The organism is Mesorhizobium sp. M7A.F.Ca.MR.245.00.0.0 (assembly GCF_003997415.1).
Taxonomy (GTDB): domain Bacteria; phylum Pseudomonadota; class Alphaproteobacteria; order Rhizobiales; family Rhizobiaceae; genus Mesorhizobium.
On the sequence record NZ_RZTE01000002.1, the window covers coordinates 341,517 to 395,560 of the forward strand.

Annotated in this window: 56 protein-coding genes and 1 pseudogene (1 of these 57 only partly in view); 31 read left to right on the forward strand and 26 right to left on the reverse strand. The window is 62.8% G+C overall.

Translation table 11 applies throughout. From position 1 onward, the window contains the following. The first annotated feature begins 250 nt into the window (after positions 1-250). Together EOB80_RS04695 and EOB80_RS04700 are read left to right on the forward strand one after the other, a co-directional pair. Positions 251-1,279, forward strand: a complete 1,029-nt coding sequence (locus tag EOB80_RS04695; RefSeq protein WP_127326814.1) for a CapA family protein — start codon at positions 251-253, stop codon at positions 1,277-1,279. A 354-nt stretch (positions 1,280-1,633) separates the two neighbouring features. Then, on the forward strand, positions 1,634-2,584 hold the full coding sequence (locus EOB80_RS04700; RefSeq protein ID WP_245466242.1) for a hypothetical protein: 951 nt from the start codon (positions 1,634-1,636) through the stop codon (positions 2,582-2,584). A gap of 17 nt (positions 2,585-2,601) precedes the next feature. On the opposite strand, the gene EOB80_RS04705 is transcribed toward EOB80_RS04700, so the two are convergent. Then, the gene (locus EOB80_RS04705; RefSeq protein ID WP_127326870.1) at positions 2,602-3,096 is read right to left on the reverse strand and encodes a DUF2314 domain-containing protein; all 495 of its coding nucleotides are present in this window, start codon (positions 3,094-3,096) and stop codon (positions 2,602-2,604) included. Between the two features lie 442 nt (positions 3,097-3,538). On the opposite strand from EOB80_RS04705, the gene EOB80_RS04710 reads away from it, so the two are divergent. From EOB80_RS04710 to EOB80_RS04725, 4 genes are all read left to right on the forward strand, one after another. Beyond that, positions 3,539-3,781 (forward strand): DUF1344 domain-containing protein, encoded by a 243-nt coding sequence (locus EOB80_RS04710; protein WP_027039358.1) that lies wholly within the window; start codon positions 3,539-3,541, stop codon positions 3,779-3,781. Between the two features lie 234 nt (positions 3,782-4,015). Beyond that, positions 4,016-5,638, forward strand: a complete 1,623-nt coding sequence (locus tag EOB80_RS04715; RefSeq protein WP_127326816.1) for an FAD-binding oxidoreductase — start codon at positions 4,016-4,018, stop codon at positions 5,636-5,638. A gap of 15 nt (positions 5,639-5,653) precedes the next feature. Beyond that, positions 5,654-6,286: a hypothetical protein gene (locus EOB80_RS04720; RefSeq protein ID WP_127326817.1), complete on the forward strand. Its 633-nt coding sequence runs from the start codon at positions 5,654-5,656 to the stop codon at positions 6,284-6,286. A gap of 94 nt (positions 6,287-6,380) precedes the next feature. Beyond that, positions 6,381-6,911 (forward strand): dihydrofolate reductase family protein, encoded by a 531-nt coding sequence (locus tag EOB80_RS04725; protein ID WP_127326818.1) that lies wholly within the window; start codon positions 6,381-6,383, stop codon positions 6,909-6,911. Positions 6,912-6,938: 27 nt separating this feature from the next. Here the strand turns inward: EOB80_RS04725 and EOB80_RS04730 are convergent, their stop codons facing one another. From EOB80_RS04730 to EOB80_RS04740, 3 genes are all read right to left on the reverse strand, one after another. Continuing rightward, positions 6,939-7,460 carry a hypothetical protein gene (locus EOB80_RS04730; RefSeq protein ID WP_127326819.1) on the reverse strand — a complete coding sequence of 174 codons (522 nt, stop codon included), beginning with the start codon at positions 7,458-7,460 and terminating at the stop codon, positions 6,939-6,941. A 149-nt stretch (positions 7,461-7,609) separates the two neighbouring features. Beyond that, complete coding sequence (locus tag EOB80_RS04735) at positions 7,610-8,740, reverse strand: hypothetical protein (RefSeq protein ID WP_127326820.1); 1,131 nt, start codon at positions 8,738-8,740, stop codon at positions 7,610-7,612. A 6-nt stretch (positions 8,741-8,746) separates the two neighbouring features. Continuing rightward, positions 8,747-9,181: a hypothetical protein gene (locus EOB80_RS04740; RefSeq protein ID WP_127268292.1), complete on the reverse strand. Its 435-nt coding sequence runs from the start codon at positions 9,179-9,181 to the stop codon at positions 8,747-8,749. A 713-nt stretch (positions 9,182-9,894) separates the two neighbouring features. Here EOB80_RS04740 and EOB80_RS04745 point away from each other — a divergent pair. Further along, positions 9,895-10,833: a diacylglycerol kinase family protein gene (locus EOB80_RS04745; protein WP_127326871.1), complete on the forward strand. Its 939-nt coding sequence runs from the start codon at positions 9,895-9,897 to the stop codon at positions 10,831-10,833. A gap of 79 nt (positions 10,834-10,912) precedes the next feature. On the opposite strand, the gene EOB80_RS04750 is transcribed toward EOB80_RS04745, so the two are convergent. Genes EOB80_RS04750 through EOB80_RS04760 form a run of 3 tightly spaced genes read right to left on the reverse strand, consistent with a single transcriptional unit; the run spans position 10,913 to position 14,651 of the window. Beyond that, complete coding sequence (locus EOB80_RS04750) at positions 10,913-11,830, reverse strand: NAD(P)-dependent oxidoreductase (RefSeq protein ID WP_127326821.1); 918 nt, start codon at positions 11,828-11,830, stop codon at positions 10,913-10,915. After that, the gene (locus EOB80_RS04755) at positions 11,827-13,038 is read right to left on the reverse strand and encodes a mandelate racemase/muconate lactonizing enzyme family protein (RefSeq protein WP_127326822.1); all 1,212 of its coding nucleotides are present in this window, start codon (positions 13,036-13,038) and stop codon (positions 11,827-11,829) included. The genes EOB80_RS04750 and EOB80_RS04755 overlap by 4 nt, the downstream gene beginning before the upstream one ends. Further along, on the reverse strand, positions 13,035-14,651 hold the full coding sequence (locus EOB80_RS04760) for a GMC family oxidoreductase N-terminal domain-containing protein (protein ID WP_127326823.1): 1,617 nt from the start codon (positions 14,649-14,651) through the stop codon (positions 13,035-13,037). The genes EOB80_RS04755 and EOB80_RS04760 overlap by 4 nt, the downstream gene beginning before the upstream one ends. A 203-nt stretch (positions 14,652-14,854) precedes the next feature. Here EOB80_RS04760 and EOB80_RS04765 point away from each other — a divergent pair, with 203 nt between their 5' ends. The 3 genes from EOB80_RS04765 (at position 14,855) to EOB80_RS04775 (ending at position 16,722) form a co-directional block, all read left to right on the forward strand. Continuing rightward, positions 14,855-15,796 (forward strand): phosphoribosylaminoimidazolesuccinocarboxamide synthase, encoded by a 942-nt coding sequence (locus EOB80_RS04765; RefSeq protein WP_127326824.1) that lies wholly within the window; start codon positions 14,855-14,857, stop codon positions 15,794-15,796. 209 nt (positions 15,797-16,005) lie between these two features. Beyond that, positions 16,006-16,401: a hotdog domain-containing protein gene (locus EOB80_RS04770; protein ID WP_013530049.1), complete on the forward strand. Its 396-nt coding sequence runs from the start codon at positions 16,006-16,008 to the stop codon at positions 16,399-16,401. Positions 16,402-16,518: 117 nt separating this feature from the next. Next, positions 16,519-16,722 carry a hypothetical protein gene (locus EOB80_RS04775; RefSeq protein ID WP_127271958.1) on the forward strand — a complete coding sequence of 68 codons (204 nt, stop codon included), beginning with the start codon at positions 16,519-16,521 and terminating at the stop codon, positions 16,720-16,722. Positions 16,723-16,872: 150 nt separating this feature from the next. Here EOB80_RS04775 and EOB80_RS04780 read toward each other — a convergent pair whose 3' ends face one another. Beyond that, positions 16,873-17,241: a helix-turn-helix domain-containing protein gene (locus tag EOB80_RS04780; protein WP_024504168.1), complete on the reverse strand. Its 369-nt coding sequence runs from the start codon at positions 17,239-17,241 to the stop codon at positions 16,873-16,875. An 89-nt stretch (positions 17,242-17,330) separates the two neighbouring features. On the opposite strand from EOB80_RS04780, the gene EOB80_RS04785 reads away from it, so the two are divergent. Next, positions 17,331-17,936: an NADPH-dependent FMN reductase gene (locus EOB80_RS04785; RefSeq protein ID WP_023809763.1), complete on the forward strand. Its 606-nt coding sequence runs from the start codon at positions 17,331-17,333 to the stop codon at positions 17,934-17,936. A gap of 60 nt (positions 17,937-17,996) precedes the next feature. Here EOB80_RS04785 and EOB80_RS35960 read toward each other — a convergent pair whose 3' ends face one another. Continuing rightward, positions 17,997-19,112 carry an MBL fold metallo-hydrolase gene (locus EOB80_RS35960; protein WP_348629496.1) on the reverse strand — a complete coding sequence of 372 codons (1,116 nt, stop codon included), beginning with the start codon at positions 19,110-19,112 and terminating at the stop codon, positions 17,997-17,999. Here EOB80_RS35960 and EOB80_RS04800 point away from each other — a divergent pair. Further along, positions 19,091-20,017 (forward strand): DMT family transporter, encoded by a 927-nt coding sequence (locus EOB80_RS04800; protein ID WP_127326826.1) that lies wholly within the window; start codon positions 19,091-19,093, stop codon positions 20,015-20,017. The two genes, EOB80_RS35960 and EOB80_RS04800, sit on opposite strands and share 22 nt — an antisense overlap. Positions 20,018-20,027: 10 nt before the next feature. On the opposite strand, the gene EOB80_RS04805 is transcribed toward EOB80_RS04800, so the two are convergent. Then, positions 20,028-20,936, reverse strand: coding sequence for an alpha/beta hydrolase (locus tag EOB80_RS04805; RefSeq protein ID WP_127326827.1), 909 nt, complete (start codon positions 20,934-20,936; stop codon positions 20,028-20,030). A gap of 117 nt (positions 20,937-21,053) precedes the next feature. Here EOB80_RS04805 and EOB80_RS04810 point away from each other — a divergent pair, with 117 nt between their 5' ends. Beyond that, positions 21,054-21,752, forward strand: coding sequence for a CGNR zinc finger domain-containing protein (locus EOB80_RS04810; protein ID WP_127326828.1), 699 nt, complete (start codon positions 21,054-21,056; stop codon positions 21,750-21,752). A 50-nt stretch (positions 21,753-21,802) separates the two neighbouring features. Here the strand turns inward: EOB80_RS04810 and EOB80_RS04815 are convergent, their stop codons facing one another. After that, positions 21,803-23,311 (reverse strand): winged helix-turn-helix domain-containing tetratricopeptide repeat protein, encoded by a 1,509-nt coding sequence (locus tag EOB80_RS04815; protein ID WP_127326829.1) that lies wholly within the window; start codon positions 23,309-23,311, stop codon positions 21,803-21,805. 230 nt (positions 23,312-23,541) lie between these two features. On the opposite strand from EOB80_RS04815, the gene EOB80_RS04820 reads away from it, so the two are divergent. Next, complete coding sequence (locus tag EOB80_RS04820; protein ID WP_127326830.1) at positions 23,542-23,796, forward strand: DUF1127 domain-containing protein; 255 nt, start codon at positions 23,542-23,544, stop codon at positions 23,794-23,796. Positions 23,797-23,878: 82 nt separating this feature from the next. On the opposite strand, the gene EOB80_RS04825 is transcribed toward EOB80_RS04820, so the two are convergent. Continuing rightward, the gene (locus EOB80_RS04825; RefSeq protein WP_127270482.1) at positions 23,879-24,232 is read right to left on the reverse strand and encodes a winged helix-turn-helix transcriptional regulator; all 354 of its coding nucleotides are present in this window, start codon (positions 24,230-24,232) and stop codon (positions 23,879-23,881) included. Positions 24,233-24,361: 129 nt separating this feature from the next. Here EOB80_RS04825 and EOB80_RS04830 point away from each other — a divergent pair, with 129 nt between their 5' ends. Both EOB80_RS04830 and EOB80_RS04835 read left to right on the forward strand, forming a co-directional pair. Next, complete coding sequence (locus EOB80_RS04830; protein WP_127326831.1) at positions 24,362-25,246, forward strand: NAD(P)-binding domain-containing protein; 885 nt, start codon at positions 24,362-24,364, stop codon at positions 25,244-25,246. A gap of 1 nt (position 25,247) precedes the next feature. Then, positions 25,248-25,640 carry a nuclear transport factor 2 family protein gene (locus EOB80_RS04835; RefSeq protein WP_127326832.1) on the forward strand — a complete coding sequence of 131 codons (393 nt, stop codon included), beginning with the start codon at positions 25,248-25,250 and terminating at the stop codon, positions 25,638-25,640. 27 nt (positions 25,641-25,667) lie between these two features. Here the strand turns inward: EOB80_RS04835 and EOB80_RS04840 are convergent, their stop codons facing one another. After that, positions 25,668-26,978, reverse strand: a complete 1,311-nt coding sequence (locus EOB80_RS04840; RefSeq protein WP_127272177.1) for a hemolysin family protein — start codon at positions 26,976-26,978, stop codon at positions 25,668-25,670. A gap of 75 nt (positions 26,979-27,053) precedes the next feature. Further along, complete coding sequence (locus EOB80_RS04845) at positions 27,054-27,968, reverse strand: LysR family transcriptional regulator (protein ID WP_127326833.1); 915 nt, start codon at positions 27,966-27,968, stop codon at positions 27,054-27,056. Between the two features lie 127 nt (positions 27,969-28,095). On the opposite strand from EOB80_RS04845, the gene EOB80_RS04850 reads away from it, so the two are divergent. After that, complete coding sequence (locus EOB80_RS04850; RefSeq protein ID WP_127326834.1) at positions 28,096-29,118, forward strand: NAD(P)-dependent alcohol dehydrogenase; 1,023 nt, start codon at positions 28,096-28,098, stop codon at positions 29,116-29,118. Between the two features lie 12 nt (positions 29,119-29,130). Here the strand turns inward: EOB80_RS04850 and EOB80_RS04855 are convergent, their stop codons facing one another. Further along, positions 29,131-29,838, reverse strand: a complete 708-nt coding sequence (locus EOB80_RS04855) for an LssY C-terminal domain-containing protein (protein ID WP_127326835.1) — start codon at positions 29,836-29,838, stop codon at positions 29,131-29,133. Between the two features lie 110 nt (positions 29,839-29,948). On the opposite strand from EOB80_RS04855, the gene EOB80_RS04860 reads away from it, so the two are divergent. Continuing rightward, positions 29,949-30,662, forward strand: coding sequence for a gamma-glutamylcyclotransferase (locus EOB80_RS04860; protein WP_127326836.1), 714 nt, complete (start codon positions 29,949-29,951; stop codon positions 30,660-30,662). A 12-nt stretch (positions 30,663-30,674) separates the two neighbouring features. On the opposite strand, the gene EOB80_RS04865 is transcribed toward EOB80_RS04860, so the two are convergent. The 3 genes from EOB80_RS04865 to EOB80_RS04875 all read right to left on the reverse strand — a co-directional run bounded on the left by EOB80_RS04865 (position 30,675) and on the right by EOB80_RS04875 (position 33,292). After that, entirely contained in the window at positions 30,675-31,481 is an 807-nt protein-coding gene (locus EOB80_RS04865) for an extensin family protein (RefSeq protein ID WP_127326837.1), read from the reverse strand. A gap of 116 nt (positions 31,482-31,597) precedes the next feature. Beyond that, on the reverse strand, positions 31,598-32,680 hold the full coding sequence (locus tag EOB80_RS04870; RefSeq protein WP_164762519.1) for an extensin family protein: 1,083 nt from the start codon (positions 32,678-32,680) through the stop codon (positions 31,598-31,600). A 186-nt stretch (positions 32,681-32,866) separates the two neighbouring features. Further along, positions 32,867-33,292 carry a DUF3775 domain-containing protein gene (locus EOB80_RS04875; protein WP_013530064.1) on the reverse strand — a complete coding sequence of 142 codons (426 nt, stop codon included), beginning with the start codon at positions 33,290-33,292 and terminating at the stop codon, positions 32,867-32,869. Positions 33,293-33,433: 141 nt separating this feature from the next. Here EOB80_RS04875 and EOB80_RS04880 point away from each other — a divergent pair, with 141 nt between their 5' ends. Together EOB80_RS04880 and greA are read left to right on the forward strand one after the other, a co-directional pair. Beyond that, positions 33,434-33,973: a tetratricopeptide repeat protein gene (locus tag EOB80_RS04880; RefSeq protein ID WP_127326839.1), complete on the forward strand. Its 540-nt coding sequence runs from the start codon at positions 33,434-33,436 to the stop codon at positions 33,971-33,973. Positions 33,974-34,245: 272 nt separating this feature from the next. Then, on the forward strand, positions 34,246-34,719 hold the full coding sequence (gene greA / locus EOB80_RS04885) for a transcription elongation factor GreA (RefSeq protein ID WP_013530066.1): 474 nt from the start codon (positions 34,246-34,248) through the stop codon (positions 34,717-34,719). Between the two features lie 242 nt (positions 34,720-34,961). On the opposite strand, the gene waaC is transcribed toward greA, so the two are convergent. The 3 genes from waaC to rfaD are packed head-to-tail and all read right to left on the reverse strand — an operon-like array spanning position 34,962 to position 37,896. After that, positions 34,962-35,951, reverse strand: coding sequence for a lipopolysaccharide heptosyltransferase I (gene waaC / locus EOB80_RS04895; protein ID WP_127326840.1), 990 nt, complete (start codon positions 35,949-35,951; stop codon positions 34,962-34,964). Continuing rightward, entirely contained in the window at positions 35,948-36,955 is a 1,008-nt protein-coding gene (gene waaF / locus EOB80_RS04900; protein ID WP_127318556.1) for a lipopolysaccharide heptosyltransferase II, read from the reverse strand. The genes waaC and waaF overlap by 4 nt, the downstream gene beginning before the upstream one ends. After that, on the reverse strand, positions 36,928-37,896 hold the full coding sequence (gene rfaD, locus EOB80_RS04905; RefSeq protein WP_127326841.1) for an ADP-glyceromanno-heptose 6-epimerase: 969 nt from the start codon (positions 37,894-37,896) through the stop codon (positions 36,928-36,930). The genes waaF and rfaD overlap by 28 nt, the downstream gene beginning before the upstream one ends. A gap of 150 nt (positions 37,897-38,046) precedes the next feature. Here rfaD and EOB80_RS04910 point away from each other — a divergent pair, with 150 nt between their 5' ends. The 5 genes from EOB80_RS04910 to EOB80_RS04935 all read left to right on the forward strand — a co-directional run bounded on the left by EOB80_RS04910 (position 38,047) and on the right by EOB80_RS04935 (position 42,222). Further along, the gene (locus EOB80_RS04910) at positions 38,047-38,283 is read left to right on the forward strand and encodes a type II toxin-antitoxin system Phd/YefM family antitoxin (RefSeq protein ID WP_023809741.1); all 237 of its coding nucleotides are present in this window, start codon (positions 38,047-38,049) and stop codon (positions 38,281-38,283) included. A 440-nt stretch (positions 38,284-38,723) separates the two neighbouring features. After that, on the forward strand, positions 38,724-39,356 hold the full coding sequence (locus tag EOB80_RS04920; RefSeq protein WP_127326842.1) for a LysE family translocator: 633 nt from the start codon (positions 38,724-38,726) through the stop codon (positions 39,354-39,356). Between the two features lie 140 nt (positions 39,357-39,496). After that, positions 39,497-40,990, forward strand: a complete 1,494-nt coding sequence (rfaE1, locus tag EOB80_RS04925; protein WP_127318552.1) for a D-glycero-beta-D-manno-heptose-7-phosphate kinase — start codon at positions 39,497-39,499, stop codon at positions 40,988-40,990. A gap of 7 nt (positions 40,991-40,997) precedes the next feature. Continuing rightward, positions 40,998-41,570 carry an SIS domain-containing protein gene (locus EOB80_RS04930; RefSeq protein WP_024504153.1) on the forward strand — a complete coding sequence of 191 codons (573 nt, stop codon included), beginning with the start codon at positions 40,998-41,000 and terminating at the stop codon, positions 41,568-41,570. Next, positions 41,563-42,222, forward strand: a complete 660-nt coding sequence (locus EOB80_RS04935) for an HAD family hydrolase (protein ID WP_127326843.1) — start codon at positions 41,563-41,565, stop codon at positions 42,220-42,222. Before EOB80_RS04930 ends, EOB80_RS04935 begins: the two co-directional genes overlap by 8 nt. A 4-nt stretch (positions 42,223-42,226) precedes the next feature. Here the strand turns inward: EOB80_RS04935 and EOB80_RS04940 are convergent, their stop codons facing one another. Both EOB80_RS04940 and EOB80_RS04945 read right to left on the reverse strand, forming a co-directional pair. Further along, positions 42,227-43,021, reverse strand: coding sequence for a glycosyltransferase family 2 protein (locus EOB80_RS04940; protein WP_127318541.1), 795 nt, complete (start codon positions 43,019-43,021; stop codon positions 42,227-42,229). A gap of 250 nt (positions 43,022-43,271) precedes the next feature. After that, the gene (locus EOB80_RS04945; protein ID WP_013530077.1) at positions 43,272-43,751 is read right to left on the reverse strand and encodes an Lrp/AsnC family transcriptional regulator; all 480 of its coding nucleotides are present in this window, start codon (positions 43,749-43,751) and stop codon (positions 43,272-43,274) included. A gap of 247 nt (positions 43,752-43,998) precedes the next feature. Between EOB80_RS04945 and trxB the strand changes: the two genes are divergently transcribed. After that, positions 43,999-44,973 carry a thioredoxin-disulfide reductase gene (gene trxB, locus EOB80_RS04950; RefSeq protein WP_127267436.1) on the forward strand — a complete coding sequence of 325 codons (975 nt, stop codon included), beginning with the start codon at positions 43,999-44,001 and terminating at the stop codon, positions 44,971-44,973. Positions 44,974-45,052: 79 nt separating this feature from the next. After that, positions 45,053-45,949, forward strand: coding sequence for a LysR family transcriptional regulator (locus EOB80_RS04955; RefSeq protein ID WP_023809733.1), 897 nt, complete (start codon positions 45,053-45,055; stop codon positions 45,947-45,949). A gap of 24 nt (positions 45,950-45,973) precedes the next feature. Here the strand turns inward: EOB80_RS04955 and EOB80_RS04960 are convergent. Both EOB80_RS04960 and EOB80_RS04965 read right to left on the reverse strand, forming a co-directional pair. Further along, positions 45,974-46,470, reverse strand: a pseudogene (locus EOB80_RS04960) (isoprenylcysteine carboxylmethyltransferase family protein). 720 nt (positions 46,471-47,190) lie between these two features. Beyond that, complete coding sequence (locus tag EOB80_RS04965) at positions 47,191-49,242, reverse strand: elongation factor G (RefSeq protein ID WP_127267438.1); 2,052 nt, start codon at positions 49,240-49,242, stop codon at positions 47,191-47,193. A 311-nt stretch (positions 49,243-49,553) separates the two neighbouring features. On the opposite strand from EOB80_RS04965, the gene EOB80_RS04970 reads away from it, so the two are divergent. Together EOB80_RS04970 and EOB80_RS04975 are read left to right on the forward strand one after the other, a co-directional pair. Next, positions 49,554-49,949, forward strand: a complete 396-nt coding sequence (locus tag EOB80_RS04970) for a cupin domain-containing protein (protein ID WP_127326844.1) — start codon at positions 49,554-49,556, stop codon at positions 49,947-49,949. 146 nt (positions 49,950-50,095) lie between these two features. After that, positions 50,096-51,613, forward strand: coding sequence for an MFS transporter (locus EOB80_RS04975; RefSeq protein ID WP_127326845.1), 1,518 nt, complete (start codon positions 50,096-50,098; stop codon positions 51,611-51,613). Between the two features lie 63 nt (positions 51,614-51,676). Here EOB80_RS04975 and EOB80_RS04980 read toward each other — a convergent pair whose 3' ends face one another. Further along, positions 51,677-52,879 carry a pyridoxal phosphate-dependent aminotransferase gene (locus EOB80_RS04980; protein ID WP_127326846.1) on the reverse strand — a complete coding sequence of 401 codons (1,203 nt, stop codon included), beginning with the start codon at positions 52,877-52,879 and terminating at the stop codon, positions 51,677-51,679. A gap of 208 nt (positions 52,880-53,087) precedes the next feature. Here EOB80_RS04980 and EOB80_RS04985 point away from each other — a divergent pair, with 208 nt between their 5' ends. Together EOB80_RS04985 and EOB80_RS04990 are read left to right on the forward strand one after the other, a co-directional pair. Then, positions 53,088-53,981 carry an EAL domain-containing protein gene (locus EOB80_RS04985; protein WP_127321442.1) on the forward strand — a complete coding sequence of 298 codons (894 nt, stop codon included), beginning with the start codon at positions 53,088-53,090 and terminating at the stop codon, positions 53,979-53,981. Next, a protein-coding gene (locus tag EOB80_RS04990; RefSeq protein WP_127326847.1) for an EAL domain-containing protein crosses the window boundary here: on the forward strand, positions 53,978-54,044 show its 5' end (the start). It continues 782 nt past the right edge of the window; the window shows 67 of its 849 coding nt (coding positions 1-67); its start codon is at positions 53,978-53,980; its stop codon lies beyond the right edge, outside the window. The genes EOB80_RS04985 and EOB80_RS04990 overlap by 4 nt, the downstream gene beginning before the upstream one ends.

Sequence of the window (54,044 nt, forward strand, 5' to 3'; positions counted from 1 at the left end):
GCATAGACAGGGCAGCGTCGCGCGCGGCCACGCTCTTCGCCTCGAACAGTCGGGTGGCCGCTTCGGGCATTGCCGCCGACGCGGAAGACAGCGGCAGGAGCAAAATGAAAGCGGATGTCAGCAGGCCTGCCAGTCGTGTCATCTTTTCCCCCCCAATATTTGTCGCGCCGCGCAAATATACACCATTTGCAACGCTGCGCTTCAACCCGCCGCGAGGACGGTTTACACAGGGCAAACAATTGGGCATCGCGTGTCGAACTATCCGCTTTCCTACAAGCTGTCCTGGCTGCCGCGTTTTCTCAAGCCATCGCTGGCCGGCGACGCGCAAGACTTTTCGCCCACTGCGGAAACGCTGATCGATTCAGCGCCAAGGCAGACGGTGCGGCTGGCGTTCGTCGGCGACATCTCAGCGGTGGCCAATCGCGGTGCGCCGGACTGCGATCCGGCGATCAAGGCGCTGCTCGGCGCGGCCGATCTGGTGATCGGCAATTGCGAAAGCCCTGTGGTGGATAGACCAAGCGCGGCGCTGGGCACAAGGCTCGGCACGCATCATGCGATGAGCGAGTTGTTTCTGGCCGAGGCGTTGGCGGCGGTTGGTATTGCGCGAGAAAAGCTCGTGCTGTCGCTGGCCAACAACCATGTGCTGGATCAGGGCATCGCCGGTTTCGACGAGACAATCGCGGCGCTGCTGCGGCTCGGCATCCGCACGATCGGCCTGGCCGCCGACGGTCCGGTTGTGCCGGTGCAGGTTGGATCGCTCAATGTAGGCTTTGCCGCCTTCACGCTGTGGCGCAACGCCGATGAAAAACTGTTTGCGGGGCGCGTTTCGATGGACAGCGATCCGGCGGGCTGGCCGCGCGCTGGCTTGGACCTTCTCTGCGCCGTGCCGCATTGGGACTGGGAGTTCCGGCATTTTCCGCGTGCCGAGACGCGAGTTCTGGCCAGGCGGCTGGCCGGGCAGGGCGTCGGACTGATCGCCGGCCATCACGCCCATGTCGTGCAGCCGGTGGAAAGGATCCACAAGACGGTGGTCGCTTATGGGCTCGGCGATTTCCTCGGCACCGCCTTCGCCCGCCAGCCATGGCCGGGTCGCATCGGCTCTATCCTCCTTGTCGATGTCAGTGCCGATGCCGGCACGCGCGGGACGATCGCGTCTTACCGGCTGCATCCCTTCATGCGCCTGCGCGCCGGCGACCGTGAGCGGCTGGTGGTGGTGGAGGCATTGGAGGGCCGAGTGCGTGACAAGGTCGAGGGGCGACTGAAAGCGGTCTTTCCTTAGTGCTGCAAGCGACGAGACGTTGCCTATGGGTCCATGGCTGGCGCATGCATTGTCTTTTGCGGCGCTGGTCGACCCCCACTCCGTCTCGGCTTCGCCGATCCACCTCTCCCCCGATCGACGGGGTAGAGGAAAGGCGCCAAGCTTTTGCCGTCAGCGCTCGTCCAGCAACGCTCCTTTCCTTTCCCTCCGGAGGGGGGAAAGGTGGCGCTGCGAAGCAGCGACGGATTGGGGGAACCACGTGGTAATCAGGCGTGGACATTTGTTGAAGAGGCACTGCAGTCGATACATCGAACAAAACCAGCTATCATGAATTTGTCGAGGCTTGCGGGGGTAGCGGTGGAAACAGCGGATTTCATGCCGAGCGAAACGGTCATCGCCGGCATCCGGAAAGACATAGAGGCCTATGAAGCGGCGAGGGCCTCGGCGGTCCGGCAAGTGCGCTGGCGGGTGCCGGTGTTCGTGGGGCTGGTGCTGGTGGCCGTGGTGCTGGTCGCGTGGCTGTTCAACAAGGTCGCCGACCCCAACGAGCAATGGGTCTCGACGCCACATGTATTTCTCTATGTGATCGGCTTCGCGGCTTCGATCCTGCTCTATTTCCAGGCCAGGAAACCGGCGACGCGGCTGCAGCAATCGTTCCGCGAGACGCTGCTGCCGATCATCTTCGGCTTCATCGCCGACATGCGCTACCAGCATGGCGTGACGCCGAATTCCTTCGACCGGTTGCCGCGCACGGCGGTTGGTCCGTTCAACCGCCAGGCGTTCGACGACATCGTCGCGGGCCGCTACGAAGGGTTTCCGTTCGAACTCTACGAGGCGCATCTGCGGGAAGGGTCGGGCAAGGGCTCGTCGACCGCCTTCCAGGGCGTCATCGTCGCCTTCGAGACCATCGCGCCGTTCCCCGGCATATTGGTGGCGACGCGCCGGACCAACGCCGTCATCAGCTTCTTTCGCGGCATATTCGCCAGCAAGCTGCAGGAGCTGTCCAGTGGCGATGCTTTGCTCGATGCCGCCTACGAGTTCCGCACCGACAATCTCGGAGCGGCACAGCCACTGGTGAGCGGCCGGCTGGCGCAGGCGCTGAAATGGCTTGGCGAAACCTGGCCCGACGATCCGGCCCGTGTCGCGCTCAATGGCAGCGATGGGTTCCTGCTGCTGCCGCAGACGAAGAACTTCTTCGAACTGCCGGATATTTCGGTGCCGCTCGACTACAGCAGGCATGTCGCGCCGATGATATCGGACATGGGCGCGATGCTGGCGACGGCGGCGCTGGTGCGAAAGATCGGCGGGAGGGACGAGGCAAGCTAGTCCGGCCGAGCATACGATCAACAATCGTAACCGGAGTTGTCACGCATATAGTCCGCTTCATCCTTCGACATTCTCTTGAACATCACACAGACGGTGAAGCTGCCGACTTGCCGCCCGTCGCGTCTGTATCCCCAGTCGGAAACATCGTCCCTGGTGAATTCTATAGTCTGGCCGAGGACGACATTGCGCACTGCCTCCGGCTGGTTTGCCAATATGCCGACGAAGCCGGTTTCCGTGCGGCGGAACGGGATGACCCAGAAGTGCTCGCGGACATTCCCATCGCGCACCTCGACCTTCAATTTGAACCTGTCCGTGCCCGAGGGCGGTGCTTCGGCCAGGGCCAGGAACTCATCCAAGCTGGCATGCGCCTTCGCAGTCGCTACCGCCATGTCGGGATCGTCCCTGGCAAACATAACCGTTTTGTCGTCGCCCGAATCCGCGCCTTGTGCGCCGGCCCATCCCGGAGCAAGCGCGAGCATCAGGGATATCATGGCCCGGACTGCAAGCTTCATGGAAGGCCCCCCTTCATCGTAACGACGCACCATCCTGCATCCGTTCCCGATTTGCAACCGGAGCGCGAGTTTTGATCCGCTTTGGAGTGGCGGTTTTGAACTGATCCATGAAACAAAATGTGTACCGAAGACCGGTCGGCAGTCTGTTTCGTGATGCCGCCCGAGGCGGATTGCGGCGGCCGCGCCGTGATCGAAACCGCCCGCCACATCTAGGCTAAACGACTCTTTTCGTGGACAGAAGTGCGCCATTGGGGGAGCCGAAGCGGCCTGAAATGATCTTGGCCGCAGACAATGTGTCGGAATTAAGCCTATGATATTGTTTGCGAAAATTCACCCAACGTGATTTGCGGAGGGAGCGCTTTCCGTTCCAGTTTCAGGCCGTCCGGTGCTGTCGTTTCCCAAGGCGGCGGTCCGGAAAGTGAAACAGCACGGAGTGCTTACCATGAAGAAGACCCTCGCAACCACCGCCGCTCTGCTCGCCTTCCTAGGCACCGCCTATGCCGCGACCGTTCAGGGCACCATCCAGGCCGTCGACCCGACGACCAAGTCGATCACCCTCGACGACGGCAAGATCTACCAGCTATCGCCGGAAGCGGCGGTCGGCAAATTGAAGGTCGGCGCCAAGGTAGCAGTGACCGTCGATGACAAGACCGGTATCGTGACGTCGATCAAGAAGGCCTCGTAAGGCGAGAGCATCGTGCGTCGGCAGACCTGCTGACCGAACTTTCAAACCCTGTTCCACTCTCATGGCCGGTCCCTACGAGGATCGGCCATTTTCATCCGTCGCCTCTCGATGCCGGGCTATCTGGATAAGATCTTTCGGCTGGACCCCAGGGACGACCGGCGGAACGCTGTCCGGCGGCATCGCTATGGTTTTTGCCAAAAAGCCGCGCTATCCCTTGGCCAACGGGGGATATTCATGGCCGACGAACAAAAAGGGTTTCGCCTGTCGCGGCGACTGCTGCTGGGTGCGGCTGTCGTCGGCGGCGCGATGCTGTGGGGCGGCAACACGGTGGCGCGGCTGGCGCGCGGGCCTTCGGGCCCAAAGAACGCAGGACGGATAGCCGATATAGACGGCTTCCCGCTGCCTCTGAAGCTGCCGGACAATGCGCCGGCCTTCGATGCGTCGCTGCCCTGGTCGGCAAAAGGCGGCGACATCAACGATGCCAGCGGCCTGTCGAGGACGCCGGTCTACGGCGTCGTCGAGGTCAGCGAGGACGAGCACATCGCCAAGGCGCTGGCCTTCGCGCATGCCAATGGCCTGAAAGTCTCACTGGCCGCCATCCGCCATTCGATGGGCGGGCATGCCTTCGACGACAACGCTCTGGTACTCGACCTCAGAAAGTTCAACAAGGTGACCGTGGATGCTGCGGCGAAGACCATGACCTTGCAGCCGGGCGCGTGCTGGCACGACATCCAGAACCTTCTGCATCCGCACTTTGCGGTGAAGGCCATGCAATCAACCGACATCTTCTCGGTCGGCGGCTCGCTGTCGGTCAATGCGCACGGCATGGACCACCAGGCAGGTTCGGTGGCGGGCTCGATCCGCTCGATGCGAGTGATGCTGGCCGACGGCTCGGTGACGACCTGCTCGCCCACCGAGAACACCGAGCTATTCCGCCACGTCGTCGGCGGCTACGGCCTGTTTGGCGTGGTGCTGGAGGCGACGCTCGATATCGTCGACAACGCCGTCTACCGCACCTCGCGCGAAATCATCAGATCGGACGATTTTCCGAAATTCTTCGCCGAGGTGCTGGAGCCGAACAAGGATATCGGCCTGTTCTACGGCCATCTGTCGACGGCGCCCGGCAATTTCCTCGAGGACATGATCGTCTACCGTTACGACAAGGTGGCCGAGCAGCCGCCGGCGGATCAGCCTGAGATCGGCGAGCCGGGATCGGTCGGGTTGAAGCGGGTGATTATCAACCTGGCGAAATGGGGCAGCCTGTTCCAGGAACTGAAGTGGTTCACCGAAAAGACGCTGGAGCCGAAATTCGAAAGCTGCACGGTGGCGCGCACCTCAGCCATGGCCGAGGGCGAGGCCTGTCTCGTCACCCGCAACAACCCGATGCACGATTCGGTGCCCTATCTCTTCAACGATCAGATGGAAGAGACCGACATCCTGCACGAATATTTTATTCCACGTGCCGCCTATGTCGAATTCATCGCGGAAGCGCGCGAGATCCTGCGCGACCAGACGCTGCCGGTGCTCAATGCTTCGGTGCGCATCGTCCACAAGGAGGATGTGGCGCTGACCTACGCGCCGGAGCCGGCCTATTCGCTGGTGCTCTACATCAACCAGCCGACCGATGCCGACGGCAATGCCAGGATGCGGGCGCTGACCCGGGCGCTGATCGACGCGACGATCAAGCATGGCGGCCGGTTCTTCCTGCCCTACCAGCTGCATTACACGGCCAGGGAGCTGCTGGCCTCCTATCCCGAACTGCCGGCCTTCCTGGCGGCGAAGCGGCAGTATGACCCGACAGAACTGTTTTCCTCGACCTTCTACCGTGCCATCAAGGCGCTGAGCGGGGTGGCGTAGACTTTAGGAGACTTCATGCGCAAGGTATCAGCCGCGGCACTCATCCTCATTGCGCTGTGCGCTGGCCCTGCCGGAGCAGAGGATCTCAAGGCCTTCAAGCTGACCATCGACGGTGTGACGGTCGATATCGATCCCGGCGAGAGCGCAGACGTGACCCTGCCTGGCGGCAAGCGGAGCAAGGTGACGCTCGAACGCAACGACTTCGCTACCTTTTCCGGCAGCGATTTTTCCTTCGTCCATCCCAGCGGCATTTCGGTGACCAAGACCGATCTCGGCGATGATATCACGCAGTATCTGATGGCGTCGGCTCTCGGCACGATCGTCGTGGTGCAGGAATATGGCGCGATGAATCCGGTGTCGCTTAACCAACTGATGCTGCAGGAGATGACCAAGGAATCGGTGCTGGCCGGCGCCACGCTGACGCAGGAGCCGACCACGCGTAAACTCGCCGACGGCAAGGAATTGACCGGCATCCACGCTGAGGTGAAGACACGCACCGACACCGCCGATTTCGAGATCGTCGGCTTCGGCGTTGCCGATCGGGGGCTGTTGTTCATCACCCGCGTTGCCGGCGAGGATGCAGCGGCCGAAAAGCCGCTCATCGACAAGTTCTGGCAGAGCCTGAAAGTCAAGTTGCAGCGGGACTAGGGTCGTGTCTCGGTTTGGATTTCGGTTGGGGCAACACTTTTGCGTAACGGCGGCGCAAGTTATTCTGACGATCCGGATGTGGAGATCCTGCAGCATGGCGAAGCTCATTTTCAGAATGAACCAGTCCCTCGACGGTTACGTCGACCACCAGAAAATGCCGTCGGGCCCGACAATCTTTCGTCACTGGATGGAGCAAGTGCGCAATTTGAGTGGCAGTGTGTACGGTCGCGGCATGTACGAGGTCATGCGCTATTGGGACGAAGACAGTCCTGAGTGGAACGCGGAGGCGCACGAATTCGCGGCGGCGTGGCGGAGCCAACCGAAATGGGTTGTGTCGCGCTCGCTGAAGTCGGTCGGCCCCAATGCCACACTTGTCGCGGACGACGTCGAGGCGGTGATAGGTGGGCTTAAGGCTGAGCTCGTCGGGGAGATTTCAGTTTCCGGACCGGACCTGGCACGAAGCCTGACCGACCTTGGTCTTATCGATGCGTACCAACTCTATTTCCACCCGTTCGTGCTTGGTCAGGGCAAGCCATTCTTCGCCGGCCCCCGGCCGCCGCTTCGCTTTGTGGCCAGCGATCTGATAGGCGACGACGTGATCAGGTTGACCTATGTGCCTGCCTGATCACGCGGCCGTCAAACGCCGGCGGGCCTACAGCCCCTTCGGCACCAGCCCGGCCAGCCAGTTCACGGAGCGTTTCGCGGCGTCGGCGGTTGCCGAAGCGGCGCGGCCGAGATCGGTCTTGACCACGGCGTAGCCGTTCTTGGTGCGATAGAGCACACCGGTTCCGCCGTCGACCACCTGTTCATAGGCGACCGGCCGGGCGGCATCCGCTTCCATGGCGGTCGTCGGTGAACCGACCGAAACGCTCGGCCGGTGGCTCAATTCAGGCGGCAATGGGCTTTCGGTCCTGACGACCCGATTGGCGGGCTTCAGTTCCGGGCGCGATGCGGTCGCGGCCAGCTGCGAGGAGGACGACGAACCCTTTGTGCGGCAGATGCCGGAGACGAGCGGATAATTGAAATTGCGCTCGTGCAGCATCTGGCTCTTCATCGCCGCTTCGCACTCGGCGACGGTCGACCATTTGGCCGGCGTCTCGCCGATATATTCGCAAAGCTTGGCGTCGCAGTCGCAGCCGACAATGGTCATGGCGACAAGGGCGGTCTTGATCACGGTCTTGTCCCTTCGAGATGCCCCCGGCAGCCCATTCATTTCTTCCCATTCCTTCGCGCGCGAACAAGGCGGGATTTGGCCGCGATTGTGGAATGGGCGTGGCGGAGCGCAGGAAATGCATGATCCTGGCCGGGCGTGGCCGAAAGGCCTCAGTAGTCGTAGACGTGTTCAAGCCTGGCGCCGGCCTTGATCAGCGCCGGCAGCACGAGATGCAGCTTGCGCACGGCGACGATCATATCGGTGCGGCGCATCGCCGGGTCGGCCGGCAGCGGATAGCTGAACAGGATGCGCATGCCTTCGGGGATGGCGATCGTATCGGTGGAGAGCACGGTGACCATGATCTCGTCATTGCCGCCGATCTCGACGAAGGAGACGCCCTTGTCGATCAGGCGCGGGATCATTTCGGTGAAGACCTGATAGCGCCTGGTGACGAAGATGGTGCCGTCAGCGCCCATGTCGCGTTCGAGCAAGGTGTCGGGCTCGTTGCGGGTGGCTTCGCCGACGGGTCCCTTGGCCCAGACATGGATGTCGAGCAAGGCGGGGTCCATCGTGGCAGCGAGGGCCTTGGTGATCAGGTCGGCATAGCCCTGCTTGATGGTGTCGGCGAGGCCGAAGGCCAGTTTGCGTTCGCTGGTGCGGATCGAACTATCGCCCGCCGCCGGCTGCACGGCAAACAGGCCGGCGCGCTTGTCGGCATAGGGGAACTGATACCAGGGCACCTGGTCGAGAAACCCTGCATAGTCCGCCGCCACCTTGGCCTGATAGATGTCGGCGGCGGTGCGCTTGGCCGTCGTCGCCTCGGTGATGCGGCCGACCGTGTTCTCATAGGCCCACTGCAATATATGCTCGATCGAGTGGCTGGTGCCGATGATGACCAGCATCTGGTGGTTGGCGTAGTTGAACTTATAGGGAGAACTGGCGCGGATGACCATGGCGTAGTCCTGCCAGAAGCGGCCGACATAGGACCAGTAGGGGAAGCCGCTCGGCTGGTCCTTGTCGACGAAGCCGGCATATTCGCGCGCGGCGTAGACGATCGCCCATTCCGGATAGGTGAGGAAGGTCGATTCCTCCGGCCGCTGGTAGCCTGGGATCTCGGCGCGAACCTTGTCGGCCAGCGCCTTGGGCGGCGCGCCGTCAGCAATGCCGGGCAGCGGCGTCTTGTCGAGCGACGACGTCGTCAGAAAGCCGTAGCTCAGCCCGGCGATCGGGATGAGGATGACGATGACGATCACCCAGAGGATCGTCTTGATGATGCGCTTCAGCCAGCGGAACAGGAACATGCCCGATCAGGCCGTGGCGAAGTGTTCGTGTATGCGCCTGGCCAGCCGGAAGCCGACATAAACGGCGAAGCCACCAATGACGAGGTGCGGCAGGTTGGCGAAGAAGCGGGCCGGGAATTCGATATCGTTGAGGGAGCGGAAGCCGTTGATGAAGATACCGGCATCGAGGCAGCCGGAACCGGTGATCAGCCCGAGCACGCCGTCGAACAGGTAGACCGAACCGAACAGCTTGAAATAGAACACCGCCTGGCGGTGCGAGATGAAGGCGGCGGCCAATGCCCAGACGCCGGAGAAGGCGTGCAGCAGGTCGTCATACCATTGCAGCGAGAACAGGCCGAACAGATTGCCGTCGGCGTCGTTGAACGCCGGTATGTAGCCGATGGCGACGACGCCGAAGAACAGGAAGGCATAGGCGACGGCAAGCTTCTGGATGAGCGTCATGAAGTGTCCCCCTCGAAGAGTCCGCCTGAAAACAGACTCTGACGCTGGGATACTAACTGATTTTGGCGCGCGGTGAAGCGGCGCCCGCGAGATCGCCGGCGAAGGATATCGAGGGGCAAAAAGGCAGTCGGCGCCAGGATTTCTCCCAGCGCCTCCCTGTCAGATCAGGACACGGTCGCGGCAGCAACTTCCGTAAAGTCGTCGCGCCTTGCCGGCCTTGATTTTGACGGTCCTGCCAGTCCGCCGCCCGAGAGCAGCGTCCGTTCGGGACCACGCCGGTCTCCACCCTTGCGGGCTTTGCCCTGCGCACCATCGAAGGCTTTTGCCGTCCTTCATGGCAGCATCGGTCCGCCGTAGGCGTTGGCACGCTTTCCGCGGCCCCGTAGGTCTCGGCTCCGTCCCTCAAAACAGGCAAGCCTGCTCTCGCTTCGGGCCGTACGGGCCTCAGGAAATCCGCCTTTCACTTTGCCTTTCGGCTTGATGATCGGTAGCCGCCTGAGATGGGTTTAACGTACGCCGGGTAAGGGTCCTGGGGAATGGCCGGAGGCCTGTGGATAACGGGATTATCGGGGATCAAGCTGGATAACGAAATTTTCCTGTCCGCCACGATGGGCCTCATCGGCGGACATTCGGCCTTGCCCTGCCGCCCGGTGCGGTCTTCAATGCCGGCAAAGGATCGGACCTGCATGTCCGGCGCCGGGGAGGGCGGGTATTTGAAAGTTGGAGTGGTTCTCAACCCGATTGCCGGTGGGGGCCGGCTGAAACGGCATTGGCCTGATGTCGCCGTGTCGCTGAAAAAGCATTTCGGCGAATTCGAACTGCGCGAGACGCAAGCGGAAGGCGACGCCGAAAGGCTGGCAATCGATCTCGCGATGATTGGCTTCGACCTGGTGATCGCGGCCGGCGGCGACGGCACCGCCAGCGAAGTGGCCGACGGGCTGCTGCAAGCGGCCAGGGAAAGCGGCCGGACCACCGAGCTTGGGCTCTTGCCATGCGGCACCGGCATCGATTTCGCGCGTGGGCTAGGGCTGCCGAAAAAGGTCGATGCCGTGCTGAAGCGGATCGCCGAAGCCAAGCCCCGCAAGGTCGATGCCGGACGCATCTGCTACGTCGACGATCACGGCGCGCTGGCCAGCCGGCATTTCATCAACATCGCCAGCCTGGGGCTTTCCGGCGCCACTGACCGCGCCGTCAATGCCGACAAGCGCAAGGGCAGGATGTCGGCCAAGGCGCTGTTCCTGTGGCGCACCGTGGTCGAGTTCATCCGCTACCGCTTCCAGGAGGTCAGCATAACGGTCGACGACGGCGTCCCCGTCGAAGCGCGCATGGCGCTGGTGGCGGTGGCAAACGGAAAGTTCTTCGGCGGCGGCATGATGATCGCGCCGGATGCGGAACTGACCGACGGGCAGTTCGACATCGTCATCCTGCGCGCGGCCGGCAAGCTGAAGCTGATCTGGGACATCCGGCTGCTCTATGGCGGCCAGCATCGCAATCATCCTGCGATCACCATCCTGCGCGGCAGGAAAGTGGTGGTCGAACCGCTCGGCGATGTCGAAAAGAACGGCGCGCTGGTCGACATAGACGGCGAGTCGCCGGGACGCATACCCGCGACCTTCGAGATCCTGCCCGGTGCATTGACGCTCAGATACTGAATCAAGCCGTTGATAGATTGATTCAGATGGATCCGCCGATCCAGCCAACGCCCTGAAATCGTTTGATATCCAGCCGGCGTCAGAGTTCGAGCTTGGCCGGGAAACCAGGTGCGCGCAGGTCGGTGCCGACGGCATCTTCCAACAGTTTGACGATCTGGGTCGACCAGGCGCCGCCGCCATAGGCGGCCTTGCCTTGCTGAAAAATGGCGTTGACGCGCGATGCCAGCTCAAGCGGCACGCCGGACTGTTCGCTCATGGCGAGCGCGAAGCCGAGGTCCTTCAGCGCCAGGTCCATGGTGAAGCCGATGTCGTAGGAGCCGTTGAGGATGAGCTGGCTTTCGGTCTCATGGACGAAGCTGTTGCCTGAGGAGGCTGATATGGCGTGGTAGGATTGGGCGAGGTCAAGCCCGCCCTTTTTGGCCAGCATCAGCGCTTCGCCGGCGGCAACGAGATGGATGAAGGCGAGCATGTTGGTGATCACCTTGATCACCGCCGCCGAGCCGACCGGACCCATCAGGAACGACTTCGCGCACATCGCCTCGATGGCCGGTCGATGACGCTCGTAGAGCGCAGGATCGCCGCCGACCAGCGCCGTGATCTTTCCGGCCGCCGCCAGATGCACGCCACCGGTGACCGGGCATTCCAGCGTCTCGACGCCCCTGGCCGAGGCGAGGGCAGCGAGGCGGGTAATTTCGTCGCGGCCGTTGGTCGACATCTCGATCCAGGTGCCGCCTGCGGGCAGGCCCTCCAGCAGACCATCGGCGCCCGCCAGCACGGCTTCGCTCACCTTCGGAGAGGGCAGGCAGGAGATTGCGTTGCCGGCCCGTGCGGCGGCCTCGGCCGGGCTGCTCGCTGCGGTGCTGCCGAGCGCCACCAGGCGCTCGACGGCGGCGGGATCACGGTCGAAGACCGTGACGGCAAAGCCGTTGCGGATCAGGCTGGCGGCAAGGTTGCCGCCGAGGTGGCCAAGGCCGATGAAGGCGTAGCTTTCGCTCACGGCGTCAGCGGCGTCTGCAGCATCTGCAGATGCAGGTCCTTGCCCGTGTAAGGGTGTGCTTCGCAGACCGCCTCGTTGAGCTCGACGCCGAGGCCGGGCTCCTTCGAGGGGATGATTTTGCCGTCCTGCCACTCGATCTTTTTCTTCAGCAGCGTGGCGTGGAAACCGTCCCACTGCTTCAGCGATTCGAGGATGAGGAAGTTGGGCAGCGTCACCGCCAGTTGGATGTTGGCCGCACCGACGATCGGTCCGCAATAGCAATGCGGTGCGATCTGGATGTGGTAGGCCTCGGCCATCGCCGCGATCTTCTTGGTCTCGAGGATGCCGCCGGAGCGGCCAAGGTCCGGCTGCAGGATGGTCGCGGCGCGGTTCTCGATGACGCGGGCGAACTCGAACTTGGTCGTCAGGCGCTCGCCGGTGGCGATCGGGATCGAGGTCGCGCGGGCCACTTGGGCCATGACCTCAGGCATATCAGGTGGCACCGGCTCCTCGAACCACAAGGGATCGTAGGGTTCGATGGCGCGCGCCATGCGCAGCGCGCCGGACGCTGTGAACTGGCCGTGCGTGCCGAACAGGATGTCGGCGCGGGTGCCGACCGCCTCGCGGATCGCCTTGATCATGCGGGTGGACAGGTCGATATCGACGAGGCGCGGCTGATGGCCGTCGAAGGCGGTGTAGGGGCCGGCGGGGTCGAGCTTGACGGCATTGAAACCCTGCTCGACATATTCGAGCGCACAGGCAGCGGCGAGATCTGGATCGTTGTAGACGTTCTTGCCGTGCGCATCCTCGGAATGGACGCTGCCGCTGTGCGGATAGAGATAGGTGTAGGAACGCAGCGTTTCGTGCACCTGGCCGCCGAGCAGTTTATAGACCGGCTTGTCGGCTTCCTTGCCGATGATGTCCCAGCAGGCCATTTCCAGCGCCGAGAAGCAGCCCATGCCGGACACATCGGGGCGCTGGGTGAAGCCGGAGGAATAGGCGCGGCGGAAGAAATTCTCGATGTCATGCGGGTCGCGGCCGATGAGATAGCGCTCGGCCATGTCCTCGACCATCCGGGCGGTAACATGGGCCGAGAAGGTGGCGTTGTAGGCCTCGCCATAGCCGACGACGCCGCCGTCGGTGGTCAGCTTGACGAAGATGAAATACTTGCCGCCGATGCCGGGCGGCGGATTGCCGACAACCCAGGTCTTGACGTCGGTGATCTTCATTCTTGGTCCTCCAGAACCAGTTCGGCGCCTTTCCAACCGGTCATGATCGAGGCGGCGTTGGTGTTGCCGGTGATGTTGTCGGGAAAGATCGAGGCATCGATGACGCGCAAACCTTCCAGACCATGCACCTTGAGGCGCGGGTCGACGACGGCGCGCGCGGGATCCGGCCCCATGCGGCAGGTCGAGACCGGATGATAGACGGTGCCCGAGCGCTTCCGGAAATCCTGGACCAGATCGGCGTCCGAGGTGATCGAGGGACCGGGCAAAACCTCTTCCTCGATGATCTCGGCCATGGCAGGCATCGAGGCGATCTTGCGCACGAATTTCACCGCCGCCAGCATCTCCTCGACATCGGCATTGGTGGAGTAGGCATTGGCCGTTATCCTGGGGTAGTCGCGCGGATTGGCCGAGCGGATCATGATCTCGCCACGGCTCGACGGCCGGCAGTTGGACAGGCCGATGGAAAAGCCCGGCCATGGGTCGGGCGTCAGGATGGGGCGCTCGCCGCTCTTGGGAATGACGGTCGAGAAGGCCTGGAAATAGAGCTGCATGTTGGGCCGCGTCGCCGCATGGTCGGTGCGGAAGAAGCCGCCGGCATTGTTCATCGACAGCGACAGCGGGCCGGAGCGGGTCACGATATACTGCATGCCGACCAGCAGCTTGCCCCACCAGGGGCGCAGCGTCTGGTTGAGCGTCGGCAGCTTGCCCTTGAAGGTGTAGTTGATGCCGACATGGTCCTGCAGATGCGCGCCGACATTCTCGTTGGCGTGGACCATCCGGATGCCCAGGCCTTTGAGCAGGGCGGAAGGGCCGACGCCGGACAGCTGCAGCAATTGCGGCGAGTTGATCGAACCGCCCGACAGGATGATTTCGCGGCCGGCACGCGCCGTCTTCATCTCGCCGTTCTGCTGGTATTCGACGCCGACGGCACGCTTGCCCTCGAACAGGATTTTTGTCGCCAGCGCCTTCATCTCGACGCGGACATTCCCGCGCTTCATCGCCGGGCGCAGGAAAGCGCGCGCCGCCGACATGCGGCGGCCATTGCGGGTCGAGATCTGGTAGATGCCGACGCCTTCCTGGGCGGCGCCGTTGAAATCCGGGTTGAGCGGCAGGCCGGCCTGCTGGCCGGCGGCGAGATAGCGCCTGGTCAGCGGGTGGACGGCGTTAGAACAGTCTGTGACATGCAGCGGGCCGCCGACACCGCGCCATCGGTCAGCGCCGACCTGGTTGTCCTCGAGCGCCTTGAAGGTGGGCAGCAGATCGTCATAGCCCCAGCCGGGATTGCCGGCGGCTGCCCAGGCATCGAAATCCTCACGCGCGCCCCTGATCCAGACCATGGCGTTGATCGAGCTCGAACCGCCGAGCAGCTTGCCGCGCGGCCAGTGATCGGCATTGCCGGCGAGGCCCGGGTCCGGCTCGGCCTTGTAGTTCCAGTTGACGTCGGGATCGAAAAAGGTCTTGCCGTAGCCGAGCGGCATCTGCACGTAGAAGCGGCGGTCGGTGCCGCCGGCCTCCAGCACCAGCACCGAGAAGCGTCCCGAGGCCGAGAGTTTTTCGGCCAGGACCGAGCCGGCCGAGCCGGAGCCGACGATGATGAAATCATAGGTCTGCATGATGATGCGGCGGCTCCGGAAAATTGGCTGCAGCCTAGACGCGGCGGCGCTCCCAAGTCGCCGCGCCTTCCGGCATCAGTTGTGAAAAAAGCGACCGCCGAACTGGTCGAGTTTGCGGGGATACCCGACAATCGCGCTTGATATGCACCGGGGCGACAGCTTATGCGATGGGATCGGCCACTCTGCGGAAGGCAGGAAATCATATGCGGACCCTTCCTGACGCGTTCATTCCCGAACTGCCGGGCCACTACAGCGGCAAGGTCCGCGAGAACTATGACCTTGCGGATGGCCGGCGCATCATCATCGCCACCGACCGCCTCAGTGCCTTCGACACCATCCTGACGTCGATCCCCTGCAAGGGCGAGATCCTGACCCAGACGGCGCGGTACTGGTTCGAGGAAACCGCCGACATCTGCCCGAACCATGTTCTCGAATACCCCGACCCGAACGTCGTCGTCGGCACAAGGCTCGACATCCTGCCGGTCGAGATCGTCGTGCGCGGCTATCTGGCGGGAACCACCAGCACCTCGATCCTGACGCGCTACAAGCGCGGTGACCGCGACATGTACGGCATCCGCCTGCCGGATGGCCTGCGCGACAATGAAAGACTGGCGGAGCCGATCATCACGCCGACCAGCAAGGCCGCGCATGGCGGCCATGACGAACCGCTGTCCAAAGCCGAGATTCTCGAGCAGGGTCTTCTCACGCAGGCGCAGTGGGATACCGTATCGGACTACGCCTTGCGGCTGTTCGCCCGCGGCCAGCAGCGCGCCACTGAGCGCGGCCTGATCCTAGCCGACACGAAATACGAATTCGGCACCGACAAGAACGGGACCATCATTCTTGCCGACGAAATCCACACGCCCGACAGCAGCCGCTACTGGATCGCGTCGAGCTACGGACAGGCGCTTGCCGACGGCAGCCGGCCGGTTAGCTTCGACAAGGATTTCATCCGCTCATGGGTCTCGGCGCGCTGCGATCCCTACAGCGACCCGATCCCCAAAATACCCGACGAGATCGTCGAACAGGCTTCCGGGGTCTACGCGCAGGCCTATGAGGCGATCACGGGTAAGGAATTCTCGCCGGACCTTTCCGGGGACAGCGTGCTGGATCGCATCAGAGCTAACCTTGCAGGTTATTTTTGAGAGGTGCCCCTCTCAGCTAACGCCTGGTCTTAAGTCGCGCAGTCGACCCCCACTCCAAAACCCGAAGCCGCTGGAAATCAGGCGCAACCGCGCGAATGCCAGGGTTAGCTTATGGCCATGGAGGCCAGGAAACAGCAGCTGCGGCGCGTTGACCTGGTCCTGCAGCGGCGATACGGATCGATGATCATCAGCTCACAAGGATTTCTCGCATGGTGCACTACGCTGAAGGACGGCCGCTTGGCGATCTGACGCTGCGCACTCTGGCCATGCCTTCGGATGCCAATGCGGCGGGCGACATTTTCGGCGGCTGGGTGATGGCGCAGATGGACCTGGCCTGCGGCATCCGCGCCGCCGAGCGCGCCAAGGGCCGCGTGGTGACGGCGGCGGTCAAGGAAATGTCCTTCGCCAAGCCGATGAAGATCGGCGACACGCTGTGCATCTACACCCATGTCGAGCGCGTCGGCCGCACCTCGATGACGCTCAAGGTCGAAGCCTGGGCGCAGCGCTACCTCTCCGACCTGATGGAAAAGGTCACCCATGCCGATTTCGTCATGGTGGCGCTGGATGGCGAAGGCAAGCCGAAAGCGGTTCCCGCCGAAGGCTGACGAAAGCCGACTTCTCCCACGCATGGCCGTTTGTAACTGGAGCCATGTGGCGGACCTGTTTCGTGACATCCAATGGTTGCCTCAGTGCCCGATCCTGCTGCAATCGGAGGAGAGACAATGCGTCAACATCTGCTGAACGGTTGGCTCGTGGCAGCCCTGGTCGCGACGACCTGCCTGCTCGGCGTGACCGCTTATGCGGAGGTGAAGGAAGACATCTCGCGCAGTGCCTGCACGCATGGGGAACAGGCTCCCGGCAAGCAGGGCGCACGGTGTGATAGCTGTGGCGCCGCGCGATGCGATGTCCGCGCATCAGGAGCCTGAGCGGCAGCCGTCAGGGGACGGCATGAGCGGCAATCCGCCAGCCAAAACGGCGCGTGCATTCGGGCAACGATACGCGCAGCCGAGATAGAATTTCCGATCGGGCAAGCCGGATGTTGCGTGCGCGTCTGAATCCCTTGCAGCGCAAGGGTTTCAGACGCGGGCGCCGTCGAATTTTTCGCGCGCCGCCTTGACGCGCATGGTGTTCGCGCGCGCCCATTCGCTCAGTGCGCTGACGGGGATCAGCAGCTCGTGGCCGAGCTCGGTCAGCTCATAATCGACGCGCGGTGGAATGGTTGGAAACACGGTGCGGGTGACGAAGCCGTCACGCTCCAGCCCGCGCAAGGTGGTGGTCAGCATCTTCTGCGAGATGCCGCCGACGGCGGCGCGCAATTCGTTGAAACGCAGCGGTCCGTCGCCCAGCTTTCCGACGACCAGAACGGTCCATTTGTCGCCGACGCGCTGCAGGATTTCCGAGATGGCGCGGCAGTCTTCGGAGCGGTGTGGGTGCCTCGGTAACAAAAAAGTGCCTTCTTGTGCATCGCGTTTGCAGTATCTCATATAGCGCAGGTATCCAAATGATACCAGTACTTCGTGCAAGGAGAGCCCTTATGTCCAAACCCAAAATTGCCATCGTCGTCGGATCGACGCGCGCCGCTCGTTTCGCCGATGTGCCAACCCAGTGGATCGCCAAAATCGCCAAGTCGCATGCCGACATAGACGTCGAGATCGTCGACCTGCGCGACTTCCCGCTGCCGTTCTTCGACGAGGTCGCATCCTCCGCCTGGGCGCCGTCGCAGAACGAAGTGGCACAGCGCTGGCAGAAGAAGGTCGCCGAATTCGACGGCTTCATCTTCACCGCCGCCGAATACAATCATGGCCCGACGGCCGTGCTGAAGAACGCCATCGACTACGCCGCCAATGAATGGAACAAGAAGCCGGCCGGCTTCGTCGGTTATGGAAGTGTCGGCGGCTCGCGTGCCGTCGAACAGCTTAGACTGTATGCCGTCGAATTGCAGATGGCGCCGGTCAAGTCGGCCGTCCACATCGCCTGGGGCGATTTCCTCGCCGTCCGCCAGGGCGAGAAGAAGCTGGAAGACCTCGAGCATCTGAACCAGGCCGCCACCGCGCTGGTCAACGATGTTGCGTGGTGGGCCAAGGTGCTCAAGGCAGCGCGTCAGGCCGACGCCGTTGCCGAGGAAGTCAAGGCGGCCTGACCGCCAATTCGAGTTATCCTCCCAAGGATCCGGGGCGGCGCTTGCGTCGCCCTTTTTCAATTATAGCGGCTCGAATTGAAAGCTGGCGCCGGATCGGACGACGCGGCCGATGCCGGGCGAATCCAGATGCGCGCCGGCAACGAAACAATGTTCGTCGGCTGCAAGCGCCAGCAACCGCAACCGGCTTTCGCGCGCCTGGTCCTGATCGGCGTCGAATTCCCACGTCACCTCAGGTCGATCGAACTGAAGCGATGGGACGTGAACGGTGTCGCCCCAAATCAGAACGCGTTCGCCGCCGCTCGAAACGCGAAAGCAGCTATGTCCCGCTTCATGGCCATGAGCGTCGACAATGTCGACATGTGTCCCGATACGGTCTCCGGCTTCGAAGGGTTCCGCCATGCCGTGAAATCGTTCGAGCCGCGCTTCGGCGCGAAAAAAGCCGAGCTCTTCCGCGGGAACGAGCAAGCGCGTCAGGCGCGGGAAAGCGTCGCGGCCGTCGGCAAGCACAAGACCATGGATGTGGTCGAGATGCGTGTGGGTGAAGCAGACGGTACGGACTCGTCCGGCATCGATGCCAGCTTCGTCCAGCGCCTCGGGAAGTCGGCCCATGGTGGGATGCCAGGCGTTCGAGGCGCCGGTATCGATCAGGATGATCCCGTTTCCATCGTCAATCGCGAAGGCATTGACGGAAAGCCTGAGTTGACCAGCAACCAACGCGACTTGTTGCGGCAATTCATCGCCAAATGGCTTGTCGCCGCGTTGCCGAAGCCGTCCGATCGGCATGTCGACATAGCCATCGCGCAAGGAGGTGATGCGCAAATCACCAAGATCGTAGGTCTGATAAAGGTCGCCTGAAGCTATGCGGCGCATTTTTTCCGATCCGTCTGTAAACAATCGACAACATGCGACGGGCCAGCCGCGTCGGCAACCCGCCCCGTCAATTCGATCTATGCCATGTGTGCGTGCGTCGCCTGCCGTGACCGGATGATGCAGTCGGCGAGGCGGTCCGCCTCGTCCAACTCGTCGGTATGGTGCTGATATCCGGATGTCGCGACAGCCGCGAACACGATGCCAATCGGGGTGGACTGCTACATCGACGGGACTGCCATCTGGTCGCGCCCTTTGCCCTGATATATCCGGCTGCATTCCGTTACATGAGTGAAACCGTGAAGACATCCAGCCTGACCGGCGCCGTTTCCCCGATGATCCCGGTGCTCGTATGCGCGCTTGCGATCTTCCTGCTGTCCGGGATGGATGCGGCGATGAAGATCCTGGTCATCGCGGTCGGCGTCTACAACACCTTGCTGTGGCGCAGCGTGGTCGCGACCGTGGTCGCGGGCGCGGCCTGGCTGGCGGGGCCGCGCTTAAAGCCAACCGTTCCGGTGCTGAGGCTGCATGCGCTGCGTGCCGCGGTTGTCGGCGTCGTCCTGATATCCTTCTTCTGGGGCTTGGCCAGGCTGCCGCTCGCGGAGGCGATCGGGCTCAGTTTCGTGGCGCCCTTGTTTGCCCTGTTTCTCGCCGCGCTACTGCTGGGCGAACGGATTCGGCGCCAGGCTGTCTGGGCATCGTTGGCCGGCATTGCCGGCGTCGCCATCATCATGGCCGGCCAGTTCGGGAAGGCAGACTATTCGCAAGACGCCATGCTCGGCACGGCGGCGGTGCTCGTATCGACGGTGTTCTACGGCTACAATCTCATCCTCGCCCGGCAACAGGCGCAGTTGGCCAAGCCGATCGAGATCATGCTGTTCCAGAACCTTTGCGTTGCCATCCTGCTCGGCCTCGCGGCACCCTGGCTCGCCGTCGCCCTGCCGACCGATCTGTGGCTTCCTTTGGCCGGGGTGACGGTGCTGTCGCTCGCCGGGCAATTCCTGATGAGCTGGTCCTACGCCCGCGCCGAAGCGCAATATCTGATCCCGACGGAATACTCGGCCTTCATCTGGGCGGTCGCGCTCGGCTGGTTCTTCTTCGGCGAGGAGGCGACCTGGACCACCTTGGCCGGAGCATGCCTGATCGTCGCCGGCTGCCTGATCGCCGCGCGGGCCAATCCAAGGCTTGCCGAGCCCATCGAAATGGCGGTTTGAGCGCCGACGTTCAGCGCCCTGCAGGTTCGCGAAATACCCCAGTCTCCACCTCGTGGATGAAGTGAGCGATGAGAGCCGCGCATTGGCGATGATGCGTTTCGAGAAGCATGTGTCCGCTCTCAAAGACATGGATTTCGACTGCGTCGAGGTCGCGGCTGTAGGCCATGATCTCGTCCAGCGCGAAGAAGGCGTCGTGCCGTCCCCACAGCACGAGGCATGCTGGCTGTTGGTCGCGGAGATAGGCCTGGATGGCCGGGAAGCGGGCGATGTGCGAGCCATAATCGGTGAAGAGTTCGAACTGAATGTCGGTGTTGCCGGGCCTCGCCAGGCGCTCCGTATCGAGATACCAACCCTCGGGCGGAAACAACACCTTCAGGCGCTCGGGGAGACCGCCGATATATTGGTTTCGGGTCCCCTCGAAATTCATCCAGTCCGGCAGTTTGGCGCGGTTTTCTTCAGTCGGTTCGGCGAAGAATGCCTTCGGCGCGTCCCATTCCGGTCCCAGCCCCTCGTCATGAGCATTGCTGTCCTGCGCGATCAGGCCGAGGATGCGATCCGGCTGCCGTGTGGCGAGATGGTAGCCGACAGGCGTGCCGAAGTCAGTGATGTAGAGGAAGAATCGCTGGATGCCGAGGGCCTCGACGAAGGCTTCGATCGTGTTGGCCAGGTTCTCGAACGTGTAGTCATAGGCATCGATGGAAGGGGCGGACGAAAAGCCGAAACCGGGCAGGTCCGGCGCCACCACATAGGCTGTCTCCGCCAGCGGTTCGATGACATTGCGATAGACGTGCGACGAAGTCGGATATCCGTGCAGCAGCAGGATTGCCGGTCTGCCGGGGTCGCCGGCATGACGGTAGAAGATGTCGAGGCCGTCGACATTGATGGTTTCGTGGTAGGTCTTGTAACGATTGCTGCACATCCTCTCTCTCCCAGTGGTCCGCGCCGACCTGGCGGTGCTATGGGTTTGACACCACGTATCCCTGTGATAGTGGTTACATCATGTAACCGTATAATGCGGTTAATGAGGTTATGTTCCGTGGGCGATGCATACACCGAATGGGTGCCGGATCACTTCATCGGCGGGCATCCCGCTTTGGACCTGTCGAATGCCGTGTTCGACCGGCGGGCGCCGGCAGCTGATAATGAACTGTTCAAGTCCGTCCGGGATGTTGCGAACTGGTTCAACGCCTCAGGGCTTGCTGACGATCGCCAGGCGCAGGCCGTTGCCGAGATAGCGGATGGGCGGTTCGTGGAGCGCGTCCGCGAAGTGCGGGAGGCGTCATTTCAGATTTTCGAGTCGATCGCCGCGGGCAAACCGTCTGCGGAAGAACCGCTAGATCATGTCACCGTTTCACGGGAACGGCGAGCTGCTCTAACTCTTTGTTTTGACGCAATCCCGGACGGAAAACCGCTTCACACTTTTCCTGGAATTGCTCTAGGCGTGTTATTCTCGCGCACGGCAAGCTCGCTTGCCGCCGGCTCTATCGAACTGGATGGCACCAGGCCGAAGCTTGCCCTTGCCCGGTGGCGGGACCCGGACGCCGTCACCGCCTTGCTGGCCATGCTGTCCATTGAAGCGTTCTTCACCCTGCCGCGCGACAGGCTGCATTCCTGCCCTCGCTGTGGCTGGCTTTTCCTCGATACGTCGCGAGGCGGCAAGCGGCGCTGGTGCAGCATGCGCACCTGCGGCAATCGCGAGAAGGTCTCGCGCCACCGAGATCATGCCCATGCCTAGACCCGGGTTAGCCACGTCGTTTTGCTGCGGGCAGGCCGAATACCGGCGCGTCACTCCGGAAGACCGGCCTTGCGAAAACCATCGACGAAATGCTCGAGCGTAGCGGCGTCGCGGAATGGCTCGGTCGTCGCCCAGTGATGGGTTGTGAAATGCGGGTTGCCGACGAGGAACAGTTCAGCCTCAGCGCGCGCCTCGTCGAGCCGGCCGAGTTGGGCCAGGCTGGCGGCCAGGAAACGGCGGGAGCTTGTGCGATAGGTCTCGTCACGGCGCAACGTCTCGATAGCGGCTTGGTAGTCGCGCGCCGCATATTGCGCCTGGCCGAGCGTCAGATAGTACCAGCTCGCCGGAAACGGGTTCAGCCGGAACGCCTTGCCGATGTGCTCGAGGCCTTCTTCGACCCGGCCGGCCAGGACCGCGATGTCGGACAATGCCGCCCAGGTGTCGGCCTCGTTCGGGTCGAGCTCGATCGCCTTGGCGAATTCCGCATCCGCTTCAGTGAAGCTGCGCTCATAGGCAAGCAGATAAGCCAGGATCCAGCGACAGCCGGCATCGTTGGGATCGATCGCCACGGCCTTGCGCGCCAGCTCCAAGGCTACGCTGCGGGCAGCTTCGGTTGGTCCGCCCCAATGCACCCGTCCCATCCAGTGGTTCATGGCAAGCCAGCGATAGGGCTCGGCGTAATCAGGATCGAGCGACACCGCGCGCGTCAGCATCAGATGCGCTTCCTGCGCCATCTGCGGCGAATCGTCGATCAGCTTGCGCGCCCGCACGCAGAGATCGTAAGCCTCGAGATTGCTGGGTCGGTTGCGCGGCGGCGGCGCGCGCAGACGGCCAAGCAACGCCTCCACAATCTTGGCCGTAACCTCGTCCTGAACGGCAAAGATATCGTCCAGGCCGCGATCGAAGCGTTCCGCCCACAGATGATCGCCGCTCATCGCGTCGACCAGCTGTGCGTTGATGCGCACGCGCCCCGCGGCGCGTCTTGCGCTGCCTTCCAGCAGGTAGCGCACGCCAAGATCCCCGGCGATCTCGCGCACGTCCATCGCTTTTCCCTTGTAGGCAAAGGTCGAGTTGCGGGCGATGACGAACAGGCCGGAGATCCTGGACAGGTCGGTGATGAGGTCTTCGGTCAATCCGTCCACGAAGGAATCCTGCTCGGGATCGTTGCTGAAATTGACGAAGGGCAGCACGGCTATCGATGGTTTGTCGGGCAGCGGCAAGGGTTTTCGCTTGGCCTCGCCGAGCTGTTCGACGGCCCCCGTGAAACGGTAGCCGACGCGCGGAACGGTGGATATCCATTCGCCGTTCTCGCCGACAGGACCAAGCAGCTTGCGCAACTGCGCGATCTGGACGGTGAGGTTGCCTTCCTCCACGGCCGTGCCCGGCCATGCAGCGTCCATCAACTCGGCCTTCCCCAAGATTTCACCGGGCCGCCCGACGAGTGCTGCAAGCAGGCTCAGCCCGCGATAGCCAACGGCAACGGGGACGTCGTTCCGAAGCAGCGTTCCCGCACCCGGATCAAGCACGAACGGACCAAAGGCAAAACGCGATCCCTGCATAGGCGCATCTATAGAGCAATTTCAGGAAAAGTGTGAAGCGGTTTTCTGTTCGGAATTGCGTCAAAACAAAGGGTTAGAGTAGTTTGCCGGTTCCGTGAGCCGGTGAACCGCTCTGGCTCGTTTGGAAGTTTTGAGAACTATTTGGGAGGGCTTAATTACGGCGCCGTCCGTATCGCGCAGAATTCAACCTCATCGAGAGCCCCAGACCCTCAAACCATATGGAGGTTGCCATGACCAATACACTTGCATCAGCCCAGCGTTGTGCAGCGCGACCGGGAACGCCCGTGCGGCCGGCATCGCGCCGGCTCCTGAAGACCCTGCGAAGCATCATAGCGAGTTGGCACGATCGGGCCTGGCGCGAACGGATACGCTTTCGCTGGCAACTCAGGCAGATGTCGAAGGACAATCCGCATCTGATCGACGATATCGGCCTGACGATACAGCAGGTCGAGGGAGAGATCGCCAAGCCCTTCTGGGAACGATAGAGCGAATGCCGCAATTGCGTCGGGCGTCAGCGCACCGCCTCGCGATGGGCGCCCAAACCGAGGTCGCTTTGGGCGATATGCATCAGAGGGCATCCATATGTACGCCATTGGTAATCTGAGTGCAGCCGGGCAGGCCGAATTGCTCGGCCCACAGACATAGTGAACCTGCTGCTGCGTTGAGCGCCGCGCCGCGTTCTGTCAGCGAATAGACTACCTTCGCTGGAACCACGGAAAAGACCTTGCGGTCGACAAGGCCGTCCGCCTCCAGTTCTCGCAATTGTTGCGCCAGCATCTTTTCACTGATGCCAGAGAGCGCCTGCTTCAATCGACCAAATCTGCGCGACGCCGTTCCGAGCTCGCAAAGGATATCTACTTTCCACTTTCCTTCGACCATCCTGACGGCCGCTGCAAAGCCATTGTCCGCGGAATTGTTCATCGCGCGTTCCTTACCTTCTGGTGACCACTTACGCCCGGGTGCGTATCGCGCGCCGCTCGTTTTGACATACCTCTCAAGACGATCACAGCAAAACGCGGTCTGACGCCGCCAATTGATATGGAGTGTGGAATGAAGCTTTCAATCACGGTTATTGGAACGGGCCGTATGGGCTCGGCGCTCGCCGGCAGCCTGCTTCAGTCCGGATACCCGACGACTGTCTGGAACAGAACCAGACAGAAGACCGATCCACTCGCCAGGCTGGGCGCAATCGTCGCGCCCTCCGTCGAGGAAGCCGTGAACGCAGGCGAGATCATCATTGTGAATGTCAGCGACTATGAGGCGACAAAAGCGCTTCTCCACAGTGACGCCATCGCCTCAGCCATTCGCGGCAAGCTGATCGTGGAGTTGACTTCCGGGACGCCAAATGGCGCACGGGAAGCGGCTGAATGGTATAGGGAGCACGGCGCAAACTACCTTGATGGCGCGATCATGGCGACGCCGGATTATATCGGCACGGAAGCCGGAACCATCCTGCTTGCCGGGCCAAGGGCGGCTTTCGACACGAACCGCGATGTGTTTCGCGCTTTGGGTGGCAATGTTCAGCACGTTGGCGAAGAACCAGGGCGTGCGAACGGGCTCGATAGCGCACTACTGGCTATCATGTGGGGCGCTCTGTTCGGGACGCTCCATGCGATCGCCGTGTCGCAGGCCGAAGAGATCGAACTCGGTGAACTGGCGCGGCAGTGGTCCGCGACGGCGCCGGTCATTGACGGCCTGGTGACCGACCTCATCAAGCGGACGAGCGCTGGCCGATTTGCCAGCGATAACGAAACGCTCTCGTCGATCTCGGCGCACCACGGCGCAATGCAGCATCTATTGGAGTTGATGCAGTTCCGCGAAATCGACCGTTCAATAGTCGATGGTTATGATGCGATATTCAAACGGGCCATAGCGGCGGGCCACTTGCACGATGATTTCGCCGCGCTCTCGAATTTTCTGGCGACAGGGAAGTAGCATGCCTTTGACGCATCTCATTGATAAGTATTGTGCATCGTGGTCCACCGAAAACGCCGAGAAGCGGCGGGTGTCGCTGTTATCGATCTTGAGCGATGGCGCGACGTATACCGATCCAACCGTTCACGCAGTTGGTGCTGAAGAACTTCTAGCCCACATTGCAGGAATTCAGAGCGAGTATCCGGGTGCATGCATTCTGCGGACCAGCAACGTGGATGTTCATCGCGGCGTCGCGCGCTTCGCGTGGAAGTTTGTGATGCCTGACGGTTCGTCTTTACCCGAGGGCCTGGACATCGCTTTTCTGGATGAGGAGCAGAAACGGATAACGCGCATCATTGGCTTCTTCGGTTTGTTGAAACCAGTTCGATCTCTGGCAGAGGGCGGCGTCAGCTAACCGGTCAAAAGCTGACATTCGAACATGTCAGCGCACCGCCTCGCGTTGGGCGCCGGGCAGGCGGGTGGCGATCAGCTTGTCGATGCGGCGGCCGTCGAGATCGACCACCTCGAAGCGCCAGCCCTGGGCGTCGACGCATTCGCCGGTCGCCGGCAGATGGTGCATGTGCGACAGCACATAACCGGCGACGGTTTCGTAATCGCGGTTTTCCGGCAGATCGATGCCGAGAATGTCGGCCATCTCGTCGGCCTGCATGTAGCCGGCGAGCAGCCACGAGCCGTCCTCGCGCTTGACCGCGTTTTCCTCATCGCCGGCGTCGGTGTCGGCGCGGAACACGCCGGTGATGGCTTCCAGAATGTCGGCCGGGGTGACGATGCCTTCGAAATGGCCGTATTCGTCATGCACCAGCGCCATCGGCACGTCGGATTCCTTCAGCTTCTGCAGCACATCCAGCGCGTCGGCCTGGTCGTAGACGATGGGGGCTGCGCGCACATGCCTGCGCGGGTCGAGCACGCGGCCGGCAAGCAGTGCGGCCAGCACGTCACGCGTCTGGACGACGCCGACCATGACGTCGACGCCGCCGTCGCCTGCCGGCAGGCGCGAATGCTGGGTTTCCATGAGCAGCTTGCGGATGGCCGCCTCGTCGGATTGCAGATTGATCCAGTCGACTTCGGTGCGCGGCGTCATCACCGCGCGCACGGCGCGGTCGCCAAGCCGCATGACGCCTGCGATCATGCGCCGCTCGTCGGATTCGATGGTGCCGTGATGCTCGGCCTCGGCGACCAGCATCTTGATCTCCTCATCGGTGACCTTCTCCTCGCTTTCGCCGCGCTGGCCGAGAAGCCACAATATGGTGCGGCCGGAGAAATCGAGCAGGAAGACCAGCGGCGCCGAGACGGTGGCGAGGATGGTCATTGCCGGAGCGACCCTGGCGGCGACCCGCTCGGGGTCACGCAACGCGATCTGCTTGGGCACCAGTTCGCCGACGATCAGCGAGAAATAGGTGATGATGGCGACGACGATGCCGACGCCGAGCGGATCGGCGACGGTCTCGCGGATGCCGGTCGAAGCCAGGAACTGCGCCAGCCGTTCGCCGAGCGTGGCGCCGGAAAAGGCGCCGGAGAGGACGCCGACCAGGGTGATGCCGATCTGCACCGAGGAGAGGAACTTGCCGGGATTCGAGCCAAGCTCGAGCGCGCGGCCGGCGCCATTGATGCCTCGGTCGATCATCGCTTTCAGGCGGGCCGGTCGCGACGAGACGATGGCAAGTTCGGACATCGACAGAAGGCCGTTCACACAGATGAGGACGACCACGATAGCGATTTCTACGTATAACATGAGCGGTCAATAGCATTGCGGCGCGGTCTTCGAAAATAGTCCGACGTGATTTTTGAGAAATGACCGGCATTTCGGTCACGCGGCATCCCAGGGCGGCGTCGAAAAATGTTCGACGAGGGCGTCGACGACAACCCGTACCTTTGGCGTGAGCGCGCGCGTTACCGGCCAGACGGCATGCACGACGATGTTCTCGACCAGGCAGTCCGACAGCACCATTTCGAGATCGCCGCTTTTGAGGCTGTCGGCGGCCAGCCATGTCGGCAGGAAGGCGATGCCGCAGCCGGCGAGCGCTGCATCCAGCATCGGTTCGCCATGGCCGAGAACGAGTCGCGCCTTGGGCATGAAGGTTGCGAGATGGCCGTCGGAATGCCTGATCACCCAGGGCCGGACGATGCCCTCGCGACCGTAGCCGATGACGCTGTGATCGGCGAGATCCGCGACCGATTGCGGCCGGCCATGCCTGTCGAGATAGTCGGGAGCCGCGCATATGGCCGAGCGCTGGGCGTAGAGGCGCCTGGCCGCAAGCGACAGGCTGTCGTCGAGTTCGCCCATGCGGATCGCCAGGTCGATGCCCTCCTCGATCAGGTCGACGCGGCGGTCATTGAAGGAGACTTCCACCGTCAGGTCCGGAAATTTCCTCGAAATCTCGAACAGCACGGGCGCGACGCAGCGTCGGCCGAAGGCCAGCGGCACGTCGATCCGAAGCCGGCCATACGGGACCTGACGGCGCGAGGCAAGCAGCGACTGTGCGGCTTCGATCTCGGCAAGGGCCCGGACGCAGGCTTCATAATAGCTGACGCCTTCGCTGGTCGGGCTGAGGCTGCGGGTGGTGCGGTTCAGCAAGCGAACGCCGAGTCTCTGCTCCAGCTGCGCGATCGATTTGCCGATCGCCGACTTCGTCACATGCAGCCGCTCGCCGGCGCTGGTGAAGCTGCCGGCCTCCACCGCCTGAACAAACGCGACGATGCCTTGCAGGTCGGCCGTTTCCATAGCGATTTCCTATTGTCGACTTTTAATCCGCAATCAGTGTCAAATTATACCGCACGGAAGCACTATTTTCTATAGTCGAAAGGCATAAATGTCTCGCCTGGCATCAACGCACGGAGCGCGACACGACATGAGCACCCCAATCAACAGATCTTGGCAGATGAGCGGTTTTGGCCTGTCGAGGCTAAGCCAGGTGGAAGGCAAGGTGCCCGAGCCAGGGCCGCACGATTTGCTGGTGCGGACCAAGGCCGTGTCGCTCAACTACAAGGACAAGATGATCGTAGACGGCGTGCTGATCCCCGACCTTGCCTTTCCCTTCGTGCCGACATCCGACGCGGTGGGTGAAGTGGTGGCCGTCGGCAGTGCGGTCAGCCGCTTTCAGGTCGGCCAGCGCGTGCTCGGCCAGGTGATCGCCGATTGGCCGGATGGCGACGCACCGCCGGTGCTGCATAAGCACACGCTGGGGTCGTCGCTGTCGGGCATGCTTTCCGACCATGTCATCTTCGGCGAGGACGCCGCGGTGCTGGCGCCGCCATCGCTCGGCGATATCGAGGCCGCGACATTGCCGATCGCGGCGCTGACGGCCTGGTTCGCCATGGCCGAAGCGACCAGACCGGTGCCGGGCCAGACCATTCTGATCCAGGGCACCGGCGGCGTGTCGCTGTTTGCGCTGCAGTTCGCCACCGCGTTCGGCCTGCGCGCCATCGTCACCTCAAGCAGCGATGAAAAGCTTGAGCGGGCGAGAAAGCTCGGCGCCTGGCAAGGGATCAACTACCGCACGCAACCGGCCTGGGATGAGGCCGTGCGTGAGCTGACGAATGGGCTGGGCGTCAACCACGTGCTGGAAATGGTCGGCGGCGACAATGCACGGCGATCGCTGAATGCGCTCGCCGCCGATGGTCGGCTGTCGATCATCGGCCTGTTGGGCGCGATGGAGCTCAGCTTCCCTATCATGCCCTTCATGCGCAACCGCATCACCGTGCAGGGCCTGTCGGTTGGCCATCGCCGCGCCTTCGAACGTATGAATCAGGCGATCGAGGCGCTGGCGATCAAGCCGGTCATCGACAAGCTCTTTGGCTTCGACGAGGTGCCGCAAGCCTTGCAGCATCTGGAGAAAGGGCCGTTCGGCAAGATCGTGATCACCACGAACTGACTTTTGCGATGGTCAGGGCAACTGCTTCAACACGCCGACAATTGCCTCGCCATCCGTGAAATAGGGATCGCCGCCGCCATTGCGTCCTGTACTGGTGGCGCCGACGCCCGATATATCGCTGGTCGAGATCAGCGTGCCGGCGGTGGCCAGGTCGCGCATCAGGAAATCGCGCTCGGCGTCGATGTCGGGGCCGATATGGTGGGTGACGGCGCCGGTGTCGTGGCTGAGGCCGACGCCGCGATCGAAGCTGGCCGAGCCCAGCCACAGCGGCCGGCCATCGTCGCCGCTTGCATCGGTCAGCCAGAAGCGGACATGATGCCGGCGGTCGGCGCTGAGGCCCTCCGGCTTTTCGAAGGCGAGATCCTGGGCGCGGCCATCGAACAGCAGCCTGCTGACCGGCGCATCGGGGTAGGGGTGGTCGAACAGCACGCTTTCACCGATCTCGATCGCGGTCTTCAGGGTCACGGCGTCGGCGGTGTCCCAGCCGGCGACGGCGAAGGCGTGCACTACTTCCTTTCGCGTACCGACAAGACCGACATTGATGGGATCGCCCGGAATGCCTTGTGGCGTGTGCGTCACCATCTCGAAGCTGTGCTTGCGAAAGCCGCGATCGTGAAACGTCCAGAATTCCGGTGCGGCAAAATAGGCGAGCGCCAGATAGGCGGCCAGCAAGGTCGCCACCCAGATTGCAACGCGTCGCCGAAAACTTCGCTGGCTCATGAACGCCGCCCGATCCGTGCGGTATCTGTTGCCTGCCGGACCCTGGAAATCAATGGCCAGCAGCGCGCCGCCGGTCTATCGTGGGCCATCGTTTCCTCGCGGGGGCAGCAATGGAGCGGAAGCTGGCAAGCCGCAAGCCAATGGCGTTGACCGCCGAGCTTGTCGCGCAAGTTGAGCGTGTCGAGCCTGATCCCGGGCCAGAGCCCGGAACCAGCGAGCACACCGATGTGGAGTTCGATGGCCTGGTCGAAAAGCTGCTTTTGCAGCATCGTCCCGAGACGCTTTGGGTCTTTGCCTACGGGTCGTTGATCTGGAACCCCGAATTCGCCTATGTCGAGCAGCGCCCGGCCACGGCGCCGGGATGGCACCGCTCGTTTTGCCTGAAACTGACCCGCTGGCGCGGAACCCGCGATTTGCCGGCCCTGATGCTGGCGCTCGATCGAGGCGGCAGTTGCAATGGCATTGCCTATCGGCTGCCCGCGGAAGATCATTTCGGGCAACTCGGCCAGTTGATGCGCCGCGAGATCGATGCCAACCCGCCAACCAACGTGCCATGCTGGATCAAGGTCAAGACCAGGGACGGGCCGCTGCGTGCCCTGGCTTTCGTCGCCGCGCCGGACGGCAGCGCCTATGCCGGCCGGTTGCCATTGGAGCAGGTTGCCGACACTCTGGCACGGGCTGCCGGTCATTGGGGCTCTTCGGCGCAGTATTTGTTCAGGACCGTGAGCAAGCTTGAAGAGAGCGGCATCCGCGACCGGAATCTCTGGCGCATCCAGGACTTGGTTGCACGGCAGATCGCCGCTTCAACCGGTGGCGCCGATTAGGCTGATCTCTCCCTAACGGCAGGCGCGATAACCGTTTTTGCGGTTCTTGATGTCGAAATGGAAATGGTTGCGGTGGTCGTAATTGTAGCCGGGGCCGAGTACGGTGGTGAAGTACTGGCAGCCGTCGGCGCGCACATTGTTGAGGAAGCCGCGGGTGCGGAAGGCGAACAGGCCGGGCTTGCGCACGTCGATGTCGTCGCCATTGTTGAGTTCGATGCTCATGACGTCGAGCGCATTTCCCTTGCCATGCTCGGACAGGACACCTTCGCCGGCAATCCTGCGGCAGGAATAGCTGGAGCCCTGGTGGATGGTCTTGACGCCGGAGAAATAGCGCCAGCGGGCGGAGGGGACGAGCTCGTTCTTCGTCCAGCCGGCAAAGGTGGCGGCCATGTCGCAGGTCAGGGTCGCGGCGGGTTTCATCTGGATGTTGCCGATGGCCGAAACCTTGACCGGATAATCGATGCCGCACTGGCCTTCATGGATCGGCGCCAGGTCGGTGTAGGCGACATCGAGACGCTTCAATTGCTGCCGGCAGTCGGTTTCGCTGGCCGGCATCTGCTCGACGGGCGACATCGGCTCGTCCATGCGCGGATAGGCGGCCTGCGTCATGTATGGATTGGAAGGGACAAGCTTCTGCATGCCGGCATATTGCGGCACGGCAGCCGTCTGCGCGCCGACGTCGACGGCCGGCTGCAGCGACAGCACACTGCCGGTGTTGCAGGCGGAAAGCGCCGCCAGCGCCAGGCCGGCGGTCAGCATTGCTGCATATTTTGCCTGGCGCGCGGTGGCGAAAAACACGGCCCGAAATTTGCCGGCCATTGGCGGAATCCCGTTGATGGATATCCGGCATTTTAACGATCAAGGGTAAAGGAAAACTCAGCGCCCGCGTTCATGCCTGCGGCCGAATTGCGGCACGCGGCCTGGATCAGCCATGCTCACTGGCAGAACGTGCCGCCATGCCGGCGCGGTTCGAGATCGAGATGGAAATGCAGGGAGTGATCAGGATCGGCGCCCGGACCGAGCACCGTCTTGAAGGGTCCACAGGCTGCCTTGCGCACGGCGTTGAGGAATTTGGCGTCCTTCTCCGGCGGCGCCGGGCCGACCTCGATCTTCTTGCCGTCCGACAGCGTGAAGCTGGCGATGTCGAGCGCGTTGCCAAAGGCGTGTTCCGACAGTTTTCGGGTGCCGTTGCGTGGCCGGCAGACAAAAGCCGATGCCTGGCCGATCGATTTCAGGTCCTCACCGAATTCGGCTTTCGCCGCCGGCTGGATGACATCGGCGGCAAAACGCGCCGTCGCCTCGGCCATCTTGCAATTGAGCTCGGTGCCGGGGCCGATGGCGACGGACTTTCCAAGGGTCTTCAGCACGATGGGGTAGGGGATCGAACAGCCGATTTCGGGCTGGCTTTCCGCCTTGTGTTCTTCGAATTCGACGCCGAGCGTCTTCAGCCGTTCGCGGCATGCGACTTCCTCGGCTGGCATTTTTTCATCGGGCAGATCGGCCGAGCGCGGATCGGGCAGCATCTTCTTGTCATCTGCATCGGGCGGCTTGTGCGGTGGCTGCGGGGCAACTGTTGGCGGCTGAGCCTCGGGCTCCGCGATGTCGGGTTTTGGTGTCGGCGTTGGCGCGACCGCGGGCGGCTCCGGTTCGCTTTCGGTATCGGTTGAGGGTTCGGGAACTGACGACTCGGGGAGTGCCTGCTTTTCCTGGCGGGATTTTTCTTCGTTGGAACCTTCGGGCGCGCCGGTGGTCTTCGGAGCTTCCGTCTTCTGCTCCTGCGGCTTTGCAGTGTCAGCCTTCCGAGCGTCCGCCGGGCGCGGTTCCGGCACCGGAATGCCGGGCGCTGGTGCCGGAACAGATGGTCCAGGCACCGGAGCATCGGCAGGCAAGGGCAGCGGAGACTGCGTTTTCTGCTGTGTCTGCTTCGGCGTAACCGACCGATGTCTTCGTGGTTTCAGGCGCTTTCCGCCTCGCGGTTTAAGAGGCTGTTCGGCTCGTGGAGTCAACGGCTGCTCTATCCTCGGCGTCAACGGCTGGTGATGCCGATGGCGATGTCTCGCCTCGGCCGGCATTATCAGCAAGGCCGTGACGGCCATGACGAACAAGATCCTGAACGTTCGGGAAAAGATAAGCGGCCCCATCGCCGTCAACGGCGCCGACGCAAGGTGGTTGCCTCGGCCGCATCACGAACGGTAACCGCTCCGTTACGCACCTATCGCTTCCAACCCTTCCTCCAGCCAGTCGGCGAGCAGTGGCATGCCAAGCAGGTATTTTGCGGTGCGCTTGTTGGCGCGTTCGCGCGCGGCCGCCAGTGCGTCCGCCCATTCGGTGGCGTCGTAGTCGCCGCGACCGACCCAGGCCAGCGCGATCAGTTCGGCTGCTTCATCGACATTGAGGTCGTTGATCAGCTCACGCAGCTCTTCCTCGGTCAGATTCTCGGAGCTTTCCTCGGCAAGGCCGTCATGGTGATGGTTGACATGGGACTCGCCGTCGAGCTCGACCTCATGCTCGGCGCCATCGGCATAGTCTTCATTGACGGCCGCACTCAGCGCCTTGGCCTTGAGGATGAACAGGCGCACAGTGTCGGGGCCGATCGAAAGCTCCCAGTCCTTTTCAAGCCGCCGCTGCAAGGGCCGTCTCCCTCAGGTCGTTTGCCGGATGATAGCGGATTTGCGGCATCCGTCACCTGATGTTCTCCGCACGCGATTTTCCGGGATGAAACGCAAGCCGACCGGCGTTAGTGTTGCATTCTCACCCTCCAGGAGGCTTCGATGCATAAAAGAGTGCTGATCCAGGTGGCGACTGCCCTTGTCGCGCTGCAGTTCCTTGCCGTTCCAGTGTTCGCCGCCGGCGGTGAGAGTGGCGGCAGCGATCAGACGGTCACCCAATGCAAGAAGGGCGAAGTCTGGGACAAGAAGAAGAAAAAGTGCGTCGCACCCCAGGAGGGCATGCTCGACGACGACAGCATCTATGATGCTGGCCACGCGTTGGCGATGGCCGGGCGCTATGACGAGGCGATCGCCGTGCTCAGCCTTGCCGCCAACAAGCAGGATCCGCGCATCCTCAACTATCTCGGCTATTCGCACCGCCATTCCGGCCGCGTCACCGTCGGCCTCGGCTATTACGAGGAAGCGCTGCGCATCGATCCGAACTACACGCTGGTGCGCGAATATCTCGGCGAAGCGCATCTGCAGATCGGCGATCTGGCCGGCGCCCAGCAGCAGTTGATGGAAATCGAGAAGCGGACCGGCAAGGGTTCGCGCGAATATGGCATGCTGGCCGAGCAGATCGACCATTTCATGAGAAGCTGAAAAGATCCCAGGGCTCCTTCCAAGCGGCCGCGAGCGATCGCGGCCGCTTTTTGTTGCCCCCAGCCTCATTCACCGCCCTGGCTGATGAAAACGGGGATGATTTTAGCAAAACCGATTTTTGGGCGTGAAAAACCCGCTGACATTGCTATATTCAGGGAAATTGCGGTGAAACGGTTCCGTTAGCCCGAGGCTGCCGGACCCGTTTTCTTTTTGTACCCATCGACAAGGCTTTCCCCGAAACGCGGGGGTGGCAGCAGGAAAGGTCAGGCATCATGAACAAGGTCCCGATGACAGGCGAGGGGTTCGCGTCATTGAAGGAAGAACTGCGCTGGCGCCAGCAGGAAGAGCGGCCGCGCATCATCGAGGCGATCTCCGAAGCGCGCTCGCATGGCGACCTGTCCGAAAATGCCGAATATCATGCCGCCAAGGAGGCGCAGAGCCTTAACGAGGGCCGCGTCAACGAGCTTGAAGATTATATCGCGCGGGCCGAAGTGATCGACGTCAGCAAGCTCAGCGGCGACAAGATCAAGTTCGGCGCCACCGTGGTGCTGGTCGACGAGGACACCGAGGAAAAGAAGACTTACCGGATCGTCGGCGACCAGGAGGCGGACGTGAAGTCCGGCCGCATCTCGATCTCCTCGCCGATCGCGCGTGCGCTCATCGGCAAGGAAGTCGGCGACGCCATCGAAGTCAATGCGCCTGGCGGTGCCAGGGGATATGAGATCGTCCAGGTGCAGTTCATCTAGGGGATTTGAGGGGGGCGCGGCTGCGATTTTTAAGCTGAGGTTTGCGCCGCCCCTCATCGCCCTGCCGGGCATTTCTCCCCGTATAGTGACGGGGAGAAAGATGCTCTCATCGACGATTTCGCCGATTTTCAACGTAGCAGAATAGACGCTGGCCTTGCGTTCAGCTCTCTTCTCCCCGTCGTTATACGGGGAGAAGGTGCCGGCAGGCGGATGAGGGGCAGCGCCAGCCTTTCCGATTGACTTCAATTCTTGCCAGCGTTGGCCTTGCCAAGGACCTGGAGTCCCGCCAGCCTTTCTGCCTCCGCCACCACCCCCGCCGGCATCACACGCTTCCCGGGCACTGCCAAAAGCGTCGACGCATATTGCCCGCGCGGACCCGTCAACCCGGGCTCGGTCGCCAGGAACACCGCAACCGTTGGCAGGCCGAAGGCGCTGGCGAGATGGGTCAGCCCGGTGTCGGCGCCGATGACCAGTTCCGAGCGGCCGATGAACGCAGCGATGTCGGCCAGCGGTGACTTTGGCACCACAACTGTCGATGGCACTGCCTTGGCAATGGCTTCGGCCACGGCCTTCTCGCGCTCGTTCGCCCAGGTCGTGACCGGCGTTATCCCCCGCTCGATCAGGAGGCGCGCGGTTTCAATCCAGTCTTCGGCCGGCCATTTCTTGTCTTCGCGGCTGGTGCCGTGCAGCAGGAAGGCGGTTTTTCCGGCGATGCCCGCCAGAGTGCCGACGGGCGGCACGATGCCGGAGTCCAGGGTCGAAAGATCGGGCTGATAGCCGAGCGCCAGCCCGAACAGCCGCCGTGTCCGTTCGATGGCGTGCAGGTCGCGCGGTACGGGATAAGTGGCATCGTAGAACAGCGTCGCAGAAGGTTCGCGCGCGCTCGAACGGTCGAAGCCGGCAATGGGGGCGCCGGCCTGCCTTGCCACCAGAGCCGATTTCAGGAGGCCTTGCGCATCGATGACGAGGTCGTAACGGCAATCGCGCAAGGTGCGGCGCAGGGCGGCCGCCTCGCGCCAGGTGCCGCTATCGAGCAGCGCCTTGCGCCAGCGCCGGATCGCCACCGTGTGGATCCGATCGATCGCCGGGTGAAGCGCGGCGATACCGGCAAATGCCTCTTCGACGCACCAGTCGAAGGACAGGTCCGGGCGGTGGCAACGGGCATCCTCGACGGCCGGAAAGGTGTGAATGACATCGCCCATCGACGACGTCTTGACGATCAGCACCTTCATGCCGCTGCCGGGATGTCCAGCAGCCGGTCCGCCGCTGCCGCGACTTGGCCGACTTCCAGCGTCTTCAGGCAGTTGAGGTGGCCGAGCGGGCAGACCTTCTGGTGGCAGGGCGAGCACGACAGGCCAAGCCAGACCAACTCGCGGCGTTCCCCCAGCGGCGGCGTGTTCTCAGGCGAGGTCGAGCCGTAGACGGCGACGATCGGCGTGCCGACGGCGGCCGCGACATGCATCAGCCCGCTGTCGTTGGACACGGCCAGCCTTGCGGCTGATATCAGATCGATGGCGTCCTCCAGCCGCGTCTGTCCGGCGAGATCTACGACGCCGGGGGCCAGGGCCGCGATCTCCGCCGTCACGTCGCGGTCGTTCTTCGAGCCGAACAGTGCGACCTTCAAGCCTTTGCCCATGAAATCGTGGGCAAGCCCGGCATAGCTTTCGCTGGGCCAGCGCTTGGCCGGGCCGAATTCGGCGCCGGGCATCAGGGCCACGAATTTCTGCGGCGCCAAGCCGAAACGGCCGAGCAGGTCGACCTGGTTTTTCGTGTCCACGCTGAGCCGTGGCGCCCGGAAAGTGCCGCCCTGGGCAAGGCCGAAATAGGCCTGCGCGGTGCGTCGTTTCACGTCATCGGGCAGCGGCACGATGTCGGTCAACAGGCCATAGCGCATCTCGCGCAAATTGCCGACACGGCGCGGAATACGGGCAAAGAACGGGATCAGCGCCGACTTCCAGCTGCCCGGCAGGATATAGGCCATGTCGTAGCGGCCGCGCAGCAGGCGGCCGAAGCGGCGGCGATGGGTGAATTCGAGCGCGCCGGGTTTGAGCGGAAAGTCGATCTGCTGGCGGATTTCGGGCATGCGCTTGACCAGGGGTGCTGCCCAGGCCGGCGCCAGCACATCGATGGCGACGTTGGGATGCAATTCCTTCAGCGCCGAAAACAGGCACTGCGCCATCACCATGTCGCCCACCCAGCGTGGGCCGATCACGAGGATCGTTGGGCTTTCAGCCATTCGACATAGTCTCTGACACCGGTTTCCACTGTCCGGAATTGGCCGTTATAACCGGCCGCGCGCAAACGGGACATATCAGCTTGCGTAAAGCTCTGGTAGCTGCCCTTGAGATGGTCGGGAAAGGGGATGAATTCAATCTCGCCTTTCCCCAACGTGTCTATCACCGTTTCGGCTATGGCGCGGAAGGGCTGGGCACGGCCGGTGCCGCAATTGAAGATGCCGCTTGAGCCCCGTTTCCACAGCCACAGATTGACGTCGGCGACATCGCCGACATGGATGAAGTCACGGCTCTGTTCGCCGGGTCCGAACCCGTCATAGGCGCCGAACAGTTTCGGGTTCTGGCCTTGTTCGACCTGGTTGAACAGATGGAAGGCGACGGAGGCCATGGCGCCCTTGTGCGCCTCGCGCGGGCCATAGACGTTGAAGTAGCGCAAGCCTACGACCTGTGAATGGTCGGTATCGAAGGCGGTGCGCCCGGCGAACACGGTTCGCCTGATGTAGTCGTCGAACAGCTTCTTGGAATAGGCGTACACGTTGAGCGGCCGCTCGAGCGCGGGATCCTCGCGAAACTCCGAGCCGCTGCCATAGACGGAAGCCGAGGAGGCATAAAGGAAAGGCACGCGCAACGCCTGGCTTGCATGCAGCAGCCGTTTCGAGAAGGCGTAATTCACCTCCATCATGAACTTGCCGTTCCATTCGGTGGTGGTCGAGCAGGCGCCCTGGTGGAACACCGCCTCGATGCGGCCGAGCGAGCCGGCCTCCATGCGGGCCAGGAAATCGTTCTTGTCGAGATAGTCGGCGATCTTGAGATCGGCAAGATTGGCGATCTTGTGACCGTCGGTAAGGTCGTCGACGACGAGGATGTCGTCATGCCCCTCGGCATTCAGCGCGGCGACGATGTTGGAGCCGATCATGCCGGCGCCGCCCGTGACGATGATCATGAAGGGCCTCTGGTTGCTTGCGATTCCGGTCCTTATAGGGGAGGCTAGGCGGGCTGTCGACAAAGCCAGGTGCATGCGCCTGTCCCTGCCACTTTTATGCGCTTGTCTGTTTTGTCTGTTTTATCTATTATGGACAAAACAGGGTATCCCATGAAAAACTATCCATCGACCGATCTGAAACAGAATCTTGGAGATGTGCTTGCAGCTGCCAGCCAGCAGCCGGTCTCCATCACTCGCCACAACAAGCCGAGATACGTCCTGATGAGCATCGAGGCCTACGAAGCGCGCTTCGGCAACGACAGCCGCCGCGTCTACGCTGCGGAGGATGCCCCGACCGAACATGTCGAGATGCTCGAGGAGTACGCCGCGGAATTGGACCGTGATTAAACCCGCCGCTGCGGACGTCTGGCGATATCCATATCTTTGGCATCGCCAACACGGAGACGGCGAGACCGAAGGCCGGAAGTCACGGCCTGTGGCCTTTGTGGCTGTCCTTCCTGGGAAAGCCGGCGGTACGACCTCTTCATCCCTGCAATCACTTCCACGCAGCCGGGCCGTGATCGCGTTGCCGTCAGCATCCCGGAAATTGAACGCCACCGTGCGGGCCTCGACCCTATGCCCCTTTGGGTCATGGTCGATGAGTACAATCATGATATCCTGGAAGCGTCGGCCTATTTCGAGCCGGGTGCGCGAATCGGCGCGTTCAGCCCGTCATTTCACAAGAAATTATGTTCGCTTTTACTGCGGTTGTCCGCACGGGTCAGTCCAAAGCCATCCCGCGCGCGGACTGAATCGACAGAACAGAGCACGATCGTGAGGGACCAAAAATGCCATCGACCGAACTGCTCATCGCGTTTTTCGCCACCACGGCGATTTTCGCCTACATTCCAGGCCCGGCCATGCTCTATGCGGCCGCGCAGACGATGGCGCGCGGCCGCTGGTCCGGCCTGACGGCGGCACTTGGCATTCATCTGGGCGGCTACGTGCATGTTTTCGCAGCGGCTGCCGGGCTGTCGGTGCTGTTTCATGCCGTGCCGACGCTCTACCTGGCGGTCAAGCTGGTCGGCGCGCTCTATCTGATCTGGCTTGGCGTCTCGCTGTTTCGCAAGCGCGTGGAGGGCGATGCGGCGCTGCCCGCGATCGAGCGCAAATCGGCGCGGCGCGCCTTTTTCGAGAGCATCACCGTCGAGGTGCTCAATCCGAAGACAGCGATCTTCTTCATGGCGTTCCTGCCGCAATTCATCGACGCCTCGGCGGCGTTTCCGGTCTGGCTGCAGTTCGTCGTGCTCGGCACGATCGTCAATCTGATGTTCTCCTCGGCCGATATCGTCTGCGTGTTCCTGGCGGGCGCCGTGATCGGCCGTTTGCGGCGTTCGAGCCGCGCACAGCGGCTGATGCAGCGGGCCGGCGGCACGGTGCTGGTCGGGCTGGGCGTCCATGTCGCCCTGCAGAAGAGCTGACCGCCCGAGCCTGCCGGGATCATGCCCTGCCGTTGCGCTGCGTGAATTTGCGGTATATCGGCAGGCATGAACGATCCGGCCCGTAAATTGACAATTTTCAGCACGATTGAGATTTGCCTTACCCTCGCGTTGCCGGTGACATGATCAAGCACAATCCGCCTTCTCCCGAACCGTTGCACCGCGCCATTGCGCGGTTTGGCCAGGCCACCGTGCTGGTGGTCGGCGACTTTATCCTCGATCGTTTCGTCAACGGCGTCATCGAGCGGATTTCGCCGGAGGCGCCGATCCCGGTGCTGCACGGGCGCGGCGAAACCTCGACCATGGGCGGCGCCGGCAACGTCGTGGCCAACATCGTTTCGCTCGGCGCTGCCGCTGTCCCCGTTTCCGTAATCGGCGCCGATCTGGCGGGCGACAGTCTGGTGCGGATGCTGCGGGAGCTTGGCGCCGATACGGCGGGCCTCGCGCAGGAGCGTGGTCGCATGACCTCGTCCAAAAGCCGCTTCAGCGCGCTCAACCAGCAGGTGCTGCGTTTCGACGAAGAGGAGATCAAGCCGCTCGGCGCCGCGGAGCGAGCCGGCCTGATCCGGCATTTCCGAGCCGCGCTGGCGCACGCCGACATCGTCATCCTGTCCGATTACGGCAAGGGCGTCCTGCTCGACGGCGTCGCCGGCGACTTGATCGCCATCTGCCGCGAGGCTGGAAAGCCGGTGCTGGTCGACCCGAAAGGCCGCGATTACGCGCGCTATGCCGGGGCGACCGCCATCACCCCCAACCGCAAGGAACTCGGCGAGGCCGCCGGCCATGCGGTGTTCGCCGATGACGAGATCGTGGGTGCCGCACGCGAGCTGATTTCGGCACATGGTTTCGATTTCGTGGTCGCGACGCGCAGCGAAAAGGGCATGAGCGTGGTCGGCCCCGACGAGGCGCGCCACATCGCCACCCAGGCGCGCGAAGTGTTCGACGTTTCGGGCGCCGGCGACACGGTGATCGCGAGCTTCGCGCTGGCGCTGGCCGTGGGCGCCGATACGGTCATGGCCGCTTCGATCGCTAATGCCGCTGGTGGCGTCGTGGTGGGAAAACGCGGCACCGCGCGGCTGACGGTCGAGGAACTCACCGGCGCGCTGTTCCGTTCGCATGGGCCGACGGCCCACAAGGACGCCATCCTCGACGCCACGTCGGCCGCGCGCATGGTGGCGGCGTGGAAGGAAGAGGGCCTGAGCGTCGGCTTCACCAATGGCTGCTTCGACATCCTGCATGCCGGCCATGTCAGCTTGCTGCACGCGGCGCGCAGCCAATGCGACCGGCTGGTGCTCGGCCTCAACAGCGATGCTTCGGTGCGGCGACTGAAGGGCGCCGGGCGCCCGGTCAACGACCAGCACGACCGCGCCTGCGTGCTGGCAGCACTTGCCTCGGTCGACGCGGTCGTGGTGTTCGAGGAAGATACGCCGCTGGCGCTGATCGAAGCGCTGCTGCCCGACATACTGGTCAAGGGCGCCGATTACACCGTCGACACCGTGGTCGGCGCCGATGCCGTGCAGAAAGCCGGCGGCCGCGTTGTGCTGGTCGATCTCGTCGCCGGCAAAAGCACCACCAACACCATTGGCAAATTGCGCGCCGGCGGCACCACAAACTGAGGGTTTCATGTCCGACTTGAACGATTACCTTGTCCGCTCGGCGGCTGCCATATCAGCCATGGTCGAACGGGACCTGACCGGTGAGATGGAGCGGGCAGCGAGCGCCGTGGTGACTGCGCTTTCGTCGGGGAAAGCCTTGCTCATCGCCGGCAATGGCGGCTCGGCCAGTGACGCCATCCACATTGCCGGCGAGCTGGTCGGCCGCTTTCTCAAGGAGCGCAAGGCCTACAATGTCATCGCGCTGCCGGCCAATGCAGCGGTGCTGACCGCCTGGGGCAACGACTATGGATTCGACACGGTGTTTTCGCGCCAGGTCGAGGCGCATGGCGCCGCCGGCGGGGTGCTCCTGGCGATCTCGACCAGCGGCAATTCGCCGAGCATCCTTGCCGCCGCCGAACAGGCGCGGAGGATGGACATGACGGTGATCGGCATGACCGGCGACACCGGCGGCAAGCTGAAGCCTCTGTCCGATATCCTGCTCAACGTGCCGTCGACCTCGACGCCGATCATCCAGCAGGGGCATCTGTGCCTTTACCATCATTTGTGCGAGGTGGTCGAAGCGCGCCTCAGCAATGGCTGATCCCACGACCTCTGGCCGCTATCCGCTGGCGGAGCCTGGCCTATGGGTCGAGCAGGTCGGCTCAAGAGTGTTCGCCGCCGGCTCGCCGGCGCTGTTCCTCGATCGCGACGGCACCATCAATGTCGATACGGGCTATCCGGACGATCCTGCCGAAATGGTGCTGCGCGCGGACATAGCCTCGGTGATAGCCGCCGCCAACCGGGCCGGCATTCCGGTCATCATCGTCACCAACCAGTCGGGCATCGCGCGTGGCTATTTCGGCTGGGGCGATTTCGCCGCCGTCAATGGCCGCGTGCTCGAGCTGCTGCGCGTCGACAATGCGTTCGTCGATATGGTCGTCGCCTGCGCCTATCACGAAGCTGGCTCCGGTGTGCTTGCGGTTGCCGATCATCCGTTGCGCAAGCCCAATCCGGGCATGCTGCTGGAGGCGGCCGGGCGCCTCGGGCTCGATCTGCGGCGTTCGCTGGTCGTCGGCGACAAGGAGGCCGACATGGAGGCGGGACAACGCGCCGGCCTCGCGCAGGGCTGGCTGGTAGATGGACAAGCAGCTGTCCGATCGGGCTTCACAATTCGGCCTTGGTGCGAGCGCGCGGATTTCGACGGCCTGCTCGCCGCAATAGCTGCGCTTGGCACCGCCTCGGGCGCGCCGTGACGGCTTACATCCGATCTTTGTCTCGCCAGGCTTCATAAAGCTTGGCCTCTGTCGCGAACGAATACAGCATCACCAGCATCGAATAGACGAACCCGTGCCGGCCGCACAGGAAGTAGCGCTTGGCCAGGTAGAACTTCAGAAAGTTGCCGAGCGGCGACAGCACCAGTCTTATCAGGCCGGGCTTCTTGGCTCGTTCGACAAGCGTGGCAACCTTGAGGCTGGAGTAGGTGTTGGCCCTTGCCAGATCCTCGGCAATGGTCATTTCGCGGCGATGCAGCAGCACGCCATTTTCTATCGTGCCGGTTTCGCCTGGCACCTCGAACGACTCATGGACCCGCAGATTGAGGTCCATCGTGGCCTTGTCGCGGCGGAAAAGACGCAGCAGCCTGTTGTGAAGCACCCAGCGGTGCGCATAGCCATAGCCCTTCAGCTTGTCGCGGCGTCTGATGTACCATCCGTCGAAGGCGTCATTCCCAAGCTGGGTCACATTCATGATTGACTGCCTGAGCACGTCGTCGATGGCCTCGTCGGCTTCAATCGAAAGGCACCATGGTTGCGTGGCCTGATCGAGCGCGAATTGCCGCTGACGAGGAAAGCCCGGCCAATCGTTGTGAAAAAGCCTTATCGGGTAGCCTTTGGCGATGTACCCGTTGACGACGTCCAGAGTGCTGTCCGTCGAGCCCGAATCGACGACGATGATCTCGGCGCAGAAATCGACGCTTTCCAGGCACTCGCCGATCATGTCGGCCTCGTTCATGCAGATGACCAGCGCCGAAACCGGGCTAGAAAATCGAGTCATCGTCCCACCCCACGGCACACTGTTCTCGGAATTGGGCCGCCCTGCGCCCCTGTTTACGCAATCCCGAAAGCGCTATGCGCTTTACCCGGGAAAACCGTTACATACTTTTTCTGGAATTGCTCTAGGAAACCAACAAGACGGCTACGGCAGAAATTCCGGCTTCACAGGAGAGCTATCGAACGCCAAAGCGGCGCTGATATGGCGAGGCCTTCAAGCGACATCGGCGAAAGCTCGTTGCGGTTCAGCCGGCTCAAGGCTGTGCGAACGAGACCAGCCCTTCGTCCTTGACCCGGCGGATGGTGAGCGCTGTGCGCACCGTGTCGACATTCGGGGTCGAGGTCAGTTCCTCGATGACGAAGCTCTGGAAGGCGCCAAGGTCGCTCGCCACGCAATGCAGCAGGAAATCGGATTCGCCCGACACCATCCAGGCGTCGCGTACGATTGGCCAGCCGCGGGTGCGCTCGGCAAAGATGCGCAGTTCGGCATCGGCCTGATGATGCAGGCCGACCAGGCAGAAGGCAACGACATCGAGGCCGAGCGCTGGTGCATTGAGCAAGGCACGGTAGCCACGGATGATGCCGGCTTCCTCCAGGCGCTTGACGCGGCGCAGGCATGGCGGCGCCGAAATGCCGACGCGGTTCGACAGTTCGACATTGGTCATACGGCCGTCGCCCTGCAATTCGCGCAGGATCTTCCAGTCGATAGCGTCGAGGTCGGCCTTGAGGGGCATGTGGGCTCTCGATCATGAGGGCAATACGCAAGAATCTTGCGTGATTTTGTAATTAAACGACTTCGCTGTCCATTCCATCCTTCGCCCGGAATATTTCGCGGGATCAGCGGCCGACAGGTGCGACAAAGCTTTCCGGGGACGAACACCAACTTGCCTTGCTGGCGTCGTGGGCAACACTTACATTACGCGCGACAATGATCGAGTTTTCCATGCCGCAATTGCCGGCAGCCCTCCGCAGAGGCTTTAGATGACCACCAAGCACGCGCCCGTTCTCATCATCGGTTCCGGCCCGGCCGGCTATACGGCGGCGGTCTATGCCGCCCGCGCCATGCTGAAGCCGATGCTGGTCGCCGGCCTGCAGCAGGGCGGGCAGTTGATGATCACCACCGATGTCGAGAATTATCCCGGCTTCGCCGACCCGATCCAAGGTCCGTGGCTGATGGAGCAGATGCTGAAACAGGCCGAGCATGTCGGCACCGACATCATCAACGACATCATCACCGAGGTCGACCTCAACGTGCGACCGTTCCGCGCCAAGGGCGATTCCGGCACGACCTATACCGCCGACGCGCTGATCATCGCCACCGGCGCGCAAGCGAAATGGCTGGGCATCCCGACCGAGCAGGACTTCATGGGTTTTGGAGTCTCGGCCTGCGCCACCTGCGACGGTTTCTTCTACAGGGGCAAGGATGTCGCGGTGGTCGGTGGCGGCAATTCCGCGGTGGAAGAGGCGCTCTATCTGTCCAATCTCGCCAGGAGCGTGACGGTCATCCACAGGCGCAGCGATTTTCGCGCTGAACGTATTCTGCGCGAGCGGCTTCTGAAGAAGGACAATGTCCGCGTCATCTGGGACACGATCGTCGATGAGATCACCGGCCGGCCCGGCAAGACGCCGCTGCCGCCCTCGGTCGAGGGGCTGAAGCTCAAGCATGCGGTGACCGGCGAGGTGTCGCACCTCAAGATCGACGGCGTGTTCGTGGCCATCGGCCATGCGCCGGCGGTTGAACTGTTCGCCGGCAAGCTCAAGCAGAAGCCGAACGGCTATCTGTGGACAGCGCCGGATTCGACCCGCACCGATGTGCCGGGCGTGTTCGCGGCCGGCGATGTGACCGACGATATCTACCGCCAGGCGGTGACGGCAGCGGGGCTCGGCTGCATGGCCGCGCTCGAGGCGGAGAAGTATCTGGCCGGCATCGAAGTGCATCGCGAAGCGGCCGAGTAGAGAGTTCAGAGAGCGGCTTAGAAACGCCGTGTAAAAGCCTGATTTTTCATTCAGACGCCAAAACAGAACGAGGGGAATCATGGCGTTGGACTGGGACAAGCTACGCGTGTTTCACGCTGCGGCGGAGGCGGGGTCGTTTACCCATGCGGCCGAGACATTGCATCTGTCGCAATCGGCGATCTCGCGGCAGGTCAGCGCGCTCGAGCATGATGTCGGCGTGCCGCTGTTCAACCGCCACGCCCGCGGGCTGGTGCTGACCGAGCAAGGTGAGATGCTGTTTCGCACGGCGCATGACGTGCTGATGAAGCTGGAGACCATCAAGTCCCGGCTGACCGAGACCAAGGATCGCCCGTCGGGCGTGCTGCGGGTGACGACGACGGTGGGGCTTGGCGCCGGCTGGCTGACCGAGCGGGTGCAGGAATTCATCGAGCTCTATCCCGAAATCAGCCTGCAGTTGATCCTCGCCAATGAGGAACTCGACCTCACCATGCGCCAGGCCGATTGTGCCATCCGGCTGCGCCAGCCGCAGCAGCCGGACCTGATCCAGCGCCGCCTGTTCACCGTGCATTTTCATCTCTACGCGGCGCCATCCTATGTCGCCAAGCACGGCAAGCCGTCTTCCGTCGCAGAGCTGAAGGCTCATCGCATCGTCACCTTCGGCGTGCCGGTGCCGTCGCATCTGTCGGAGCTGAACTGGCTGGAAACGGTCGGTGATTTCGAAGGCGGACAAAGGGTGCCGACGCTGCAGATCAACGACATATTATCGATCAAGCGCGCGGTGCAGGGCGGGGCCGGCATCGCCATGCTGCCCGACTATGTGATCAGCAAGGACTCCGATCTGGTGCAGCTGCTGCCGGAGACCGAGGTGCCGTCTTTCGACACCTATTTCGCCTATCCCGACGCGATGAAGAACCAGGCCAAGCTGCATGTGTTCCGGGACTTCATCATCGCTAAGGCCCGAAGCTGGTCCTTCTAATTTTCGTTTTCACGCCCTACGGGATTATCCCCGCCAGGGCATCAGCCGAGGCAGCCAGCCGGGCACGTTGCGGCGGTAGGTGTCGTATTCGGCGCCGTAACGGCGGCTAAGCGTCGGCTCTTCATAGAGCCTGACAAGGCGCCCATGGAGACAGCGCTGACGGCGGCATAGGCGACAAGCGCCCAGCTCGAGAACAGCAGCGCCTGGCCGAGGATGATCGACAGCACGGCGACATACATCGGGTTGCGGACATGGCGGTAGATGCCGCCTATCACCAGCCTCTCGGTCGGGGCGACCGGTGCGGGTGTGCCCAGGCCCTCAAGCGCAAAACGGCCGAAGGCATGCAGGAGTGCCGCGCCCGCGGCAACGATCAGAAGCCCGCCAACAGGGGCAAAGCCCGGCAGGCCCGACCAGGGCAAGCCCCAGCGATCGGTCAACAACCAGGGCACCAGCCCGGCAACCACGCAGGGCGCCGCGATGAAGAAGGCCGCACTGCCGGCGATCGCCGAAAACCTCCGCATTGGCTGCTTGCTCCGCGATTGCCTTAGAAATGCACGCCTGCTGCCCGCTTCCACATCATTGCCCAGTTTTGGCATTTCGAGCCGAAAGCCAGCCGAGATTAGCGATTCTGTAGTTGCAATTGCCCGATTCAGCGCTCCATTTCGACGATTTTGCTGGTCCTATTGGCTTCTGGAATGGGTTAGACCACAGCCTGCGTCTTTTTGCATGTGTGTGTTGCAAAATAGATGCTTGTTTCTTGGGCATGATGAGCACATATATAGATCATCTCCTGGGCGCGTTCTCCTCCCATTAGCGCCCTCGAGTGTTCCCCTCTGGAGGTTAGCCTTAACAGGCACTCCAATCAAACTCAGCCGGATCTTCATTGATCCGGCTTTTTTGTTGCCTGTGCCCTGCTGGGCCGGCCAAAAATTCCATCACAATTGCCACGTAACGGTGACATGTAACCTCTGGTAACATATCCCGGACGCCCGCGACCTGCTATGTAGATCATAGGACGCGGTGTGGTTCGGACGGGAGATGGGGGCATCACTCGTACGGCCCGGGCTCAGGCGGCTACCGCGTCCGAACCGTTTTTCCGCCGAACTCGGCGGTACCAAATGCGGCGGACCTGACGTTTTACCTCCCAAGGAAACGGTCCGCGAACAAAACGACGTCCGGTCCCCGCCGGACGTCGTTTTCTTTTGTTCCCCCGAATCAGGTTCGAGAGGAACGCCACGCCATCAGGCGGCCTTGCCGTTGGTGTTCATGGCGTCGTCGGCCAGACGGCCGGTGAGTTCGGCCATGTGGTCGAAGACGGCACGATAGCTGGCAACGCCCGCGGTCGCCGAGCGCAACTCGATGATCAGGTCGCCGATCTCGGCTTGCGGCATGGTTGCCTCGACGACATCCCATCCCGGCCAGTCGGGTCGCGCGTCGTAGCCGAGGATCTGGCCGCGCCGCTGCGGGATGAGAGCGATGATCTTCGAGGTGGCATCGGAGGGGGTGACGATCTCGACCTTCATCACGGGCTCCAGGAGCACCGGCAAGCACGCGGCCATGCCCTCCTTCATCGCCAGCCTGGCCGCCATCTGGAAGGCCATGTCGGAGGAATCGACCGCATGATAGGAGCCGTCCGATAGGTTGACTGCGACATCCACGACCGGAAAGCCAAGCGGCCCGGATTTCAGATAGTCGCGGACCCCGGTCTCGACCGACTGGATGTAGGTCTTGGGCACGACGCCGCCGGTGATGGTGTCGGTGAACTGGAAGCCGGAACCGCGCGGCAGCGGCTTGATCTCGATCACCACGTCGCCGAACTGGCCATGGCCGCCGGACTGTTTCTTGTGACGGCCGCGCTGCTGCGCCGATTTGCGGATCGTCTCGCGATAGGGCACCGCCGGCGGATGACCTTCGACCGGTATCTGGTTCTTGCCTTCCAGCCGCTCGCGCACCACGCGCAGATGCATCTCGCCATGGCCCGACAGCACGGTTTCGGCCGAGTCCTGATTGTGGCGCAGGCTGAGCGACGGGTCCTCCTCGGCCAGCCGCTGGATGGCAGCCGACATCTTCACTTCGTCCTTGCGCTCCTTGGGGCGGAGCGCGAAGGCGAAGACCGGCTGCGGCGGCTCGAACTGGACGAGGGGCTTGATGCCGCCCTTGGCCGAGCTCAGCGTCTGGCCGGTCTTGACCTCGTCCAGCTTGCCCAGTGCCACCGTGTCGCCGACCTTGGCGATGGAGAGCTTGGACTGGTCCTTGCCGAGCATCCGGTAGATGCCGGAAACCTTGGCCGTGTCGCCGCCGGGCAGCCAGAGTTCGGAACCGTCGACGACCTGACCGGAGAGGATGCGCGACACCGACAGCTTGCCGCCATGCGAGGTGTGGATGGTTTTCATCACCTGGACCAGGGTAGCCGCGCCGTCGGGTGCACCGAGCCGTTTGCGGGTCGCCTCGATGTCGGGCGCGTCGTGGCGGATCGCCTTCAGGAGGCGCAGCACGCCGTTGCCTTTCTCGGCGGTGCCGATCAGCACCGGGATCACCGCACCGTCACGCAGGTCGGCGGCGAGGTCGTCGAAGATCGCATCCTTGGGCGGCTCGATCTCCTCGAGCAGTTGTTCCATCAACTGGTCATCATGGTCGGCCAGCGTCTCCAGCATCGAGAAACGCGCTTCGAGCTCGCGCGCCTTGTCGTCGCCGGGAATCTGCGCCACCTCGCTTTCGGCATATTCGCGATAGATGTAGGCGCGCTCCAGCGCCAGGTCGATCGAACCAATGACGACGCCGTCCTTGCGCAGCGGAATCTGGCGCAGCAGCAACGGCACGGCACTGGCCGGCTGCAGCATCTTCAGCGTGTCGCGCACGCCGGTGATTGCCTTGTCGACCTTGTTGAGGAACAGAATGCGCGGCACTCCGAGATCGTCGAGCTTGCGCATGATCAGTTGCAGGGCAGGGATCTTCTTCTCATCGGCCTCGGCTACGACGACCGCGAGGTCGCAGGCGGCCAGCACCGGTTCGGCCTCGAAAGAGAATTCGATGGAACCGGGACAGTCGACGAAGGTGATCTGCTCGCCCATGAATTCGGTCGTGGCGACCGTCGCCTCGACGCTCATGGCGTGGGCGCGCGCCTCGGGCGAATGATCTGAAACGGTGTTACCTGATGAAACGGGATTTTGTCGGGGAATTGAGCCCGTACGGGCCAATATGGCTTCGAGAAGTGTCGTCTTACCGCTTGCGAAGGGACCGACTATGGCAATGCATTTCGGTCCCGTGCGTCGTCCTCCGGCGCGAGTACCCATGACTGACCTCCACTCAGGCGTTTCCCGTAGGACCGACTGGCATGTATGGTTCAGGCTTGGTCAATCGGTCCTGAGCGGCGGCCGGCCTGTTCGACCGTCGCGGGCGGGGTTCTTTTCAAGTGCCACCTGCCCAAAGCCATCGTCCCACTTGTTTGCCGGCAGGGCAAGAAAAATAGAAACCCTTTGCTCGGCAGTGGACCGTGCGGATCATATGCTGGGGCTGGCAGCGGGAAGCTGTTGCACGTCGACCGATATCGGCCGAAACTGAAAACAGGCGACCCGTCGCCCGCTGTTTGAAGGACCATCGACCCATGAAGATCATCGCCTGCGGCAGCGTGCCGACCGTCATCGCGCCGGAAAAATACTTCACCGGCCGGGTGCTGCAGACGCCGATCATCGAGAAAGAGGCGCCGGCGCGGCTGCGGGCCACGCTGGTCAGCTTCGAGCCGGGCGCGCGCACCCACTGGCATACGCATCCGCTTGGCCAGACGCTGTACGTGACGGTGGGCGCCGGGTTTGCCCAGACGTGGGGCGGCCCGATCCAGGAGATCAGGGCCGGCGACGTCATCTCGTTCGCGCCTGGCGAAAAACACTGGCATGGCGCGGCGCCGAAATCGGCGATGACGCATATCGCCATGCAGGAGGCGCTCGACGATGTCCATGCCGATTGGCTGGAAGCGGTGACCGCGGAGCAATATGGCGGCTGATTGCTCAGTCCGTAGGAAGCCGGGCTTCTGTTCCAGCCGCGATATTTTCAACTCAATAGCGTGATCGACAGCGCCATGCCCGTCCGTTCAACTGACCGTCAGTCAGTGACGTAGGTGATTGCGAAACTCACGTCTGGATATAGCCATTGTCAAAGCACCGTCTGCCCCTGGTCGCCGCTGTCTATCTTGGTTCGTTCGTGGCTCTGCTCGACGTCAGCATCGTCAATGTCGCGCTGCCGACCATCCAGCAGGCGTTGCAAACCGATTTCGGCGGCCTGCAATGGGTGGTCGACGCCTACACGCTGTGCCTGTCCGCCTTCATGCTGTCGTCCGGCCTGATCGGCGATCGCTATGGCCGCAAGCGCTCGTGGCTGGCCGGCGTCGGCATCTTCGTGGCCGGTTCGCTGATCTGCGCCGTCGCGCCCAATCTGCCGGTGCTGCTGGCCGGCCGGGTGGTGCAGGGCATCGCCGGCTCGCTGCTCATTCCAGGCGCGCTGTCGATCCTGACGCAGGCCTTTCCCGATGCGCGCCAGCGCGCCGGCGTCATTGGCGGCTGGGCGTCGTTCGCCGCCATCTCTCTGCTCGTTGGTCCCGTCCTCGGTGGCATCCTGGTCGAGACCGTCGGCTGGCAAAGCATCTTCCTGATCAACCTGCCGCTGGGCTTGATCACGATCGCGCTCGGTGCTGCTTCGATCAACGAGACGGCGCATCCCGAACATGCCCATCTCGACCTCGTCGGCCTGGCTCTCAGCATCCTGTGGCTGGGGGCGCTGACCTTTGGCCTGATCTCGGCCGGCGAGAATGGCTGGGGCGAGCCAAGGACGGTCGCGGCGCTGGTCGCCGGCGTCGTCGGCCTGGCTGCTTTCCTCGGCTTCGAGGCGCGCACTGCACGGCCGATGCTGCCGCTTGGCCTGTTCCGCGATGTCCGCTTTGCCGTCGCCAATGTCGCTTCGTTCGCGCTCGGCTTCACCTCCTATTCCAGCGTCTTCTTCTTCTCGATGTTCCTGCAGCAGGTGCAGGGCTGGTCGCCGACGCAGACCGGCCTGCGCATGGCGCCGGCCTTCATCGTCCAGATCGTGGTGTCGCCATGGATCGGCAGGCTGAGCGCCCGCTATGGTCACTCCGCGCTGATGACCATCGGCTATGTTGCTATCGGCCTGTCCATGCTCGGCATGTGCTGGGCCGGCCCTTCGACGTCCTACGCGATGCTGTGCCTTCTGTTCGCCATTGGCGGCCTCGGCAACGCGCTTGCAATCCCGACCGGCAGCGCTGCCGCCATGTCCTATGCGCCGCGCGAACGCTCGGGCATGGTGTCGGCGGTCATCAATGCCACCCGCCAGAGCGGCCTTGCCATCGGCATCGCCTTGCTCGGCGCCTTGATGAGCATGCGGGCAACCAACCTTTTGACCGGGTATCTCGGCGATGCCGGTGTCGCCAACGCGGAAGCGGTGGCTCGTGCTGCGATTTCACGGCATGATTTCGCAACCGATGCGGCGATGGGCGAAAGCGGCGTGCATGAACTCTATGCTGCCGCCTATGCCGGCGGCTTCCACGCCGCGATGCTGACGGCAGCGATCGGCGCGTTCCTCACCGCCGCATTGCTGGTTGCCGTGCTGGCGCCGGCCGAGGCGCGCTCGGCCAAAGAGACCAAGCACGAGGCGTGAGGCTGACGGCCCATTAAAAAACCCGGCGGGTGAAGCCGGGTCTTTGCGTTCATAGCGCGCCAGTCAGGTCAGCGAAGCCGTAAAGCGCTGGATGCGCGTGCAGGCTTCTTCCAGAAGCGTCTCCGAGGTCGCGTAGGAGATGCGGAAGTTGGGGCCGAGACCGAAGGCCGAGCCGAACACCACCGCGACGCCCTCGGCTTCGAGCAGTTCCGAGCAGAAGGTCTCGTCGGTGTCGATCAGCCTGCCGGCCTTGGTCTTCTTGCCGATCAGCTGGGCGCAGGAAGGATAGACATAGAAGGCGCCTTCCGGCGACGGACAGGTGATGCCGCGTGCCTGGTTGAGCATCGACACGACAAGGTCGCGCCTGCCTTGAAAGATCGCCTTGTTTTTGGCGATGAAATCCTGCGGGCCATTCAGCGCCTCGACGGATGCCCATTGCGCAATGGTGCAGGCGCCCGATGTCTGCTGACCCTGGATCATGTCCATCGCCTTGATCAGTTGAACCGGACCCGCCGCATAACCGATGCGCCAGCCGGTCATTGCATAGGCTTTCGACACGCCGTTCATGGTCAGCGTGCGCTCGTAGAGCTTAGGCTCGACCTCGGCGATGGTCCTGAAGACGAAATCGCCATAGGTCAGGTGCTCGTACATGTCGTCGGTCAGCGTCCAGACATGCGGATGCTTCAACAGCACGTCGGCCAGCTCGCGCAATTCGGCTTCGGTATAGGCGGCACCCGACGGGTTCGACGGCGAGTTCATCAGCAGCCATTTGGTCTTCGGCGTGATCGCCTTTTCCAGCACGGAAGCGGTCAGCTTGAAGCCGTTGTCGATCGAGGTGTCGGCAAACACGGAGGTGCCGCCGCATATGGCCACCATCTCGGGGTAGCTGACCCAATAGGGGCGAGGAATGATGACCTCGTCGCCGGGGTTCAGCGTCGCCATGAAGGCGTTGAACAGGATCTGCTTGCCGCCGGTGCCGACTATGGTCTGCTCGGGCTTGTAGTCGAGATTGTTCTCGCGCTTGAACTTTTTTGCGATCGCCTCGCGCAGCGGCACGATGCCCGAAACCGGCGGATACTTGGTTTCGCCACGGCGGATCGCCTCGATTGCCGCATTCTTGATGTTGTCTGGCGTGTCGAAATCCGGTTCGCCGGCGCCAAGCCCGATAATGTCACGGCCGGCATTTTTCAGCTCGCGCGCTTTCTGCGTGACCGCGATGGTGGCGGAAGGCTTCACGCGGGAAAGGGTGTCGGCAAGAAAGGCCATGAGCTTGACGTCTCCATGGAAGATCGGCGCGGCCAGGAGCGACCGCGGCGCTTCTCATGTCGCATGATTTCGCGCAACGCAAGCATTGTCGGCTGATCCAGGTCTCAAGGAGCTGTGATCGGGTCCCGGGGTCGGCAACAATAAATTCATTAACGAGCGGTAGAGGCTTGAGTGGCAGGATGGCAGACCAATTGCGGAGCGAGGAACCGTGTCGCGCAGCGTCGGGCTTGCCCACATCATCCGTCAGGACGACGGCACCTCCACCGGTGTCTGGGGTATCTACACGCTGCAAAGCGCCTTCCAGCCGATCTTCGCTTTCAAGGAAGGCAAGCTGTCGGTGGTCGCGTTCGAAGGGCTGATCCGACCGTTCCGCGACGGCGAGCCGCAATCGCCGATGAATTTCTTCTCGACCTGCCCGGCCGCCGACCGGCTGCATATCGAGGCGCTGACCAGGACGCTGCATCTTCTCAACGCCGGTGCCTGCCTGCCGCGGGAAGCATCGATCTTCGTCAATTTCGACCCGTCAGTGTTCACCGAACGCGCCGTTGCCGACGCTGCCTTGCGCGAAATGCGGCTCGTGCTGCACGAGGCCGGCATCGACCCGCGTCGCGTCGTCTGCGAGGTGACCGAGCAGCGGTCGGCGTCGCAGGAAGCCTTGCACGGCTTCGTCGCGGCACTGAGGGCCAACGGTTTTCGCATCGCCGTCGACGATTATGGCGCCGACGATTCCGACATCAATCGGGTCAAGGAATTGAAGCCGGATATCGTCAAGTTCGATGCCTACTGGATCACGCAGCTGATGGAGTCCGGCGCCGGCTTCGCGTTGCTGACCACCATGGTGAAGAACTTCGAGGAGCAAGGCATCCATACGGTGTTCGAAGGCATCGAGGAGGGCTGGCAACTGGAGCTCGCCGAGAAATCGGGTGCGTCGATGGTGCAGGGTTTCGTGCTGGCGCGGCCCGAATTGGCGCCGACCAGCTTTGGCGTCTTCGACAAGGCCAGGCAGGCGCCTGCCGCTGCTGCCGTCGACACGGCTGCTCCTGCCGCGGCAATGCCTTCGGCGCGGCCGGTCAAGGCCTTCGGGCGCCGGGTGGCGACATGAGAGACGATCGGCGGCGCAATGTCGGCGATGCGATCCAGGTCGACGAAGTCGGCATCGAATACG

What these genes read in the sequence shown, in the direction of transcription:
- EOB80_RS04700 (WP_245466242.1), top strand. Translation starts at nt 1,634, where the DNA reads ATGCCGAGCGAAACGGTCATCGCCGGCATCCGGAAAGACATAGAGGCC.
- EOB80_RS04705 (WP_127326870.1), bottom strand. Translation starts at nt 3,096, where the DNA reads ATGAAGCTTGCAGTCCGGGCCATGATATCCCTGATGCTCGCGCTTGCT.
- EOB80_RS04710 (WP_027039358.1), top strand. Translation starts at nt 3,539, where the DNA reads ATGAAGAAGACCCTCGCAACCACCGCCGCTCTGCTCGCCTTCCTAGGC.
- EOB80_RS04715 (WP_127326816.1), top strand. Translation starts at nt 4,016, where the DNA reads ATGGCCGACGAACAAAAAGGGTTTCGCCTGTCGCGGCGACTGCTGCTG.
- EOB80_RS04720 (WP_127326817.1), top strand. Translation starts at nt 5,654, where the DNA reads ATGCGCAAGGTATCAGCCGCGGCACTCATCCTCATTGCGCTGTGCGCT.
- EOB80_RS04725 (WP_127326818.1), top strand. Translation starts at nt 6,381, where the DNA reads ATGGCGAAGCTCATTTTCAGAATGAACCAGTCCCTCGACGGTTACGTC.
- EOB80_RS04735 (WP_127326820.1), bottom strand. Translation starts at nt 8,740, where the DNA reads ATGTTCCTGTTCCGCTGGCTGAAGCGCATCATCAAGACGATCCTCTGG.
- EOB80_RS04740 (WP_127268292.1), bottom strand. Translation starts at nt 9,181, where the DNA reads ATGACGCTCATCCAGAAGCTTGCCGTCGCCTATGCCTTCCTGTTCTTC.
- EOB80_RS04755 (WP_127326822.1), bottom strand. Translation starts at nt 13,038, where the DNA reads ATGAAGATCACCGACGTCAAGACCTGGGTTGTCGGCAATCCGCCGCCC.
- EOB80_RS04760 (WP_127326823.1), bottom strand. Translation starts at nt 14,651, where the DNA reads ATGCAGACCTATGATTTCATCATCGTCGGCTCCGGCTCGGCCGGCTCG.
- EOB80_RS04765 (WP_127326824.1), top strand. Translation starts at nt 14,855, where the DNA reads ATGCGGACCCTTCCTGACGCGTTCATTCCCGAACTGCCGGGCCACTAC.
- EOB80_RS04770 (WP_013530049.1), top strand. Translation starts at nt 16,006, where the DNA reads ATGGTGCACTACGCTGAAGGACGGCCGCTTGGCGATCTGACGCTGCGC.
- EOB80_RS04775 (WP_127271958.1), top strand. Translation starts at nt 16,519, where the DNA reads ATGCGTCAACATCTGCTGAACGGTTGGCTCGTGGCAGCCCTGGTCGCG.
- EOB80_RS04785 (WP_023809763.1), top strand. Translation starts at nt 17,331, where the DNA reads ATGTCCAAACCCAAAATTGCCATCGTCGTCGGATCGACGCGCGCCGCT.
- EOB80_RS04800 (WP_127326826.1), top strand. Translation starts at nt 19,091, where the DNA reads ATGAGTGAAACCGTGAAGACATCCAGCCTGACCGGCGCCGTTTCCCCG.
- EOB80_RS35960 (WP_348629496.1), bottom strand. Translation starts at nt 19,112, where the DNA reads ATGTCTTCACGGTTTCACTCATGTAACGGAATGCAGCCGGATATATCA.
- EOB80_RS04805 (WP_127326827.1), bottom strand. Translation starts at nt 20,936, where the DNA reads ATGTGCAGCAATCGTTACAAGACCTACCACGAAACCATCAATGTCGAC.
- EOB80_RS04815 (WP_127326829.1), bottom strand. Translation starts at nt 23,311, where the DNA reads ATGCAGGGATCGCGTTTTGCCTTTGGTCCGTTCGTGCTTGATCCGGGT.
- EOB80_RS04820 (WP_127326830.1), top strand. Translation starts at nt 23,542, where the DNA reads ATGACCAATACACTTGCATCAGCCCAGCGTTGTGCAGCGCGACCGGGA.
- EOB80_RS04825 (WP_127270482.1), bottom strand. Translation starts at nt 24,232, where the DNA reads ATGAACAATTCCGCGGACAATGGCTTTGCAGCGGCCGTCAGGATGGTC.
- EOB80_RS04830 (WP_127326831.1), top strand. Translation starts at nt 24,362, where the DNA reads ATGAAGCTTTCAATCACGGTTATTGGAACGGGCCGTATGGGCTCGGCG.
- EOB80_RS04835 (WP_127326832.1), top strand. Translation starts at nt 25,248, where the DNA reads ATGCCTTTGACGCATCTCATTGATAAGTATTGTGCATCGTGGTCCACC.
- EOB80_RS04840 (WP_127272177.1), bottom strand. Translation starts at nt 26,978, where the DNA reads ATGTTATACGTAGAAATCGCTATCGTGGTCGTCCTCATCTGTGTGAAC.
- EOB80_RS04845 (WP_127326833.1), bottom strand. Translation starts at nt 27,968, where the DNA reads ATGGAAACGGCCGACCTGCAAGGCATCGTCGCGTTTGTTCAGGCGGTG.
- EOB80_RS04850 (WP_127326834.1), top strand. Translation starts at nt 28,096, where the DNA reads ATGAGCACCCCAATCAACAGATCTTGGCAGATGAGCGGTTTTGGCCTG.
- EOB80_RS04855 (WP_127326835.1), bottom strand. Translation starts at nt 29,838, where the DNA reads ATGAGCCAGCGAAGTTTTCGGCGACGCGTTGCAATCTGGGTGGCGACC.
- EOB80_RS04860 (WP_127326836.1), top strand. Translation starts at nt 29,949, where the DNA reads ATGGAGCGGAAGCTGGCAAGCCGCAAGCCAATGGCGTTGACCGCCGAG.
- EOB80_RS04865 (WP_127326837.1), bottom strand. Translation starts at nt 31,481, where the DNA reads ATGGCCGGCAAATTTCGGGCCGTGTTTTTCGCCACCGCGCGCCAGGCA.
- EOB80_RS04880 (WP_127326839.1), top strand. Translation starts at nt 33,434, where the DNA reads ATGCATAAAAGAGTGCTGATCCAGGTGGCGACTGCCCTTGTCGCGCTG.
- greA (WP_013530066.1), top strand. Translation starts at nt 34,246, where the DNA reads ATGAACAAGGTCCCGATGACAGGCGAGGGGTTCGCGTCATTGAAGGAA.
- waaC (WP_127326840.1), bottom strand. Translation starts at nt 35,951, where the DNA reads ATGAAGGTGCTGATCGTCAAGACGTCGTCGATGGGCGATGTCATTCAC.
- waaF (WP_127318556.1), bottom strand. Translation starts at nt 36,955, where the DNA reads ATGGCTGAAAGCCCAACGATCCTCGTGATCGGCCCACGCTGGGTGGGC.
- rfaD (WP_127326841.1), bottom strand. Translation starts at nt 37,896, where the DNA reads ATGATCATCGTCACGGGCGGCGCCGGCATGATCGGCTCCAACATCGTC.
- EOB80_RS04910 (WP_023809741.1), top strand. Translation starts at nt 38,047, where the DNA reads ATGAAAAACTATCCATCGACCGATCTGAAACAGAATCTTGGAGATGTG.
- EOB80_RS04920 (WP_127326842.1), top strand. Translation starts at nt 38,724, where the DNA reads ATGCCATCGACCGAACTGCTCATCGCGTTTTTCGCCACCACGGCGATT.
- rfaE1 (WP_127318552.1), top strand. Translation starts at nt 39,497, where the DNA reads ATGATCAAGCACAATCCGCCTTCTCCCGAACCGTTGCACCGCGCCATT.
- EOB80_RS04930 (WP_024504153.1), top strand. Translation starts at nt 40,998, where the DNA reads ATGTCCGACTTGAACGATTACCTTGTCCGCTCGGCGGCTGCCATATCA.
- EOB80_RS04935 (WP_127326843.1), top strand. Translation starts at nt 41,563, where the DNA reads ATGGCTGATCCCACGACCTCTGGCCGCTATCCGCTGGCGGAGCCTGGC.
- EOB80_RS04940 (WP_127318541.1), bottom strand. Translation starts at nt 43,021, where the DNA reads ATGACTCGATTTTCTAGCCCGGTTTCGGCGCTGGTCATCTGCATGAAC.
- EOB80_RS04945 (WP_013530077.1), bottom strand. Translation starts at nt 43,751, where the DNA reads ATGCCCCTCAAGGCCGACCTCGACGCTATCGACTGGAAGATCCTGCGC.
- trxB (WP_127267436.1), top strand. Translation starts at nt 43,999, where the DNA reads ATGACCACCAAGCACGCGCCCGTTCTCATCATCGGTTCCGGCCCGGCC.
- EOB80_RS04955 (WP_023809733.1), top strand. Translation starts at nt 45,053, where the DNA reads ATGGCGTTGGACTGGGACAAGCTACGCGTGTTTCACGCTGCGGCGGAG.
- EOB80_RS04965 (WP_127267438.1), bottom strand. Translation starts at nt 49,242, where the DNA reads ATGGGTACTCGCGCCGGAGGACGACGCACGGGACCGAAATGCATTGCC.
- EOB80_RS04970 (WP_127326844.1), top strand. Translation starts at nt 49,554, where the DNA reads ATGAAGATCATCGCCTGCGGCAGCGTGCCGACCGTCATCGCGCCGGAA.
- EOB80_RS04980 (WP_127326846.1), bottom strand. Translation starts at nt 52,879, where the DNA reads ATGGCCTTTCTTGCCGACACCCTTTCCCGCGTGAAGCCTTCCGCCACC.